This is a genomic window from Pseudodonghicola xiamenensis DSM 18339, assembly GCF_000429365.1.
Classification (GTDB): Bacteria; Pseudomonadota; Alphaproteobacteria; order Rhodobacterales; family Rhodobacteraceae; genus Pseudodonghicola; species Pseudodonghicola xiamenensis.
The window spans coordinates 1-55,229 of record NZ_AUBS01000014.1; the positions used below are offsets into that span (position 1 = coordinate 1).

Annotated in this window: 65 protein-coding genes and 1 tRNA gene (1 of these 66 running past the window's edge); 58 read left to right on the forward strand and 8 right to left on the reverse strand. The window is 61.6% G+C overall.

Translation table 11 applies throughout. From position 1 onward, the window contains the following. Positions 1–92: 92 nt before the first annotated feature. A complete protein-coding gene (locus tag G455_RS0112710; protein WP_028094053.1) occupies positions 93–809 on the reverse strand; it encodes a lysophospholipid acyltransferase family protein in 717 nt (238 codons plus the stop codon). Positions 810–943: 134 nt separating this feature from the next. Here G455_RS0112710 and G455_RS0112715 point away from each other — a divergent pair. Continuing rightward, positions 944–1,019 (forward strand) — tRNA-Trp (locus G455_RS0112715). 312 nt (positions 1,020–1,331) lie between these two features. Then, positions 1,332–2,027, forward strand: a complete 696-nt coding sequence (locus G455_RS0112720) for a GntR family transcriptional regulator (protein WP_035366717.1) — start codon at positions 1,332–1,334, stop codon at positions 2,025–2,027. Here G455_RS0112720 and G455_RS0112725 read toward each other — a convergent pair. The 4 genes from G455_RS0112725 to G455_RS24045 all read right to left on the reverse strand — a co-directional run bounded on the left by G455_RS0112725 (position 2,004) and on the right by G455_RS24045 (position 5,433). Then, on the reverse strand, positions 2,004–2,747 hold the full coding sequence (locus G455_RS0112725) for a sulfite exporter TauE/SafE family protein (RefSeq protein WP_205620473.1): 744 nt from the start codon (positions 2,745–2,747) through the stop codon (positions 2,004–2,006). The genes G455_RS0112720 and G455_RS0112725 overlap by 24 nt on opposite strands. Before the next feature lie 70 nt (positions 2,748–2,817). Continuing rightward, on the reverse strand, positions 2,818–3,627 hold the full coding sequence (locus G455_RS0112730; protein ID WP_028094056.1) for an ABC transporter permease: 810 nt from the start codon (positions 3,625–3,627) through the stop codon (positions 2,818–2,820). Continuing rightward, positions 3,620–4,429 (reverse strand): ABC transporter ATP-binding protein, encoded by an 810-nt coding sequence (locus tag G455_RS0112735; protein WP_028094057.1) that lies wholly within the window; start codon positions 4,427–4,429, stop codon positions 3,620–3,622. Before G455_RS0112735 ends, G455_RS0112730 begins: the two co-directional genes overlap by 8 nt. After that, on the reverse strand, positions 4,426–5,433 hold the full coding sequence (locus G455_RS24045) for an ABC transporter substrate-binding protein (RefSeq protein WP_035366718.1): 1,008 nt from the start codon (positions 5,431–5,433) through the stop codon (positions 4,426–4,428). The genes G455_RS0112735 and G455_RS24045 overlap by 4 nt, the downstream gene beginning before the upstream one ends. A 136-nt stretch (positions 5,434–5,569) precedes the next feature. Here G455_RS24045 and G455_RS0112745 point away from each other — a divergent pair, with 136 nt between their 5' ends. The 12 genes from G455_RS0112745 to G455_RS0112800 all read left to right on the forward strand — a co-directional run bounded on the left by G455_RS0112745 (position 5,570) and on the right by G455_RS0112800 (position 21,586). Beyond that, complete coding sequence (locus G455_RS0112745) at positions 5,570–6,277, forward strand: isochorismatase family cysteine hydrolase (RefSeq protein ID WP_051312467.1); 708 nt, start codon at positions 5,570–5,572, stop codon at positions 6,275–6,277. Positions 6,278–6,384: 107 nt separating this feature from the next. Beyond that, positions 6,385–6,582, forward strand: a complete 198-nt coding sequence (secE, locus tag G455_RS0112750; RefSeq protein WP_028094059.1) for a preprotein translocase subunit SecE — start codon at positions 6,385–6,387, stop codon at positions 6,580–6,582. A gap of 217 nt (positions 6,583–6,799) precedes the next feature. Then, on the forward strand, positions 6,800–7,333 hold the full coding sequence (nusG, locus tag G455_RS0112755; protein ID WP_028094060.1) for a transcription termination/antitermination protein NusG: 534 nt from the start codon (positions 6,800–6,802) through the stop codon (positions 7,331–7,333). Between the two features lie 160 nt (positions 7,334–7,493). Then, positions 7,494–7,919: a 50S ribosomal protein L11 gene (rplK, locus tag G455_RS0112760; RefSeq protein ID WP_028094061.1), complete on the forward strand. Its 426-nt coding sequence runs from the start codon at positions 7,494–7,496 to the stop codon at positions 7,917–7,919. Between the two features lies 1 nt (position 7,920). After that, positions 7,921–8,619 (forward strand): 50S ribosomal protein L1, encoded by a 699-nt coding sequence (rplA, locus tag G455_RS0112765; protein WP_028094062.1) that lies wholly within the window; start codon positions 7,921–7,923, stop codon positions 8,617–8,619. A gap of 175 nt (positions 8,620–8,794) precedes the next feature. Further along, a complete protein-coding gene (locus G455_RS0112770; RefSeq protein ID WP_028094063.1) occupies positions 8,795–9,715 on the forward strand; it encodes a glycosyltransferase family 2 protein in 921 nt (306 codons plus the stop codon). A gap of 318 nt (positions 9,716–10,033) precedes the next feature. Continuing rightward, positions 10,034–10,552, forward strand: coding sequence for a 50S ribosomal protein L10 (gene rplJ, locus G455_RS0112775; RefSeq protein WP_028094064.1), 519 nt, complete (start codon positions 10,034–10,036; stop codon positions 10,550–10,552). Positions 10,553–10,632: 80 nt separating this feature from the next. Continuing rightward, complete coding sequence (gene rplL / locus G455_RS0112780; RefSeq protein WP_028094065.1) at positions 10,633–11,007, forward strand: 50S ribosomal protein L7/L12; 375 nt, start codon at positions 10,633–10,635, stop codon at positions 11,005–11,007. Between the two features lie 247 nt (positions 11,008–11,254). Continuing rightward, positions 11,255–15,391 carry a DNA-directed RNA polymerase subunit beta gene (gene rpoB / locus G455_RS0112785; RefSeq protein ID WP_028094066.1) on the forward strand — a complete coding sequence of 1,379 codons (4,137 nt, stop codon included), beginning with the start codon at positions 11,255–11,257 and terminating at the stop codon, positions 15,389–15,391. 91 nt (positions 15,392–15,482) lie between these two features. Then, entirely contained in the window at positions 15,483–19,724 is a 4,242-nt protein-coding gene (gene rpoC, locus G455_RS0112790) for a DNA-directed RNA polymerase subunit beta' (protein ID WP_028094067.1), read from the forward strand. Between the two features lie 140 nt (positions 19,725–19,864). Next, complete coding sequence (locus G455_RS0112795) at positions 19,865–20,671, forward strand: glycosyltransferase (protein WP_028094068.1); 807 nt, start codon at positions 19,865–19,867, stop codon at positions 20,669–20,671. Between the two features lie 15 nt (positions 20,672–20,686). Further along, positions 20,687–21,586, forward strand: a complete 900-nt coding sequence (locus tag G455_RS0112800; protein WP_308434088.1) for a DMT family transporter — start codon at positions 20,687–20,689, stop codon at positions 21,584–21,586. Here G455_RS0112800 and G455_RS24050 read toward each other — a convergent pair. Continuing rightward, the gene (locus tag G455_RS24050; protein WP_322786465.1) at positions 21,511–22,371 is read right to left on the reverse strand and encodes a putative rhamnosyl transferase; all 861 of its coding nucleotides are present in this window, start codon (positions 22,369–22,371) and stop codon (positions 21,511–21,513) included. The two genes, G455_RS0112800 and G455_RS24050, sit on opposite strands and share 76 nt — an antisense overlap. 386 nt (positions 22,372–22,757) lie before the next feature. On the opposite strand from G455_RS24050, the gene rpsL reads away from it, so the two are divergent. The 15 genes from rpsL (at position 22,758) to rplP (ending at position 33,214) form a co-directional block, all read left to right on the forward strand. Next, positions 22,758–23,129, forward strand: a complete 372-nt coding sequence (gene rpsL / locus G455_RS0112810; RefSeq protein ID WP_005621086.1) for a 30S ribosomal protein S12 — start codon at positions 22,758–22,760, stop codon at positions 23,127–23,129. A 12-nt stretch (positions 23,130–23,141) separates the two neighbouring features. Next, positions 23,142–23,612 (forward strand): 30S ribosomal protein S7, encoded by a 471-nt coding sequence (rpsG, locus tag G455_RS0112815; protein ID WP_028094070.1) that lies wholly within the window; start codon positions 23,142–23,144, stop codon positions 23,610–23,612. Between the two features lie 16 nt (positions 23,613–23,628). Further along, positions 23,629–25,746, forward strand: a complete 2,118-nt coding sequence (gene fusA / locus G455_RS0112820) for an elongation factor G (RefSeq protein WP_028094071.1) — start codon at positions 23,629–23,631, stop codon at positions 25,744–25,746. Positions 25,747–25,818: 72 nt separating this feature from the next. After that, positions 25,819–26,994 (forward strand): elongation factor Tu, encoded by a 1,176-nt coding sequence (gene tuf, locus G455_RS0112825; protein WP_028094072.1) that lies wholly within the window; start codon positions 25,819–25,821, stop codon positions 26,992–26,994. Positions 26,995–27,494: 500 nt separating this feature from the next. Beyond that, positions 27,495–27,809, forward strand: coding sequence for a 30S ribosomal protein S10 (gene rpsJ, locus G455_RS0112830; protein ID WP_008756422.1), 315 nt, complete (start codon positions 27,495–27,497; stop codon positions 27,807–27,809). 18 nt (positions 27,810–27,827) lie between these two features. Beyond that, positions 27,828–28,547 (forward strand): 50S ribosomal protein L3, encoded by a 720-nt coding sequence (gene rplC / locus G455_RS0112835; RefSeq protein ID WP_028094073.1) that lies wholly within the window; start codon positions 27,828–27,830, stop codon positions 28,545–28,547. Beyond that, a complete protein-coding gene (gene rplD, locus G455_RS0112840; RefSeq protein WP_028094074.1) occupies positions 28,544–29,161 on the forward strand; it encodes a 50S ribosomal protein L4 in 618 nt (205 codons plus the stop codon). Before rplC ends, rplD begins: the two co-directional genes overlap by 4 nt. Continuing rightward, positions 29,158–29,454 carry a 50S ribosomal protein L23 gene (locus tag G455_RS0112845; protein ID WP_028094075.1) on the forward strand — a complete coding sequence of 99 codons (297 nt, stop codon included), beginning with the start codon at positions 29,158–29,160 and terminating at the stop codon, positions 29,452–29,454. Before rplD ends, G455_RS0112845 begins: the two co-directional genes overlap by 4 nt. Before the next feature lie 461 nt (positions 29,455–29,915). Further along, on the forward strand, positions 29,916–30,110 hold the full coding sequence (locus G455_RS26390) for a hypothetical protein (RefSeq protein WP_154664381.1): 195 nt from the start codon (positions 29,916–29,918) through the stop codon (positions 30,108–30,110). Next, complete coding sequence (locus G455_RS27195) at positions 30,071–30,346, forward strand: Fic family protein (RefSeq protein ID WP_051312471.1); 276 nt, start codon at positions 30,071–30,073, stop codon at positions 30,344–30,346. Before G455_RS26390 ends, G455_RS27195 begins: the two co-directional genes overlap by 40 nt. Before the next feature lie 216 nt (positions 30,347–30,562). After that, on the forward strand, positions 30,563–31,405 hold the full coding sequence (gene rplB, locus G455_RS0112855; protein ID WP_028094076.1) for a 50S ribosomal protein L2: 843 nt from the start codon (positions 30,563–30,565) through the stop codon (positions 31,403–31,405). A gap of 3 nt (positions 31,406–31,408) precedes the next feature. Beyond that, positions 31,409–31,687 carry a 30S ribosomal protein S19 gene (rpsS, locus tag G455_RS0112860; protein ID WP_008281873.1) on the forward strand — a complete coding sequence of 93 codons (279 nt, stop codon included), beginning with the start codon at positions 31,409–31,411 and terminating at the stop codon, positions 31,685–31,687. A gap of 3 nt (positions 31,688–31,690) precedes the next feature. Continuing rightward, complete coding sequence (gene rplV / locus G455_RS0112865) at positions 31,691–32,071, forward strand: 50S ribosomal protein L22 (protein ID WP_035366724.1); 381 nt, start codon at positions 31,691–31,693, stop codon at positions 32,069–32,071. Continuing rightward, on the forward strand, positions 32,071–32,787 hold the full coding sequence (rpsC, locus tag G455_RS0112870) for a 30S ribosomal protein S3 (RefSeq protein WP_028094078.1): 717 nt from the start codon (positions 32,071–32,073) through the stop codon (positions 32,785–32,787). The genes rplV and rpsC overlap by 1 nt, the downstream gene beginning before the upstream one ends. 13 nt (positions 32,788–32,800) lie before the next feature. After that, the gene (gene rplP / locus G455_RS0112875; RefSeq protein ID WP_028094079.1) at positions 32,801–33,214 is read left to right on the forward strand and encodes a 50S ribosomal protein L16; all 414 of its coding nucleotides are present in this window, start codon (positions 32,801–32,803) and stop codon (positions 33,212–33,214) included. Between the two features lie 87 nt (positions 33,215–33,301). On the opposite strand, the gene G455_RS0112880 is transcribed toward rplP, so the two are convergent. Next, a complete protein-coding gene (locus tag G455_RS0112880) occupies positions 33,302–34,261 on the reverse strand; it encodes a hypothetical protein (RefSeq protein WP_028094080.1) in 960 nt (319 codons plus the stop codon). Positions 34,262–34,431: 170 nt separating this feature from the next. Between G455_RS0112880 and G455_RS0112885 the strand changes: the two genes are divergently transcribed. The 21 genes from G455_RS0112885 (at position 34,432) to rplQ (ending at position 46,795) form a co-directional block, all read left to right on the forward strand. After that, positions 34,432–35,052: a 2OG-Fe(II) oxygenase family protein gene (locus G455_RS0112885; protein WP_028094081.1), complete on the forward strand. Its 621-nt coding sequence runs from the start codon at positions 34,432–34,434 to the stop codon at positions 35,050–35,052. Positions 35,053–35,119: 67 nt separating this feature from the next. Further along, positions 35,120–35,593: an acyl-CoA thioesterase gene (locus G455_RS0112890; protein ID WP_028094082.1), complete on the forward strand. Its 474-nt coding sequence runs from the start codon at positions 35,120–35,122 to the stop codon at positions 35,591–35,593. Between the two features lie 199 nt (positions 35,594–35,792). Further along, positions 35,793–35,999: a 50S ribosomal protein L29 gene (gene rpmC, locus G455_RS0112895; protein ID WP_028094083.1), complete on the forward strand. Its 207-nt coding sequence runs from the start codon at positions 35,793–35,795 to the stop codon at positions 35,997–35,999. 12 nt (positions 36,000–36,011) lie between these two features. Then, positions 36,012–36,242, forward strand: a complete 231-nt coding sequence (rpsQ, locus tag G455_RS0112900; RefSeq protein WP_028094084.1) for a 30S ribosomal protein S17 — start codon at positions 36,012–36,014, stop codon at positions 36,240–36,242. Positions 36,243–36,319: 77 nt separating this feature from the next. Further along, the gene (gene rplN / locus G455_RS0112905) at positions 36,320–36,688 is read left to right on the forward strand and encodes a 50S ribosomal protein L14 (protein ID WP_005621870.1); all 369 of its coding nucleotides are present in this window, start codon (positions 36,320–36,322) and stop codon (positions 36,686–36,688) included. Positions 36,689–36,690: 2 nt separating this feature from the next. Next, positions 36,691–37,002, forward strand: coding sequence for a 50S ribosomal protein L24 (rplX, locus tag G455_RS0112910; RefSeq protein ID WP_028094085.1), 312 nt, complete (start codon positions 36,691–36,693; stop codon positions 37,000–37,002). After that, a complete protein-coding gene (gene rplE / locus G455_RS0112915; RefSeq protein WP_028094086.1) occupies positions 36,995–37,555 on the forward strand; it encodes a 50S ribosomal protein L5 in 561 nt (186 codons plus the stop codon). Before rplX ends, rplE begins: the two co-directional genes overlap by 8 nt. An 18-nt stretch (positions 37,556–37,573) precedes the next feature. Beyond that, positions 37,574–37,879 (forward strand): 30S ribosomal protein S14, encoded by a 306-nt coding sequence (gene rpsN, locus G455_RS0112920; RefSeq protein ID WP_028094087.1) that lies wholly within the window; start codon positions 37,574–37,576, stop codon positions 37,877–37,879. A 13-nt stretch (positions 37,880–37,892) separates the two neighbouring features. Further along, positions 37,893–38,285: a 30S ribosomal protein S8 gene (rpsH, locus tag G455_RS0112925; RefSeq protein ID WP_035366725.1), complete on the forward strand. Its 393-nt coding sequence runs from the start codon at positions 37,893–37,895 to the stop codon at positions 38,283–38,285. Positions 38,286–38,296: 11 nt separating this feature from the next. Further along, a complete protein-coding gene (gene rplF / locus G455_RS0112930) occupies positions 38,297–38,830 on the forward strand; it encodes a 50S ribosomal protein L6 (RefSeq protein WP_028094089.1) in 534 nt (177 codons plus the stop codon). An 11-nt stretch (positions 38,831–38,841) separates the two neighbouring features. Then, positions 38,842–39,201 (forward strand): 50S ribosomal protein L18, encoded by a 360-nt coding sequence (gene rplR, locus G455_RS0112935; RefSeq protein WP_028094090.1) that lies wholly within the window; start codon positions 38,842–38,844, stop codon positions 39,199–39,201. Positions 39,202–39,312: 111 nt separating this feature from the next. Then, positions 39,313–39,891: a 30S ribosomal protein S5 gene (gene rpsE / locus G455_RS0112940; RefSeq protein WP_028094091.1), complete on the forward strand. Its 579-nt coding sequence runs from the start codon at positions 39,313–39,315 to the stop codon at positions 39,889–39,891. Between the two features lie 3 nt (positions 39,892–39,894). Beyond that, on the forward strand, positions 39,895–40,083 hold the full coding sequence (rpmD, locus tag G455_RS0112945) for a 50S ribosomal protein L30 (RefSeq protein WP_005621828.1): 189 nt from the start codon (positions 39,895–39,897) through the stop codon (positions 40,081–40,083). Between the two features lie 157 nt (positions 40,084–40,240). After that, the gene (locus G455_RS0112950) at positions 40,241–41,269 is read left to right on the forward strand and encodes an Atu2307/SP_0267 family LLM class monooxygenase (protein WP_028094092.1); all 1,029 of its coding nucleotides are present in this window, start codon (positions 40,241–40,243) and stop codon (positions 41,267–41,269) included. Between the two features lie 293 nt (positions 41,270–41,562). After that, the gene (gene rplO / locus G455_RS0112955) at positions 41,563–42,036 is read left to right on the forward strand and encodes a 50S ribosomal protein L15 (protein ID WP_028094093.1); all 474 of its coding nucleotides are present in this window, start codon (positions 41,563–41,565) and stop codon (positions 42,034–42,036) included. A gap of 106 nt (positions 42,037–42,142) precedes the next feature. Then, positions 42,143–43,513, forward strand: a complete 1,371-nt coding sequence (gene secY, locus G455_RS0112960) for a preprotein translocase subunit SecY (RefSeq protein ID WP_028094094.1) — start codon at positions 42,143–42,145, stop codon at positions 43,511–43,513. Positions 43,514–43,521: 8 nt separating this feature from the next. Further along, a complete protein-coding gene (locus G455_RS0112965) occupies positions 43,522–44,100 on the forward strand; it encodes an adenylate kinase (RefSeq protein WP_028094095.1) in 579 nt (192 codons plus the stop codon). 215 nt (positions 44,101–44,315) lie between these two features. Continuing rightward, positions 44,316–44,684: a 30S ribosomal protein S13 gene (gene rpsM / locus G455_RS0112970; RefSeq protein WP_028094096.1), complete on the forward strand. Its 369-nt coding sequence runs from the start codon at positions 44,316–44,318 to the stop codon at positions 44,682–44,684. 14 nt (positions 44,685–44,698) lie between these two features. Continuing rightward, positions 44,699–45,088 (forward strand): 30S ribosomal protein S11, encoded by a 390-nt coding sequence (gene rpsK, locus G455_RS0112975; RefSeq protein WP_028094097.1) that lies wholly within the window; start codon positions 44,699–44,701, stop codon positions 45,086–45,088. Between the two features lie 112 nt (positions 45,089–45,200). Further along, the gene (locus G455_RS0112980; protein ID WP_028094098.1) at positions 45,201–46,217 is read left to right on the forward strand and encodes a DNA-directed RNA polymerase subunit alpha; all 1,017 of its coding nucleotides are present in this window, start codon (positions 45,201–45,203) and stop codon (positions 46,215–46,217) included. 158 nt (positions 46,218–46,375) lie between these two features. Then, entirely contained in the window at positions 46,376–46,795 is a 420-nt protein-coding gene (gene rplQ / locus G455_RS0112985) for a 50S ribosomal protein L17 (RefSeq protein WP_028094099.1), read from the forward strand. A 58-nt stretch (positions 46,796–46,853) separates the two neighbouring features. Here the strand turns inward: rplQ and G455_RS0112990 are convergent, their stop codons facing one another. Then, positions 46,854–47,306, reverse strand: coding sequence for a host attachment family protein (locus G455_RS0112990; protein WP_028094100.1), 453 nt, complete (start codon positions 47,304–47,306; stop codon positions 46,854–46,856). 144 nt (positions 47,307–47,450) lie between these two features. Here G455_RS0112990 and G455_RS0112995 point away from each other — a divergent pair, with 144 nt between their 5' ends. The 8 genes from G455_RS0112995 to G455_RS0113030 form a co-directional block, all read left to right on the forward strand. After that, complete coding sequence (locus G455_RS0112995) at positions 47,451–48,833, forward strand: Do family serine endopeptidase (RefSeq protein WP_028094101.1); 1,383 nt, start codon at positions 47,451–47,453, stop codon at positions 48,831–48,833. A 5-nt stretch (positions 48,834–48,838) separates the two neighbouring features. After that, positions 48,839–50,155: a replication-associated recombination protein A gene (locus G455_RS0113000; protein WP_028094102.1), complete on the forward strand. Its 1,317-nt coding sequence runs from the start codon at positions 48,839–48,841 to the stop codon at positions 50,153–50,155. Between the two features lie 42 nt (positions 50,156–50,197). Next, positions 50,198–50,578 (forward strand): fluoride efflux transporter CrcB, encoded by a 381-nt coding sequence (gene crcB, locus G455_RS0113005; RefSeq protein WP_028094103.1) that lies wholly within the window; start codon positions 50,198–50,200, stop codon positions 50,576–50,578. Beyond that, positions 50,575–51,624, forward strand: coding sequence for an RluA family pseudouridine synthase (locus G455_RS0113010; protein WP_028094104.1), 1,050 nt, complete (start codon positions 50,575–50,577; stop codon positions 51,622–51,624). Before crcB ends, G455_RS0113010 begins: the two co-directional genes overlap by 4 nt. Further along, entirely contained in the window at positions 51,621–52,298 is a 678-nt protein-coding gene (locus tag G455_RS0113015; RefSeq protein ID WP_028094105.1) for an HAD-IA family hydrolase, read from the forward strand. The genes G455_RS0113010 and G455_RS0113015 overlap by 4 nt, the downstream gene beginning before the upstream one ends. Then, positions 52,295–52,999, forward strand: a complete 705-nt coding sequence (locus G455_RS0113020; protein ID WP_028094106.1) for an ATP12 family chaperone protein — start codon at positions 52,295–52,297, stop codon at positions 52,997–52,999. Before G455_RS0113015 ends, G455_RS0113020 begins: the two co-directional genes overlap by 4 nt. A gap of 210 nt (positions 53,000–53,209) precedes the next feature. After that, complete coding sequence (locus tag G455_RS0113025) at positions 53,210–54,226, forward strand: amino acid ABC transporter substrate-binding protein (protein ID WP_028094107.1); 1,017 nt, start codon at positions 53,210–53,212, stop codon at positions 54,224–54,226. Between the two features lie 133 nt (positions 54,227–54,359). Further along, positions 54,360–55,229 carry the 5' portion of an amino acid ABC transporter permease gene (locus tag G455_RS0113030; RefSeq protein ID WP_028094108.1) on the forward strand. It continues 399 nt past the right edge of the window, so 870 of the gene's 1,269 nt are visible here — the first part of the coding sequence; the start codon lies at positions 54,360–54,362; its stop codon lies off the right edge, out of view.

Sequence of the window (55,229 nt, forward strand, 5' to 3'; positions counted from 1 at the left end):
GGCCCATCGGGCCAAGAGGGGGCAGACAGCCCCCTCCCCTCAACGCGCGCTCTCGCGTTGAGGGGCAGCAGGCGCCGGAGCGGTCTCCCCGATCAGCTGCGGGGGGCTTTGTCCGGGCGGGGCGTGAGAGTGCGGCCCGTGGCGCTGTCGCTGGAGTCGGTGACCCGGTCGAGCGTAGTTTCGAAATCCTGGCGCAGCATTTCAAGCTCGGCGTCGCTGATCTGGCGCTGGACGGTTCCATCCCATTCCTCGCAGAGGAACACGCCGCGGGAGAATGGCGCCGGCAACCACATCCGGTCCCAGGTGGGGAATTCCACCACCCGGTTGGCTGAGAAGGAGACGGCAAAGACCCGTTTGCCCGAACTGCGGGCCCAGACCAGCGGCACGGTGGCGCTGATACGCGCGGGTCCGCGCGGGCCGTCGGCGGCGATCCCGACCGAGATGCCCTGTTTCATCCGGCGCAGCACCTCGCGCGACAGCGCGACATGGCGCTTGTGGCTGGACATGGAGATATTTTCCCAGCCGAAGCGGTTCAGCAGCTTGCCCACCATGCTGCCGGCGCGGGCAGAGGAGGTCAGCGAGCAGATCGGTCCGAGCCTGATGTCGAACATGAAGGGCGCCATCATAAGCCGCTGGTGCCAGACCACGAAGATGACCGGCTCTCCGGCGCGGAGGGCATCGTCCATCTGTTCGAACCCCTCTCGGCGCCAGCGCGAGGTGGCGTAAGCGAAGCGGATATAGCCCGAGAACAGCCCGGTCACGATCCGGGAAAACATCTGGCTGTCGGCGATCTTCTTCCGCAGGCTCACGGGTGGGATCCTTTCGTTTCCTGTTTGGGGTTGTCATAGCCGAACCGGCGCGGGGGACAATGGATTGATGCCCGTGGGTGCCGAGATTCTGCTTGTGTCCGGGCTCAGCCTGTCATAGAGGAAGGCCCGGCCTTAGGGGTATAGCTCAGCTGGTAGAGCGACGGTCTCCAAAACCGTAGGTCGCGGGTTCGAACCCTGCTGCCCCTGCCATCCTTCCAACAGACTTTGTTTTTATCAGCTTCGATTGCGGTCTGTCGTGGGCTGCGCGTCAAAGCAGTTCCGGCCTGCGGTCATGTCTGTCTCCGGCCATGTCGGCGAAAGGGGCGTGCGATGGCGACGCGCCCGTTGATCAATGCTCGGTCATGATTGCGCTCCGCCCGGGCCCGTTCGTTGAGCGTATCGCCGCTGGTGTAGAGCCAAGCTGCCCCTGTGGCCCCCGGCGCCGCGGGGTGCTTTTCGGGATGCATTGGATTTGCACATTGTATACACAGTGGCTCAGAGTAGCTGACCGGAGAACGGATCATGGCCCCGAAAAAAACGACCCAGCGATTGGGGGCTGCGCATAATGCGCTATTTCTGCAAATCCATGAAGAGATGCGTCGCCGGATTCAGAACGGCGATTTCAAGCCGGGCGACCGACTTGTCGAGGATCGTCTGGCCGAGGAGTTCGGGGTGTCACGCAACCCGGTGCGGGAGGCGATTCGCCTGCTGAGCTCTGATGGTCTGGTCGAGGTGAACGCGCGACGCGGGGTCTATGTCAGCGTGCCGGAAGTCGAGAAAGCGCGTGAGCTGGTCGAGATCCGCGCGGTGCTTGAGGGGCATAACGCCCGACTGGCGGCGCGGCGGGGTAATCCCAAGCTGTTGGCCGAGGCGGGAAAGATCCTGGAAAAGGGGCAGGCGGCGCTGGCGGGCAAGCGAACCTCGGCGCTGGCTCAGCTCAATGATGATTTCCACAGGGCGCTGTCGCGGGCGTCGGAGAACGAAACCCTGGCCGAGATGCTGGCGACGCTGCGCCTGCGTAGTTCGCTGGTTTTCGCAATGGCGGATCCTGAGGTGCAGGGGCAGTCCTGGCAGGAGCACGCCGATATTCTGCGCGCGATCCTCGATGCGGACGAGGACAAGGCCGCGGCCTTGTCGACGGATCACGTGTTGCGCGCGGGGGAGCGGGCCCGCGCGCGCAGAGAGCGTCTGGCATCAGACGGTGAGCTGACGCAATAGCAGTACGATCGCGCTGAGTGCCGAAACCCCGAGCACGATGCCGCGCATCCGGCGGGCCGAGACCAGCGCGTGCAGGCGCCCGGATACGGAAAAGCCCAGCAGCAATGGCGCCAGCATTGCGAGACCCAGAACGATTTCATGCATGCCGAAGCGGCCGACCCAGCTCAGCGCCCCGATCGAGATCAATGTGCCGATGGCCAGAAAGCCGCCGATCGAGGCACGCAATTGTGCCGGGGGAACTGACTGGTAGACCAGCGCGATCGGCGGCAGACCGACCGAGGTCAGGGTGCCCATGACGCCGGAGAGGCAGCCGGCGGCGAACAGCGTTCCCGGTCGCGGCCGCAGCGGAACCCTTAGCAGGCTGACCGCAATGGCAAGCAGGATGGTCAGGGAGAAGGCGATGGCTAGCGCCCGGACCGGCAGCATTCCCATCAGCAGTGCGGCTGGGATCGAGGCGACCAGTCGCCCCGCCAGGGCATAGCCCAGCCCGCCGGTGTCGAGCGCGCCACGCTCGCGCAGGACGGACATGACCGCCAGCACGAAGGAAATCATCAGCAGGGGGCCGGGGACCAGCTCAGGGTTGAGGACGGCCAGTACCGGTGAGGCCACCATGCCCAAGCCGACGCCGCTTAGCCCCTGCAGGCAGGCGCCGGCGAAGATTATCAGTCCGATCCAGAGCCAGTGCCCGTCGATCAGCCAGGTGGCGAGAGCAGTCATCATGTGCATTTCTTGTCTATTGTATACATAATTTTCAACCGGATCGCGGCATCTAGCGCCGCGATCCGCCGGGTCAGCGTCGGAACAGTCGTTCGGTGCTCTGGATCAGCAGATAGATCGCCACCGAGATCAGGCCGAGGATGACGATGGCCGCCATTACCATGTCCATGCGGAAGATCTGGCTGCCGTAGACGATCAGATAGCCAAGCCCGGCCTTGGAGGCCTGGAATTCACCGACGATCACCCCAACCAGGCTGAGCCCGACATTGGCCTTCAGCGTTGCCATGAAGGTATGGAGGTTACCGGGCAGCACCACCTTGCCGAGGATTTGCCGTCGGGTTGCGCCAAGTGTGCGCGCCAGTTTGATCTTGTTCGGGTCGGTCTGGCTGAAGCCTGTGTACAGCATCAGGATGGTGATGAAGAGCGCCACCGCGATGGCCACCGCATAGATCGAGCCCATCGGGCCAAGCCAGATATAGAAGATCGGGACCAGGGCGATCTTCGGCAGCGCGTTCAGCACCACAAGAAACGGGTCGAGGATGCGTTCGAGCATCGGCGACAGCCACAGGACGACGGCGATCAGCGTGCCGAGCGCCATGGCGATGGCAAAGCTGATCAGAACCTCGAGCAGGGTAACGCCGATATGCATCGCCAGGTTGCCCTGGGCCACCAGTTCGAAAAAGCCCCTCCAGACCGCGCTGGGGTAGCTGGTGAGCATCGGATTGACGAGCCCGGCGCGGGGCGCGACTTCCCAGATGGCGAGGAAGCCGATCAGCAGCAGCAGCCGACCGATCTGGATCTTGCGTCGTTCGATACCCTGGCGTTTCAGCCAGTTCTGATAGGCGATGCTGGGGGCGGGGGTTTCTGGGGCTTGATCAGACATGTGAGTCCATCTCCGTCCACACCTTGTGAAAGTAGTCTTTGAATTCCTCCGCGTCGCGGCAGGCCATGGTGCTGGGGCGCTCTGGGCCGACGCTGGGAAAGTGGATTTCGTGAATGTTGTGGATGCGGCCGGGGCGGGCGCTCAGCACGATCACGCGGTCGGCCATGGCGATGGCCTCGGGGATGTCATGGGTGACCAGGACGGCGGTCTTGCCTTCGCGCCGGATGATGGTGCCGATCTCGTCCGAAATCGCCAGCCGGGTCTGGAAATCGAGCGCTGAGAAGGGTTCGTCCAGCAACAGGATATCCGGTTCCATGCACATGGTGCGCCCCAGCGCGGCGCGCTGGCGCATGCCGCCGGAAAGCTGGGTCGGCTTGTGGTGCAGGAATTGCCCCAATCCGTAGTTGGTCAGGATCCGGGTTGCCCGTTCGCGGGCGGCCTGCATGTCCATGCCGCGAATTTCCGGTCCGAGCAGCGCATTCTCGAGGATCGTGCGCCATTCGAACAAGCTGTCCTGTTGCAACATGAAGCCGACCTGCGGCGACGGGCCCTTGACCGGCGCGCCGTCGATCAGCACCTGCCCTGCGCTGGGGCCCAGAAGTCCCGACAGAAGCGACAGCAGGGTGGATTTGCCGCAGCCGGACTGCCCGACGATCGAGATGAATTCCCCTTTGGCGACTGAAAAGTTGATATCCTTCAGCGCGTGGGTTTCCCCCTCTTTCGAGAAATAGTGCAGGTTCACGTCCCGGAATTCGATCTTGGGCGGCACGATGTCGTGCCGCCCGGTGGTCGCAGATGTCATTGTTGGTCCTTTGTGAAGAACGTGGGGTCAACGACTGCCGCATAGGGCAGGCGGTTGTCATTGGGCAGAAGCCCGTTGGCGATCAGCAGATCCTGCAGCCGATCAATGGCTTCCGGGCTGACGGCGGGAGAGGACTTCCAAACACCGGCGGCGCGATGGCGTTCGACGCTGCTGGCCAGTTCCTCCGGGCTTACGCCGGGAAAATACGGGGCGAGCGCAGTGGCGGCCTCCGCCGGTGTCGCGGTGTCCAGCCAGGCCTGGGCCTTGGCGATCGCGCGGGTAAAGCCGCTGACGATCTCGGGGTGATCCGCAATATAGGATTCCCGCGCGATAAAGACGGTATAGTCGATCTGCCCCACCGCCTGGCCGACATTGGTCAGCGCGTGCAGCTTGCCGGTCTCTTCCAGCTTGGTGACGTCGGGTTCAAAGAAGGTGCCGTAGTCTGCCACCCCCGACATGAAGGCGCCGCCGCGGGCCGGGATCGCCACATTGGTGATGATGTCGACATCCTTGTCCGGGTCCAGCCCGGCGTTTTCCAGGGCCTTGCGCAGAAAGATTGCAGGGGCGGAGCCTTCGCGCCAGCCGAGGATTTTCTTGCCCTTCAGGGTGGCCCAGTCGAAAGCCTCGCCCGGGGTTTCGCGCCCGACCAGGAAAGAGCCGTCGGTGGCCGTCAGCCCGGCGAAGATGTGGATCTTTTCCGGCGATTGGCCGTTGCCGACGTAAATCGTGGTCTCCGGGCCGGCGAGGGCGATATCGACCGAGCCGGACAGCAGGGCGGCGGTCACCTTGTCGCTGCCCTGACCGGCGAGCAGGTCGAAACTGATGCCCTCTTCGGCGAAATATCCGTTCCCGATCGCGACATAGAGCGGGGAATAGAACAGAGAATGGATCACCTCCATGAAGGCGATTTCAGTGGTGTCCTGAGCCTGGAGTGGGGCGGGGGCGGCGGGCAGCAACCCGAAGGCGAGGCCGGCCGCAAGCAGCAGATTGCGCGCGTGTTTCATGTTGGTCCCTGTGTGTCTGCGATATTGTTTGACGTGTCCTTCTGGTAGGATATGTTGTTCATTGTATACAATCGTGAAGGCGTGAATGGAAAACGCCAAAAACATGAAATGATCGAAATTTAGGCGAAATCTAACCATGGAAACTGAAAAAGTGAGCACTCCACATCCGTTTGACATGCCGCAATGGGCGATTGACCGGGTGGTGGCCCGGCAAGGGCAACCGCTGGTGCACCGGGAGGTGCCGGCGGCTGAGACCGCGCTGGTCGTCGTCGATATGCAGAATTACTTCATGGAGGCGGAAAGCCCGGCCAGTGTGCCGCGCGCACGGGCTATCGTGGACAATATCAATCGGCTGGCGGCGGCATTGCGGGCCGCGGGTGGCAAGGTGGTTTGGATTCGTACCCTCTTCACCGAAGAGGCGCTCGCGGAGATCGAGCACTTCCATCGGGTCTTGCTGCTGCCGGACCGGTTCGAGGCGCGCTGCGAGGCGCTGGCGCGCGATGCCGAAGGATCGCAGCTCTGGCCCGGGCTCGACGTGCGGGCAGAGGATCTGATTATCGAGAAAACCCGCTATAGCGGCATGATCCAGGGGGCGGGCGATCTCGAGGCGCAGTTGAAGGCGGCCGGGGTGTCGGCGATGCTGGTCGCGGGCACGATGACGAATGCCTGCTGCGAATCCACTGCGCGCGACGCGATGATGCGGAATTTCCGGACGACCATGGTGCATGATGCCAATGCGACCCTGCGGGATGACGAACACGCGGCGGCGCTGATCAACTTCTATCTGTTCTTCGGGGATGTCGCCGGGACCGAGGAGTTGGTCGCCCGTTATCCCGCCGGGTGAGAGGGGGCGGCCCAGGCCGGCCTTGGGGCGGCGGCTCGTCCATCCGTCTTGAAATCGCCGCCTTGTCCCGCTATGTGCCCCTATCAGGCAGACAGGATTCGCAGCTCATGGCTCTCACCAACCCGATTCAGTTCATCCAGCAGGTCCGTTCGGAGATCGCCAAGGTCGTCTGGCCGAGCCGGCGCGAGGTGTTCCTGACCACGGTGATGGTATTCGTGATGGCGGCGTTGACGGCGACCTTCTTCGCCCTGGTCGATCTGGGGATCCGCAGTGGGCTGCATGGTATCCTCAGCCTCTTCGGCTGAGGCGCGGCGGGCCGGTTCATGGGAAATCCTTCCCGCCCCCTTGATCATTCGGCCTTTGCCTAGTAGGTGAGCGGCTACCTTTGGGGTATGGCGTGCGGCGATTCGAGGCGCACGCCGATTTTTATTCCGGGGTTGGCGGGTGAGCCGCCTTAGAGAATTGCAGATACCCGGTCTGCCGCGTGCGGTCGGGACGGACAGGACAAGGACATCAGGGTTCATGGCGAAGCGGTGGTATTCGGTCAGCGTTCTTTCCAACTTCGAAAAGAAGATCGCAGAGCAGATCAGGACCTCTGTGGTCGAGAATGGGCTTGAAGATCAGATCGACGAGGTTCTGGTGCCCACCGAAGAGGTGATCGAGGTGCGTCGGGGCAAGAAGGTCAAGGCCGAGCGGCGCTTCATGCCGGGCTATGTTCTGGTCCATATGGAAATGTCTGATCGGGGCTATCACCTGATCAGCTCGATCAACCGGGTGACCGGTTTCCTTGGGCCGCAGGGGCGGCCGATGCCGATGCGCGATGCCGAGGTCAATCAGATCCTCAACCGCGTTCAGGAAGGTGAGGAAGCGCCGCGGACCCTGATCAGCTTCGAAGTGGGCGAGCGCGTCAAAGTCAACGACGGGCCGTTCGAGGATTTCGATGGCATGATCGAGGAAGTCGACGAGGACAACCAGCGCCTGAAGGTGTCGGTGTCGATCTTTGGCCGGGAAACGCCGGTCGAACTGGAATTCGCTCAGGTCACCAAACAGGCCTGACGTGTCGCTCATCGCGCCTTTCGGCCGCTCTTCGCTGAGGAGGATGGCCGGTTGGCGGAGGGGCGAAATCGTGGAGGGCGGAGAGCGCGCGCGGTCTCACCACACCACGGGCAACCTGGCCTGTCGACGCGTCGGCGGGTGCTAGAAAAGGAGATGGCCAATGGCCAAGAAACTTATCGGGCAGCTCAAGCTGCAAGTTAAAGCCGGTCAGGCGAACCCGTCGCCGCCGGTTGGTCCGGCGCTGGGTCAGCGCGGCATCAACATCATGGAATTCTGCAAGGCGTTCAACGCCAAGACTGCGGATATGGAGCCCGGCGCACCGTGCCCGACCGTGATCAGCTACTATCAGGACAAGTCCTTCACCATGGACATCAAGACGCCGCCGGCGTCCTATTTCCTGAAAAAGGCTGCCAAGCTGCAATCGGGTTCCAAGACCCCGGGTCGCGCTGTTGCCGGTTCGGTGACCGTGGCGCAGGTGAAGGAAATCGCCGAAGCCAAGATGAAGGATCTGAACGCCAACGACGTCGAGGCGGCAATGCAGATCATCCTGGGCTCTGCCCGCTCCATGGGCATTGAGGTGAAGTAAGATGGCAAAGCTCGGAAAACGTATCCGCGCCGCGCGCGAAAGCTTCGCTGGCAAGGAAGAAGTCTCGATCGAGGAAGCTGTTGCGCTGATCAAAGGCGCGGCATCGGCCAAATTCGATGAAACCGTCGAAATCGCAATGAACCTGGGTGTTGACCCGCGTTACGCCGATCAGATGGTCCGTGGCGTTGTCGGTCTGCCGAACGGCACCGGCAAGGACGTGCGTGTCGCCGTCTTCGCTCGTGGCCCGAAGGCTGATGAGGCTACCGCAGCAGGTGCAGACATCGTTGGCGCCGAAGACCTGATGGAGACCATCCAGGGCGGCACCATCGAATTCGATCGCTGCATCGCGACCCCGGACATGATGCCGATCGTCGGCCGTCTGGGTAAGATCCTCGGCCCGCGCAACCTGATGCCGAACCCCAAGGTCGGTACCGTGACCATGGATGTCGCTCAGGCTGTGCAGAACGCCAAGGGCGGTGAAGTCCAGTTCAAGGTCGAAAAAGCCGGTGTCATCCACGCCGGTGTCGGTAAGGTCTCCTTCGATAACGCCAAGCTGGAAGAAAACATTCGCGCCTTCATCGGCGCAGTGTCGCGTGCCAAGCCGGCCGGTGCCAAAGGCACCTACATCAAGAAGATCTCGCTGAGCTCGACCATGGGCCCGGGCGTTTCGCTTGATGTGGCGACCGCTGCCGGCGAATAAAGCCGGGCGCATTCGCGCAAATTGACATTTCGGACGGGCGGCCCTGATTTGGGCCGCCCGTTTTCTTTGGGGGGCGGGTCCGGGGTGGTGCAGCGGTTTGACCGCTTTGCCGATCTTGGCTAGATCGACGGGAGGGCCCCGGCAGTCGGGCCTGCTGGATGAGAGATGTGAGTGTATGAGTGGGGAATGGCGGGTCGCCGCGATCCTGAACGAGAGCCTGTCCGATACGATGCGCTTCGCGGCCTGGTATCTGGCCGAGGGGGCGAGCTCTCTGCTGCTGATGTTCGACGATCCGCGGGATCCGGCGATGGATGTTCTGGCGGCCCACCCGAAGATAGATTGTATCGGTTGCACCGCGGGTTTCTGGCGCGACCTCGGCATGGCGCCGGACGCCAATTTTCCCAAGCGGCAGAATGCGGCGCTGACCTGGGCCTATGGCCGCACTGCAGAGCCGTGGTTTCTGAACGTCGATGCCGATGAGTTTCTCTATATCGAAGGGCGCTCGATTGCCGAATTGCTGGCGGGCTGCCCCGATGGGGTTGAGGCAATGCGGGTGGTGACGGCCGAGGTTGTCACGCCGGTTTCGCCAAAGCCGGCGCTGCAATTCCGTCTGCCGATGGAGCGACCGGCGGCAAAGCGGGTCTATCAAGGCGATGCGTCTCTGTTCGGGCCGCGCCGCATGGGGCTGATCGGTCATCCGCAGGGCAAATCGGCAACGCGGACCGGTCTTGGCGAGGTGCGCGTGCGCCAGCATTGGGTCGAGCGTCCGGACGGGGCGCGGGTGAGTGAACGGGAGGTCGGTCGCGAGGCGCGCGCCTTTCTTTTGCACATGATCGGACAGGACTTCGAGGCCTGGCGCCGAAAGCTGGGTTGGCGATCGGGATCGCGCGGATTTACCACGCCGTTGACCGAGCGGATCGCCGGGATCATGGCGGGGGCGGAGTCGGAGGCGCGGTTGCGCGATCTTTACGATGCGATGCACAAGATGGACGATGCGGCCCTGGCGCGGCTGGCGGCAGAGGGCGCCCGGCTTGAGTTGGCTGTCGATCTGGATGCGCCGGCGCGGGCAACGTTCGGCGCGGACTATCCGGGGTGAACTCCGGGCGGTTGCCGGGCGCAGGGCTCTATTGAGCGGGTGTGCATTTTACCCCTTGGAAACCGGTGCGTTTCGACCTAGTTAGGGTGCTGAGGTAAAGCGCGCGATTCGTCGGGCGCTTTATTTCGTTTCGTCCAAGACGGCGGGTGGGGCCTTCGGCGCCTTAATATCCTGCCTGAGACGGGAAAGACCAGATTAGCCGGGGGCTATGCCTTCGGGTGATTTTTTGGCCAACCCGTATTTCGGACCTGAACGCCGGACTATGTCCGGCAAACTTGAGCCGGGGCGCGGGTAAGCGTCCCAAACTTGGAGAGAACTGTGGATAGAGCCCAGAAAGAGAAAGTGGTCGAGGAACTCGGCCAAATCTTCGAAAGCTCTGGCGTTGTGGTGGTTGCCCACTACACCGGTCTGACAGTTGCCGAGATGCAGGACCTGCGCGCGCGTGCACGCGAAGTGGGTGGGTCCGTGCGTGTTGCCAAGAACAGGCTCGCCAAAATCGCCCTTGAGGGTAAGCCCTGTGAAAGCATGGCAGACCTGCTGACCGGCATGACCGTTCTGACCTATTCCGAGGATCCCGTGGCTGCGGCCAAGGTTGCCGAGGACTTCGCCAAGGAGAACAAAAAGTTCGAAATCCTTGGCGGTGCAATGGGTGAGACCGCTCTTGATCGGGCTGGTGTTGAGGCCGTGTCGAAAATGCCGTCGCGCGAGGAGCTCATTGCTTCCATCGTCGGCTGCATCGGCGCACCCGCTTCCAACATCGCCGGGGCAATTGGCGCACCTGCAAGCAACATCGCAAGCATCCTTTCGACCATCGAAGAGAGGGCGGAAGCCGCGTAAGCGGTACGCGACCTGTACTGACCGGCGTAGGGTTGAACCCCTCACGTTGGAACACACATCTAAACGGAAAGAGCTGAAAAATGGCTGATCTGAAGAAACTGGCAGAAGAGATCGTCGGTCTGACCCTGCTGGAAGCCCAGGAACTGAAAACCATCCTGAAAGACGAATACGGCATCGAGCCCGCCGCCGGCGGTGCTGTGATGGTCGCTGGCCCGGCAGATGCCGGCGGTGCTGCCGAAGAAGAAAAAACCGAATTCGACGTCATTCTGAAGAATGCCGGCGCTTCGAAAATCAACGTGATCAAAGAAGTTCGCGGCATCACCGGTCTTGGCCTGAAAGAAGCCAAGGAACTGGTCGAAGCCGGCGGCAAGATCAAAGAAGGCATCGAAAAGGCCGAAGCCGAAGACATCAAAGCCAAGCTGGAAGCAGCTGGCGCCGAAGTCGAAGTGGCCTAATTGCCATACACGGTGCGCCCTGCGTGCCGTTGCAAGTTGGGGCTGGACCCGGGAAACCCGGGTCCAGCCGAATCTGTCTTAGAAAGGGCCTCGTTCGGGGTTTTTCCTAAGGCGTGATTCAAGGATCGGGAAGGTCGCCAGTCGGGACGGCGATCGTGAATTGATCCAGACACGCACTCTCGGATGGGCAAGCGGCCGGAGCCCGGCGGTCGTCTTGACCAGTGAGACATGAAAGGTGACCACTGACATGGCGCAAACCTTCCTTGGCCAGAAACGTCTTCGTAAATATTACGGCAAAATCCGCGAAGTGCTGGAGATGCCGAACCTCATCGAGGTTCAGAAGTCGTCCTATGACCTTTTCCTGAAATCCGGCGACCAGCCCGAGCCGCAAGACGGCGAAGGCATCATGGGCGTGTTCCAATCGGTTTTCCCAATCAAAGATTTCAACGAAACGGCGGTTCTCGAGTTCGTGAAATACGAGCTGGAAAAGCCGAAATACGATGTCGAAGAATGCCAGCAGCGCGATATCACCTATAGCGCGCCGCTGAAGGTGACGCTGCGTCTGATCGTTTTCGATGTCGACGAGGATACCGGCGCCAAATCGGTCAAGGATATCAAGGAACAGGATGTCTTCATGGGCGACATGCCCCTGATGACGCAAAACGGCACCTTTGTCGTCAACGGTACCGAACGGGTTATCGTCTCTCAGATGCACCGGTCGCCGGGCGTGTTCTTCGATCACGACAAGGGCAAGACGCACAGCTCGGGCAAGCTGCTCTTCGCCTGCCGGATCATTCCCTACCGCGGCTCCTGGCTCGATTTCGAATTCGACGCCAAGGACATCGTCTATTCGCGCATCGACCGCCGCCGCAAACTGCCGGTGACGACGCTGCTCTATGCGCTGGGGCTGGATCAGGAAGGCATCATGGATGCCTACTACGAAACCGTCACCTACAGCCTGCGTCGTGGTCAGGGATGGGTCACGCCGTTCTTCCCCGAGCGCGTGCGCGGCACCCGTCCGACCTATGACCTGGTGGATGCCGCCACCGGCGAGATCATCGCCGAGGCGACCAAGAAGGTCACTCCGCGCGCGGTGAAGAAGCTGATCGAAGAAGGCACCGTGAAGGACCTTCTGGTGCCCTTCACCCATATCGTCGGCAAGTTCGTCGCCAAGGACATCATCAACGAGGATACCGGTGCGATCTATGTCGAGGCCGGTGACGAGCTGACGCTGGAATACGACAAGGACGGCGAAATCTCTGGCGGCACCCTGAAGGAGCTGCTGGACGCCGGCATCACCGATATTCCGGTGCTCGACATCGACAACATCAATGTCGGCCCCTACATCCGCAACACCATGGCGATGGACAAGAACGTGAACCGGGAAACCGCGCTCATGGACATCTATCGCGTCATGCGCCCGGGGGAGCCGCCCACCGTCGAGGCCGCCTCGGCGCTGTTCGACACCCTGTTCTTCGACAGCGAACGTTATGACCTGTCGGCTGTGGGCCGGGTGAAGATGAACATGCGTCTGAACCTGGATGCGCCGGACACCCTGCGCACCCTGCGTCGTGAAGACATCGTCGCCTGTATCAAGGCACTGGTCGAACTGCGCGACGGCAAGGGCGATGTCGATGACATCGACCACCTCGGCAACCGTCGGGTCCGCTCGGTCGGCGAGCTGATGGAAAACCAGTATCGCGTCGGTCTGCTGCGGATGGAACGCGCGATCAAGGAGCGCATGTCGTCGGTCGAAATCGACACGGTGATGCCGCAGGATCTGATCAACGCCAAACCGGCGGCTGCGGCTGTGCGTGAATTCTTCGGCTCCTCGCAGCTGTCGCAGTTCATGGACCAGACCAACCCGCTGTCGGAAGTGACGCACAAGCGGCGTCTCTCGGCGCTTGGGCCGGGCGGTCTGACCCGCGAACGCGCCGGCTTCGAGGTGCGCGACGTCCACCCGACCCACTATGGCCGGATGTGCCCGATTGAGACGCCGGAAGGCCCGAACATCGGTCTGATCAACTCTCTGGCCACCTTCGCCCGGGTGAACAAATACGGTTTCATCGAAACCCCCTATCGTGTCGTGAAAGACGGTCAGGTCACTGACGAAGTGCACTACATGTCCGCGACCGAGGAAATGCGTCACACCGTGGCTCAGGCCAACGCGACGCTGGACGAGGCCGGCCACTTCCTGAACGATCTTGTCTCGACCCGTCAGTCGGGCGACTACACCCTGGCACCGCGCGAAAGCGTCGATCTGATCGACGTGTCGCCGAAACAGCTGGTGTCGGTCGGGGCATCGCTGATCCCGTTCCTGGAAAACGACGACGCCAACCGCGCCCTGATGGGGGCGAACATGCAACGTCAGGCGGTTCCGCTGCTGCGGGCCGAGGCGCCGCTGGTCGGCACCGGGATCGAGGGCAAGGTCGCCATCGACTCCGGCGCTGCCATTCAGGCCAAGCGGGCCGGGATCATCGATCAGGTCGATGCACAGCGGATCGTGATCCGCGCCACGGAAGATCTGTCGCTGGGCGATGCCGGCGTGGATATCTATCGTCTGCGCAAGTTCCAACGGTCGAACCAGAACACCTGTATCAACCAGAAGCCTCTGGTGAAGGTGGGCGACACCGTGACCAAGGGCGAAGTGATCGCCGACGGTCCGTCCACCGACATGGGTGAACTGGCCCTGGGCAAGAACATCCTCGTCGCCTTCATGCCGTGGAACGGGTACAACTACGAAGACTCGATCCTGATCTCCGAGCGGATTTCGCGCGATGACGTCTTCACCTCGGTTCATATCGAGGAATTCGAAGTCGCCGCCCGTGATACCAAACTCGGGCCGGAAGAGATCACCCGCGACATTCCGAACGTCGGCGAGGAGGCCCTGCGCAACCTCGACGAAGCGGGCATCGTCTATATCGGCGCCGATGTGGAGCCGGGCGATATCCTGGTCGGTAAGATCACACCGAAGGGCGAAAGCCCGATGACGCCGGAAGAAAAGCTGCTGCGCGCCATCTTCGGTGAAAAGGCGTCCGATGTTCGCGACACCTCGCTGCGGGTGAAGCCGGGCGACTTCGGCACTGTCGTCGAAGTGCGCGTCTTCAACCGCCACGGGGTGGAAAAGGACGAACGTGCCCTGCAGATCGAGCGCGAGGAAGTCGAACGTCTGGCTCGCGACCGTGACGACGAGCTGGTGATCCTCGACCGCAACATCTATGCGCGCCTGAAGGATCGGATCCTGGGCAAGACCGTCGCCAAGGGGCCGAAAGGCATCAAGGCCGGTTCCGAGATCACCGAGGAGCTTCTGGCCAGCCTGAGCCGAGGCCAATGGTGGCAGCTGGCGCTGGAAGAAGAAGCCGAAGCCAAGATCGTCGAGGCCCTGAACGAGCAGTACGAGGCGCAGAAACGCGCGCTCGACGCCCGCTTCGAGGATAAGGTCGAGAAGGTCCGCCGTGGCGACGACCTGCCGCCGGGTGTGATGAAGATGGTCAAGGTCTTCATCGCGGTGAAGCGCAAGCTGCAGCCGGGCGACAAGATGGCCGGCCGTCACGGGAACAAGGGTGTGGTCTCGCGCGTGGTTCCGATGGAGGACATGCCGTTCCTCGCTGACGGGACCCCGGTGGATCTCTGCCTCAACCCGCTCGGCGTGCCGTCGCGGATGAACGTCGGTCAGATCCTCGAAACCCATATGGGCTGGGCCGCACGCGGTCTGGGGCTGAAGATCGACGACGCGCTGCAGGACTATCGCCGCACCGGCGATCTGACCCCGGTGCGCGAAGCGATGCATTACGCCTATGGCGACGATGTCTATGAAGAAGGCATCAAGGACATGAGCGAGGATGCGCTGGTCGAGGCGGCCGGGAACGTCACCCGTGGTGTGCCTATCGCGACGCCGGTCTTCGATGGGGCGAAAGAAGCGGATATCAACGACGCACTGAAGCGCGCGGGCTTTAACTCCTCGGCGCAGTCGGTCCTGTACGATGGCCGCACCGGCGAGCAGTTTGCCCGCAAGGTGACCGTCGGCATGAAATATCTGCTCAAGCTGCACCACTTGGTCGACGACAAGATCCACGCACGTTCGACCGGGCCGTACAGCCTGGTCACGCAGCAGCCGCTGGGTGGTAAGGCGCAGTTCGGCGGCCAGCGTTTCGGGGAAATGGAGGTCTGGGCCCTGGAAGCCTATGGTGCCGCCTATACCCTGCAGGAAATGCTGACGGTGAAGTCGGACGACGTCGCCGGCCGGACCAAGGTCTACGAGAGCATCGTCAAGGGCGAGGACAATTTCGAGGCGGGCGTTCCCGAGAGCTTCAATGTGCTCGTGAAGGAAGTCCGCGGCCTCGGCCTGAACATGGAACTCCTGGACGCGGAAGGCGAGGAATAGGGGCTCAAGATTTTTCGAAAAATCTCGGCAAGTTTCTTCACAGAAACTTGCCGCCCCATTCCTGCCCGTCGCGCGAATTTGAGGTATCAAAATGAACCAGGAACTGACGAACAACCCGTTCAACCCGCTGACCCCGCCGAAGGTCTTTGACGAAATCAAGGTCTCTCTTGCCAGCCCGGAACGGATCCTCTCGTGGTCCTATGGTGAGATCAAGAAGCCGGAAACCATCAACTACCGCACCTTCAAGCCGGAGCGGGACGGGCTGTTCTGTGCCCGTATCTTCGGCCCGATCAAGGACTATGAGTGCCTGTGCGGCAAGTACAAGCGGATGAAGTATCGCGGCGTCGTCTGCGAGAAATGCGGTGTGGAAGTCACGCTGCAAAAGGTCCGCCGCGAACGGATGGGCCATATCGAGCTGGCCGCCCCTGTCGCCCACATCTGGTTCCTGAAATCGCTGCCGTCCCGCATCGGCCTGATGCTGGACATGACGCTGCGCGATCTGGAACGTGTGCTCTATTTCGAGAACTACGTGGTGATCGAACCCGGTCTGACAGATCTGACCTATGGCCAGATGCTGACCGAAGAAGAATACATGGATGCGCAGGACGCCTATGGCATGGACGCCTTCACGGCGAACATCGGTGCCGAAGCGATCCGTGAGATGCTGCAGAACATCGACCTCGAAGCCGAGGCCGAGCAGCTGCGCGCAGATCTGGCCGAAGCCACGGGCGAGCTGAAGCCGAAGAAGATCATCAAGCGTCTGAAAGTCGTCGAATCCTTCCTGGAGTCGGGCAACCGTCCGGAGTGGATGGTGATGACCGTGATCCCGGTCATTCCGCCGGAACTGCGTCCGCTGGTGCCGCTGGACGGTGGCCGCTTCGCGACCTCGGACCTGAACGACCTGTACCGCCGTGTGATCAACCGGAACAACCGTCTGAAACGGCTGATCGAGCTGCGCGCGCCTGATATCATCGTCCGCAACGAAAAACGGATGCTGCAGGAATCCGTCGATGCCCTGTTCGACAACGGCCGTCGCGGCCGCGTCATCACCGGCGCCAACAAACGCCCGCTGAAGTCGCTCTCCGACATGCTGAAGGGGAAACAGGGTCGTTTCCGTCAGAACCTTCTGGGTAAACGCGTCGACTTCTCCGGTCGTTCGGTCATTGTGACCGGTCCGGAGCTGAAGCTGCATCAGTGCGGCCTGCCGAAGAAAATGGCGCTCGAACTGTTCAAGCCGTTCATCTATTCGCGGCTTGAGGCCAAGGGTCTGTCTTCGACCGTGAAACAGGCGAAGAAGCTGGTTGAAAAGGAACGGCCGGAAGTCTGGGATATCCTCGACGAGGTGATCCGCGAACACCCGGTGTTCCTGAACCGCGCGCCGACGCTGCACCGTCTGGGTATCCAGGCGTTCGAACCCACGCTGATCGAAGGCAAGGCGATCCAGCTTCACCCGCTGGTCTGTTCGGCCTTCAACGCCGACTTTGACGGTGACCAGATGGCCGTGCACGTGCCGCTGAGCCTTGAGGCCCAGCTCGAAGCGCGCGTCCTGATGATGTCGACCAACAACGTTCTGTCGCCCGCCAACGGCGCGCCGATCATCGTTCCGTCGCAGGATATGATCCTTGGTCTCTACTATGTGACCATGCAGCGCGACGGTATGGTTGGCGAAGGCAAGGTCTTCGGCAACATGGATGAGGTCCAGCACGCGCTGGACGCGGGCGAGGTGCATCTGCACACCAAGATCATCGCGCGCATCACCCAGATCGACGAAGAGGGCAACGAGGTTCAGAAGCGCTATGAGACCACCCCGGGCCGCGTGCGGCTGGGTGGGCTGCTGCCGCTGAATGCCAAAGCGCCTTTCGAACTGGTCAACCGTCTGCTGCGGAAGAAAGAGGTGCAGCAGGTCATCGACACCGTCTATCGCTATTGCGGTCAGAAAGAGTCGGTCATCTTCTGTGACCAGATCATGTCGCTCGGCTTCAAGGAGGCCTTCAAGGCAGGCATCTCCTTCGGCAAGGACGACATGGTGATCCCGGACAACAAGTGGGACATCGTCGAAGAGACCCGCGACCAGGTGAAGGACTTCGAACAACAGTACATGGACGGCCTGATCACCCAGGGCGAAAAGTACAACAAGGTTGTCGATGCCTGGTCGAAGTGTAACGACCGCGTCACCGAAGCCATGATGGACTCGATCTCGGCCAGCAAGAAGGACGAGAACGGCGCCGACATGGAACCGAACTCGGTCTACATGATGGCGCACTCCGGGGCGCGGGGCTCGGTCACGCAGATGAAACAGCTCGGCGGGATGCGCGGCCTGATGGCCAAGCCGAACGGCGACATCATCGAGACGCCGATCATCTCGAACTTTAAGGAAGGCCTGACCGTGTTGGAGTACTTCAACTCCACCCACGGCGCGCGGAAGGGTCTGTCGGATACCGCTCTGAAGACGGCGAACTCGGGTTACCTGACCCGCCGTCTGGTCGACGTGGCGCAGGACTGCATCGTGCGGTCGCATGATTGCGGCACCGAAAACGCCATCACTGTCGAACCGGCGGTCAACGACGGTGAGGTGGTTGCCTCGCTGGCCGAGCGGATTCTGGGTCGCGTCGCGGCCGACGACATCTTGCGCCCGGGCACCGATGAGGTGCTTGTCGCAGCCGGTCAACTGATTGACGAGCGTATGGCGGACGGTCTCGAAGAGGCCGGCGTCCAGAGCGCCCGTATCCGCAGCCCGCTGACCTGTGAGGCCGAGGAAGGCGTCTGCGCCATGTGCTATGGTCGCGACCTGGCGCGTGGGACGCTGGTGAACCAGGGCGAAGCCGTGGGCATCATCGCGGCCCAGTCGATCGGCGAACCCGGCACCCAGCTGACGATGCGGACCTTCCACATCGGCGGCGTTGCCCAGGGTGGTCAGCAGTCGTTCCAGGAAGCCGGGCAGGAAGGCGTCATCGTCTTCGAAAACCCGCAGCTTCTGGAAAACGCCAATGGCGAGATGCTCGTCATGGGCCGGAACATGAAGCTGCTGATCCAGGATGAGACCGGCGCCGAACGGGCCAGCTTCAAGCTGGGCTATGGCACCAAGCTGTTCGTCAAGCAGGGCGATCAGGTCGGTCGCGGCGACAAGCTGTTCGAATGGGACCCCTACACCCTGCCGATCATCGCCGAGAAATCCGGTACGGCGAAATTCGTAGACCTGACCTCTGGTGTGGCCGTGCGTGAGGAAACCGACGAAGCCACCGGCATGACCCAGAAGATCGTGATCGACTGGCGGACCGCGCCGAAGGGCAACGAGCTGAAGCCGGAAATCATCCTGGTCGATGCCGATGGCGAGCCGGTGCGCAACGATGCCGGGAATCCGGTGACCTATCCGATGTCGGTGGACGCGATTCTGTCGACCGAGGACGGTCAGGAGGTTCAGGCCGGTGACGTTGTTGCGCGTATCCCGCGCGAAGGTGCGAAAACCAAGGACATCACCGGTGGTCTGCCGCGTGTGGCTGAGCTTTTCGAAGCCCGTCGTCCGAAGGATCACGCCATCATCGCCGAGATCGACGGCTATGTCCGCTTCGGTCGCGACTACAAGAACAAGCGTCGCATCTCGATCGAGCCGGCAGACGAAAGCCTGGAGCCCGTGGAATACATGGTGCCGAAGGGCAAGCACATCCCGGTGCAGGAAGGCGACTTCGTGCAGAAGGGCGATTACATCATGGACGGCAACCCGGCGCCGCACGACATCCTCTCCATCATGGGGGTCGAGGCGCTGGCGAACTACATGATCGACGAGGTGCAGGACGTCTATCGACTGCAGGGCGTGAAGATCAACGACAAGCACATCGAGGTGATCGTTCGCCAGATGCTGCAGAAGTGGGAGATCTCGGAAAGCGGCGATACCACGCTGCTCAAGGGCGAACACGTCGACAAGCAGGAGTTCGATCAGGCCAACGAGAAAGCCATTGCCAAGGGCGGTCGCCCGGCGCAGGGCGAGCCGATCCTCTTGGGGATCACCAAGGCGTCGCTGCAGACCCGCAGCTTCATCTCGGCGGCTTCGTTCCAGGAGACCACCCGCGTGCTTACCGAAGCCTCGGTGCAGGGCAAGCGCGACAAGCTGGTGGGCCTGAAAGAGAACGTGATCGTCGGCCGTCTGATCCCCGCCGGGACCGGTGGTGCCACCCAGCGGGTTCGCCAGGTTGCGCAGTCGCGTGACAACGTGGTGATCGAAGCCCGCCGGGAAGAGGCCGAAGCCGCAGCGGCACTTGCCGCGCCGGTGGCCGACGACATCATCGGCGGTGATGCTTTCGACACTCTGGTGGACACGCCGGAAAGCCGCGATTGATCTCTGATCGTCTTTTCGACTGAAGCTTTCGACCCCCGCGGTGCTGCCGCGGGGGTCTTCTTTTCTCCGATCGGAAATTGCCCTTCCTTTCCGGCCGCCGGCGGTGTCTTCTGGCTTCCGGGCAAGAAGGGTGAAAGCTGATGGACCTGAAGGTCAAGACAGTGGGGTTGGTCCGGTTTTCGGTGCTGACGCCGACCTACTACTCCGAACGCTTCAAGACGCTGGAGGAGACTGCGGCGCATATCTTCTCACCCGAACGGATGGAGCTGCGCTTTCGCCTGTTCGAAAAGCTGTGCCTCCCATCGCTGGTGCATCAGTCCGATCCTGATTTCGACATGGTGGTGCTGACAGCCGAATCGATGCCGCCGGTCTATCTCGAACGGCTGCTGGATCTGGTCGAACCTCTGCCCCATATCCATTGCCTGCCGGTGGGGACCGACAACCACTATAAGCTGTTGCAGAAGGGGTATAATTCGGTCGGGAGGGAGGGGATCAGCCATCGCATCCTGTTCCGGCTCGATGACGATGACGGGGTGGACAGGGATTTCGTCAGGCGGACCAAGAAATTCGCCCATGCGCTGCTGAAGATGCAGGGGCCGAAGACCCCTTTCATCATTGCCTATAATCGCGGATTCTACGTTCGCTCTACCGGTGACGAGACCGAGATTTTCGATGCCTGCGAACGGGCACCATTGTCGACGGGCACCGCGCTTGTGGCGCCGGCGGGCAGCGGGATGAACCCCTATCGGTTCAACCATCGCAAGCTGGCGCAGCATTTCAACACCTTCAGCGATATCTCGGTGCCGGCCTTCATTCGAACCATCCACGGTGACAACAAGTCTAACCCGGCGCAGATGGGGCTGACCCACAAGATGGACGAGGCCGGGATCGCTCGCGCGCTCGACCGCCACTTCGGTATGACCCTCGGTGATCTGCGAGCGCTCTGAGCCATGAGCCCGAATATGCGCGGCGCGCTGCTGATGATGGGCAGCATGGTGGCTTTCACTGTGAACGACACCTGTATCAAGGCGACGCATGGCATGATGCCGCTGTTGCAGGTGCTGACATTGCGCGGCGCGGTCAGCACGCTGCTGCTTTATCTTCTGGCTCTGTATCTGGGAGCGTTCCGACTGCGGATGAACCGGCACGACGCCGGGTTGATCGGGCTGCGTTGTCTGGCCGAGATCGTGGCAGCCTATTTCTATCTGACCGCATTGATGAACATGCCGCTGGCCAATGTGACGGCGGTGTTGCAGATGCTGCCGTTGACTATGACGCTGGGCGCGGCCCTGGTGTTCGGTGAATATGTCGGGTGGCGGCGGTTGCTGGCGATCGGGATCGGGTTCGTCGGCATGTTGCTGATCGTGCGCCCGGGGCCGGAGGGGTTCAGTCCGGACGCGGGCTATGCGCTGGCATCGGTGGGCTGCGTCACGCTGCGCGACCTGGCGACGCGGCGGATGTCGCCGGGCGTGTCCAGCATGACGGTCACCGTGCTGTCGGCGTTGTCCGTCTTTGTCGCGGCGGGGCTGGCGGCGATCTGGGTCGACTGGGCGCCGATGGATCGGACCAGCCTGGCGTTGATCGGCGGCTCTGGCGTCTTCGTGATGCTGGGGTATCTGCTCAGCGTTATGGTGATGCGGGTGGGAGAGGTCTCTTTCGTGTCGCCGTTTCGCTATACCGGCCTGCTTTGGGCGCTGCTGCTGGGCTGGCTGGTGTTCGGAGACTGGCCGCAGCCGCTGACCCTGCTGGGCGCCGCGATCATCGCGGCGGCGGGGCTGTTCACGCTCTATCGTAGCCGCAAGCTGGCCGAGGCCGGGGCGGAACCCGGTGTGGCGCTGCCGGCAAAGATCCGTCGCACCTGATCCGCGTCGATATTGTAGGTCTGGCGGAAATGCGCTTCTTCCCCGGCATCCAGGGGGCGCAGCGTGATCGGCTTGATCCCGGGCTTCTGCCGGGAATCGTTGTAATCGTTATGGCCGCGCAGCAGCATGTCCTCGCCGGTGAAACTGATGGCGGGCATCATTTGCGGCAGCTTCTCATGGGCGAAATTCATCACGCTCAACTTGACTGAGGGTTTGAACATGACCGCGAGCGCGGCGGTCGTGAACGGCCGTTGGGTGGCGGTCGCAGCCAGGCCATCGGGGCCGGGGCGGACGACATAGCCCTGGTTGAAGTCGATCGCGATATGGCGGTGTTTTCGACTGAGCTTGCGCAGATCCTCGGCTGCGGCCCGCAGCCGTTCGACATAGACGCGGGCAACGGCGTCGTCGTCGTCCATGCGGAATTGCAGACAGGGTTGCTTTTCGGCGCGACGGACCGAATTGATTGCCGCCTGCATCACCTGCCGGTGCAGACCCGGCGGATGGGTCTGGATCACCGCCTGGGGCAGGTCGGCCAACAGGGCCTGAAGGCGGGTCATGTAGGTGGCGGGCAGGCTGTCGCCGGTCACCACGAGAAAGGTGAAATCGGGATCGGTCTGCGCCCGCAGCGGGGGCAGGGTGAGGGCTTCGAAGGTGCGGAACCGTTCCTCCATCCGCTCGGGGGCATAAAGATAGGCGGCGCGATCTTCGAGCGTGTCATGTTCGACCTGAAAGCCGCCATGACCGAGATAGGAAAACCGGCAAATCCCGATGACCTGCATGCGCATCGCTCCCTTCGGAGCGCACGATCCGGGCGCGCCCCGTTGCACCTTCGCAGCGGAGAGGATAGATGACAAGCGGCGCAGCCGGCCCCGGTCCCGCCCTTTGCTGGCAGGCCTGCCGGGGCCACTGGTGTTGACAGCGGGGGCGACTCCGCCTATACGCCGCGCTATCTCGGCACCCGGGGGGCGCCCCAACCGCCGATTTCATATTGTAGTGGTCAAGATCCGGGCAATTTTGCAGCCCCGATCCTCTGATAACCCACCGCGTCGTTCACCTCGGAATGGGAACGATTGCGGTTTTTGCGCTTGCGGACGCGTATGGCGCACGAGATTGGAACCGCACGCACATGCGTGCATAGACACATGTGTTGCGAAACGGGGAAAGAACCGGAATGCCAACGATCCAACAGCTGATCCGCAAGCCGCGGCAGCCGAAAGTTAAACGCTCGAAATCCATGCACCTGGAACAGTGCCCGCAGAAACGCGGCGTCTGCACCCGGGTTTACACCACGACTCCGAAGAAACCGAACTCCGCTATGCGGAAGGTTGCCAAGGTCCGTCTGACCAATGGCTTCGAAGTCATCAGCTATATCCCCGGTGAAAGCCACAACCTTCAGGAGCACTCGGTGGTCCTGATCCGCGGCGGCCGGGTAAAGGACCTTCCGGGTGTCCGTTACCACATCCTTCGCGGTGTTCTGGATACCCAGGGCGTCAAAGACCGTAAGCAGCGCCGCTCGAAATACGGCGCGAAGCGTCCCAAGTAAGGAGAGAGCGAGATGTCCCGTCGTCACGCTGCCGAGAAGCGCGAAGTCCTGCCCGACGCCAAATATGGCGATCGCGTGCTGACCAAATTCATGAACAACCTGATGATCGACGGCAAGAAGTCGGTCGCAGAACGGATCGTCTACAACGCGCTGGATCGCGTTGAAGGCAAGATCAAACGCGCGCCCGTGGAAGTGTTCCACGAAGCGCTGGACAACATCAAACCCTCCGTCGAAGTTCGTTCGCGTCGGGTTGGTGGTGCCACCTATCAGGTGCCGGTCGAAGTGCGCCCCGAGCGTCGCGAAGCCCTGGCCATTCGCTGGCTGATCACTGCGAGCCGCAATCGCAACGAGAACACCATGGAAGAGCGGTTGGCTGGTGAGCTTCTGGACGCAGTCCAGTCGCGCGGTACTGCCGTGAAGAAACGCGAAGACACCCACAAGATGGCCGAGGCGAACAAAGCCTTCAGCCATTATCGCTGGTAAGTAGGAGCGCCCTTCAATGGCACGCGAATATCCCCTCGAGCGCTATCGTAACTTCGGTATCATGGCGCACATCGATGCCGGTAAAACCACCACTACCGAGCGGATCCTGTATTACACCGGGAAATCGCACAAGCTCGGTGAAGTCCATGACGGCGCCGCCACCATGGACTGGATGGAGCAAGAGCAAGAGCGCGGGATCACCATCACCTCGGCTGCGACCACCACCTTCTGGGAACGGACGACGACCGGGACCGAGGCTGAGACGCCGAAGCACCGCTTCAACATCATCGACACCCCCGGCCACGTCGACTTCACCATCGAAGTCGAGCGTTCGCTGGCGGTTCTCGACGGCGCCGTCGCGCTGCTGGACGCCAACGCCGGTGTCGAGCCGCAGACCGAAACCGTGTGGCGTCAGGCTGACCGCTACAAGGTTCCGCGGATGGTCTTCGTCAACAAGATGGACAAGATCGGCGCTGACTTCTTCAACTGCGTGAAGATGATCAAGGACCGCACCGGTGCGATCCCGGTTCCGGTCAACTTCCCGATCGGTGCCGAAGACAAGCTCGAAGGCATCGTCGATCTGATCACCATGGAAGAATGGGTGTGGCTGGGCGAAGACCTGGGTGCATCTTGGGTGCGTCAGCCGATCCGCGACGAACTGAAGGACCTCGCCGACGAATGGCGCGCAAACTTGGTCGAGAACGCCGTCGAGCAAGACGACGCGGCCATGGAAGCCTATCTGGAAGGTGAAGAGCCTGACGTCGAAGCCCTGCGCAAACTGGTGCGCAAGGGTACTCTGAACTTGTCCTTCGTTCCGGTTCTCGGGGGCTCCGCCTTCAAGAACAAGGGCGTGCAGCCGCTGCTGAACGCCGTGATCGACTTCCTGCCCTCGCCGCTGGACGTGCCCGCCTACATGGGCTTCGCTCCGGGCGACGAAGAAGAAGTTCGGAACATCGCCCGTTCGGCCGATGACGAGCAGCCCTTCGCTGCGCTGGCGTTCAAGATCATGAACGACCCCTTCGTCGGCTCGCTGACCTTCACCCGGCTTTACTCCGGCGTGCTGAAAAAAGGCGACGGCATCATCAACTCGACCAAGGGCCGCCGCGAGCGCGTTGGCCGGATGATGATGATGCACTCGAACAACCGCGAGGAAATCGAGGAAGCATTCGCTGGCGACATCATCGCGCTGGCAGGTCTGAAGGAAACCACCACCGGTGACACGCTCTGCGATGCCAACAAGCAGGTGGTTCTGGAAACCATGACCTTCCCCGATCCGGTGATCGAGATCGCGGTCGAACCGAAGACCAAGAACGACCAGGAAAAAATGTCGGCTGGCCTGCAACGTCTGGCTGCCGAAGACCCCTCCTTCCGCGTCGAGACCGACCTCGAGTCCGGTCAGACCATCATGAAGGGCATGGGCGAACTTCACCTGGACATCCTGGTCGACCGTCTGAAGCGCGAATTCAAGGTCGAGGCCAACATCGGTGCGCCACAGGTGGCATATCGCGAGACCATCGGTCACGAGATCGAACATACCTACACCCACAAGAAACAGTCGGGTGGTTCGGGTCAGTTCGCCGAGGTCAAGCTGATCATCTCGCCGACCGAGCCGGGTGAAGGCTATTCGTTCGAATCGCGCATCGTTGGCGGTTCGGTGCCGAAGGAATACATCCCGGGTGTCGAAAAAGGCATCAACTCGGTGATGGATTCGGGCCCGCTGGCCGGCTTCCCGGTGATCGACTTCAAGGTCGCGCTGATCGACGGTAAGTTCCACGACGTGGACTCCTCGGTTCTCGCCTTTGAAATCGCATCGCGGATGTGCATGCGCGAAGGTCTGAGAAAAGCCGGCGCCAAGCTGCTGGAACCGATCATGAAGGTCGAGGTCGTGACGCCGGAAGAATACACCGGTTCGATCATCGGTGACCTCACCTCGCGTCGGGGTCAGGTTCAGGGTCAGGACACCCGCGGCAACGCCATCGCGATCAGCGCCATGGTGCCGCTGGCCAATATGTTCGGCTACATCAATACCCTGCGTTCGATGTCCTCGGGCCGCGCGCAGTTCACGATGCAGTTCGATCACTATGATCCGGTGCCGCAGAACATCAGCGAAGAAATTCAGGCCAAGTTCGCCTGACGCTTGTGACCAAATATGCAGCCTGCGCGGGATCGAGCCCCGCGCAGTGCTCCAACCGAAAAGGAGGCCATCATGGCAAAGGAAAAGTTTGATCGTTCGAAACCGCACGTGAACATCGGCACGATTGGTCACGTTGACCACGGCAAGACGACGCTGACGGCTGCGATCACGAAGTATTTCGGCGACTTCAAAGCCTACGACCAGATCGACGGGGCGCCGGAAGAAAAAGCGCGCGGGATCACGATCTCGACGGCGCACGTTGAGTATGAAACCGAGAGCCGCCACTATGCGCACGTGGACTGCCCCGGCCACGCCGACTATGTGAAGAACATGATCACCGGCGCGGCGCAGATGGACGGCGCGATCCTGGTTGTGAACGCAGCTGACGGCCCGATGCCGCAGACCCGCGAACACATCCTGCTGGCCCGTCAGGTCGGCGTTCCGGCGCTGGTGGTGTTCCTGAACAAGGTCGACCAGGTCGACGACGAGGAACTGCTCGAGCTGGTGGAAATGGAAGTCCGCGAGCTGCTGTCGTCCTACGACTTCCCGGGCGACGATATTCCGATCGTTGCAGGCTCTGCGCTGGCGGCGATGGAAGGCCGTGATCCGGAAATCGGCGAAAACAAGATCCGCGAACTGATGGCGGCTGTGGATGAATACATCCCGACCCCGGAACGCGCGGTGGACCTGCCGTTCCTGATGCCGATCGAAGACGTGTTCTCGATCTCGGGCCGTGGCACCGTTGTGACCGGCCGTGTGGAACGTGGCGTGATCAACGTTGGCGACACCATCGAGATCGTCGGCATCAAGGACACCCAGACCACCACCTGCACCGGTGTGGAAATGTTCCGCAAGCTGCTGGATCGCGGTGAAGCTGGCGACAACATCGGCGCGCTGCTGCGCGGCATCGACCGTGACGCGGTGGAACGTGGCCAGGTTCTGTGCAAACCGGGTTCGGTGACCCCGCACACCAAGTTCGAAGCCGAGGCCTATATCCTGACCAAGGAAGAAGGCGGCCGTCACACCCCGTTCTTCGCGAACTACCGTCCGCAGTTCTACTTCCGGACCACCGACGTGACCGGGACCGTGACGCTGCCGGAAGGCACCGAGATGGTGATGCCGGGCGACAACCTGAAGTTCGAAGTCGAACTGATCGCGCCGATCGCGATGGAAGACGGTCTGCGTTTCGCCATCCGTGAAGGTGGCCGCACCGTCGGCGCCGGCGTGGTGTCGAAGATCATCGAATAATCGCGGCGGGTTTTCCCGCCGGGTGGGCGGCAGTCGCTTTTCATGGAAAAACGACGAGAGCCCGGAGCGATGAATGTTCAAATGGAAAGGGCCTCCTTCGGGAGGCCCTTTTCCCATGCTGAGCGCAGCCGACAGCTTTCCTCCCCCCCCCTGCGCCACGGTCACGTGCGTCCGATCTGCCGCCCGCGACTGCCCGAATGCGGCCCATGCGCCCTTCGGCCTTTTTCTGGCTGCCAATATCCTCGGGGGTGAATTGGCCCATCGGGCCAAGAGGGGGCAGACAGCCCCCCAAAAAAACGCGCGTTCTCGCGCGTGGCAGGCATGGTTTTCCGCGCGGGTTTGCAGTTCCTTCTTGTCCCATGCCGTTTTGCCGTGTATGTGGCGCGGGTTCGCAACTGCGAATAAAGGCGGGATGATTCCCGCCTTTTGGGTTCGAAGAGGGGTTGCGATGAGCGCGGGCCCTCCTCTCAACCCCAACGCCTGGATAAAAAGGCAATACGATGCAAAGCCAAAACATCCGTATCCGGCTTAAGGCGTTCGATTACCGCGTGCTCGATGCCAGCACGCAGGAAATCGTCAACACCGCCAAGCGGACCGGTGCCAACGTGCGTGGCCCGATTCCGCTGCCGAACAAGATCGAGAAGTTCACCGTTCTGCGTGGGCCTCACGTCGACAAGAAATCCCGCGACCAGTTCGAAATCCGCACCCACAAGCGGCTGCTCGACATCGTTGATCCGACTCCGCAGACGGTGGACGCGCTGATGAAGCTCGACCTCGCCGCTGGCGTGGACGTCGAGATCAAGCTGCAGTCGTAAGTTCGGAGGGTAGTGAAGATGCGCTCTGGAATTATCGCAAAGAAAGTCGGCATGACCCGGCTGTTTATGGAAGACGGCAAGCAGATCCCTGTGACCGTCCTGCATCTGGACAACCTGCAGGTCATCGCTCAACGCACCACCGAGAAAGACGGCTACACCGCCGTTCAGCTTGGCGCGGGCAGCCCCAAGATCAAGCGTGTGAGCAAGGCCATGCGCGGCCATTATGCCGCCGCCAAGGTCGAGCCCAAGCGCAAGCTGGCCGAATTCCGCGTTGACCCGGAAAACCTGATCGAAGTCGGTGCCGAAATCTCGGCTGAGCACTTCCTGACCGGTCAGAAGGTTGACGTCTCCGGGACCTCGATCGGTAAGGGTTTCGCCGGTGCCATGAAACGGCACAACTTCGGCGGTCTGCGCGCCTCGCACGGTGTGTCGATCTCACACCGTTCGCATGGTTCGACCGGCCAGTGTCAAGAACCCGGCAAGGTGTTCAAAGGCAAGAAGATGGCCGGCCACATGGGCGCGGCCCGTGTGACGACCCAGAACCTGGAAGTGGTTCGCACCGACGCCGATCGTGGCCTGGTCTTCGTCAAGGGCGCCGTTCCCGGCTCCAAGGGCGGCTGGGTCACCGTGAAGGACGCGGTCAAGAAGAAGCTGCCCGAAGGCGTGCCGTTCCCGGCCGGTCTGAAGGCCGCAGCGACCGAAGCAGCGGAAGCCCCCGCGGAAGGTGGTGAAGCATGAAACTTGACGTGATCAAACTGGACGGCGGCAAGGCCGGCGACATCGAGCTGTCGGAAGAGCTGTTCGGCCTGGAGCCGCGCGCGGACATCCTGCACCGCGTCGTTCGCTGGCAGCGTGCTGCCGCACAGGCCGGCACCCACAAGGTGAAGACCCGTTCGGAAACCAGCTACTCGACCAAGAAGATCTATCGCCAAAAAGGCACCGGCGGCGCCCGCCACGGTGACAAGAATGCGCCGATCTTCCGTCACGGCGGCACCTACAAGGGCCCGACCCCGCGGAGCCATGCCCACGAGCTGCCGAAGAAATTCCGCAAGCTGGGTCTGCGTCACGCGCTGTCGGCCAAGGCGAAAGCCGGTGAGCTGGTGGTGATCGAATCTGCCGAGTCGGAAGGCAAAACCGCCGCCCTGGCCAAGCAGGTCAAGAACCTGGGCTGGAAGCGCGCACTGGTCATCGATGGCGCCGCGGTGAACGAGGGCTTTGCCCGCGCCGCCCGCAACATCGAAGGGCTGGACGTGCTGCCGACCATCGGCGCAAACGTGTATGACATCCTCAAGCGTGACACCCTGGTGATCACCAAGGCGGGTGTCGAAGCTCTGGAGGCCCGACTGAAATGAGCGCGAAAGCAGAACACTACGACGTGATCCGCAAGCCGGTCATCACCGAGAAGGCAACCATGGCGTCCGAAAACGGCGCTGTCGTCTTCGAAGTGGCCATCGACAGCAACAAACCGCAGATCAAGGAAGCGGTCGAAGCGCTGTTCGGTGTCAAGGTGAAGGCGGTCAACACCACCGTCACCAAGGGCAAGGTCAAGCGCTTCCGCGGCCAGATGGGCAAGCGGAAAGACGTGAAGAAGGCCTATGTCACCCTCGAAGAGGGCAACACGATCGACGTGTCGACCGGCCTCTGATCTGACCTCAGGTCTGACAGAATTGGAAAGCCCCTCGCCGGAAGGCGGGGGGCTTTTTGCTGGTTTTTTTGTTGCAATGAGCGGACTCTTTTGCAGGCTGTCAGAGTCGTGGTTCCGTTGTGATCTTCACGTCTGGCTTAGTACATGTGGTGTCGGGTGCATTTGGACCTATATTGATACACGTGACACCGCGTTAATGGTGTGATAAACACCACCAGCTAGAGGGCGGTCTGCATTGAGCTGACTTTGCCTTCTCCGAGTAGGATCAGGTTGATGACATGCCGCGTCGGCAAATGTGAAAAGTGCACGTGTGGCTTTCTGCAAGCGAGTTCGATTCGCATGTCTGTCGCGAATGCTAACTTTGCACCAGTGAAGCGTCCTGAGAAGCTTGTTCGCCGGTCCGCCAAAGAAGCGGCGCTGCGTAACCGAGAGCGCTTTAAGGAGACGCTCGATATTCTTTCGTGACCTTTAGAGTTGAAGAGCAAGACGGCGAAGAAATTAGCTTTCTTGGCTTCGATGATCCTGAGTTCTGCCATGAACAAGCGTTGCTTGCCTATCCGGAACATCGCCGAGGGATGCTAGCCGGGGCGGGCTCGAAGGCGCACTGCATCGCCCGGTGGCGCATCACCTGTACGAAGGTGAATGTGACATTGTGAGACTGGCGGCCCTGCTGTGGCGCGCGGTTTCGATGGCGCACGGGTACGAGGACGGCAACAAACGCTCAGCGTTTCTCTTGATGACAGTCTTCTTGGAAGTCAACGGCGTCGAGCTCGTCGAGGATAGCGCCTATCCCGGGCATTTCATAAATCGATGTTTCGACTGCGGGGACTTTACGGTGGAGACCCTTGATACGTTTCTGAGATCTAGATGCCGGTGGGTCGCCGGGAGTTGAGGTGGCTGCAAGGTAGCCCAGTCATCCCCCTAGACACCTTCCCCCAACCCTGCTACACGCCACCAATCCTGCGGCCTCGGATTCGTTCCGGGGCCCAAGATTTTTGTAACCGGGGACCTTCGGGGCCCTTCAACTGGCCACCTTCGGGGGGCTTTAACATAGCGGGTCCAAAGACAAGAACCTAAGGACCCGTGTGCTAGACGGAAGACAGAAAGCATGGCACTCAAGTCGTATAAGCCGACGACGCCGGGCCAGCGCGGGCTGGTGCTGATCGACCGTTCGGAGCTGTGGAAAGGACGTCCGGTCAAATCCCTTACCGAGGGTTTGACCAAGTCGGGCGGCCGTAACAACACCGGACGGATTACCTCGCGTCGTCGTGGCGGCGGGGCAAAACGCCTCTACCGGATCGTTGATTTCAAGCGCAACAAATTCGATGTTGCCGCGACCGTTGAGCGGATCGAATACGACCCGAACCGGACCGCCTTCATCGCGCTGATCAAATATGAAGATGGCGAACAGGCCTATATCCTGGCGCCGCAGCGTCTGGCTGTTGGTGACAAGGTTGTCGCCGGCGCCAAGGTCGACATCAAGCCGGGCAACGCAATGCCGTTCTCGGGCATGCCGATCGGGACGATTGTCCATAATATCGAAATGAAGCCCGGCAAAGGCGGTCAGATCGCCCGTGCCGCAGGCACCTATGCCCAGTTCGTCGGTCGTGACGGCGGCTACGCCCAGATCCGCCTGTCCTCGGGCGAACTGCGCTTGGTGCGTCAGGAATGCATGGCCACCGTCGGTGCCGTGTCGAACCCCGACAACAGCAACCAGAACTACGGTAAAGCGGGCCGCATGCGTCACAAGGGCATCCGCCCGAGCGTTCGCGGCGTCGTGATGAACCCGATCGACCACCCTCACGGTGGTGGTGAAGGCCGGACTTCGGGTGGTCGTCACCCGGTGACCCCCTGGGGTAAGCCGACCAAGGGTGCCCGTACCCGCAACAAGAACAAGGCGTCGCAGAAGCTGATCATCCGCTCGCGTCACGCCAAGAAGAAAGGCCGCTGATCCATGGCTCGTTCTGTTTGGAAAGGCCCCTTTGTTGACGCTTACGTCCTGAAAAAGGCGGAAGCGGCACGCGAAAGCGGGCGCAATGAAGTCATCAAAATCTGGTCGCGTCGGTCCACCATTCTGCCTCAGTTCGTCGGGCTGACCTTTGGTGTCTACAACGGCCACAAGCACATTCCCGTCAACGTCTCGGAAGACATGATCGGTCAGAAGTTCGGTGAGTATTCGCCGACCCGGACCTATTACGGTCATGCCGCGGACAAGAAAGCGAAGCGGAAGTAAGTCATGGGCAAGGAAAAGAACCCCCGCCGCGTGGCCGAGAACGAAGCGATGGCCAAGGCCCGCATGCTTCGCACCAGCCCGCAGAAACTGAACCTGGTTGCGGCCATGATCCGTGGCAAGAAGGTCGAGAAGGCGCTGACCGATCTCACCTTCTCGAACAAGCGGATCGCGCAGGACGTGAAGAAATGCCTTCAGTCCGCCATCGCCAACGCCGAGAACAACCATAACCTGGATGTCGACGAGCTGATCGTCGCTGAGGCCTATGTCGGCAAGAACCTGACCATGAAGCGCGGTCGCCCGCGTGCCCGTGGCCGGTTCGGCAAGATCATCAAGCCGTTCTCGGAACTCACGATCAAGGTGCGTCAAGTCGAGGAGCAAGCCTAATGGGACATAAAGTCAATCCGGTCGGCATGCGCCTCCAGGTCAACCGTACCTGGGACAGCCGTTGGTACGCTGACACCAAGGATTATGGTGATCTTCTGCTCGAGGACATCAAGCTGCGCGACTTCATCAAGGATGAGTGCAAGCAAGCTGGTGTTGCCCGTGTGATCATCGAACGCCCCCACAAGAAGTGCCGTGTGACCATTCACACCGCGCGTCCGGGCGTGATCATCGGCAAGAAAGGCGCCGACATCGAGGTGCTGCGCAAGAAACTGTCGACCATGACCGACAGCGAACTGCACCTGAACATCGTCGAAGTTCGCAAGCCCGAGCTGGACGCCGCCCTGGTGGGTGAATCCATCGCTCAGCAGCTGGAACGTCGGGTGTCCTTCCGTCGTGCCATGAAGCGTGCCGTGCAAAACGCCATGCGTATGGGCGCCCTGGGTATCCGGGTCAACGTTGCCGGCCGTCTCGGCGGCGCGGAAATCGCCCGGACCGAGTGGTATCGTGAGGGCCGTGTGCCGCTTCACACCCTGCGTGCGGATATTGATTACGCGCATGCCGAAGCGATGACGCCCTATGGCATCATCGGGATCAAGGTCTGGATCTTCAAAGGCGAGATCATGGAGCATGATCCGGCGGCGCGGGATCGCAAGGCACAAGAGATTCAGGATGGCCCGGCCCCCCGTGGGGCAACCGGCGGCCGTCGTGATCGCTAAGGAGTAATGAGAAATGCTTCAGCCTAAGCGTACGAAATTCCGCAAGATGCACAAAGGCCGGATCAAGGGCGAAGCCAAAGGTGGCTCCGACCTGAACTTCGGTCACTACGGCCTCAAGGCGCTGGAACCTGAGCGGGTCACCGCCCGTCAGATCGAAGCCGCCCGTCGTGCCATGACGCGCCACATGAAGCGTCAAGGCCGCGTCTGGATCCGCATCTTCCCCGACACTCCGGTGACGTCGAAACCGACCGAAGTCCGGATGGGTAAAGGTAAGGGTTCAGTCGACTATTGGGCCGCCAAGGTCAAACCCGGTCGGATCATGTTCGAGCTGGAAGGTGTCAGCGAAGACATCGCCCGCGAGGCTCTGCGCCTTGCCGCGATGAAGCTGCCGATCAAAACCCGGGTTGTGGTCCGCGAGGACTGGTAATCCGGGCGCCGGGCAATCCCGGTCCCTGACAAAGAAACCCCCGTCGAGCGATCGGCGGGGGTTTTTCCTTTCCCGATCCCGCCTTGATTAGGTGAGGGGGAGCAGCTCTGCTCCCTCGGGGTCAAGCAGCTCGATATCCTTTAAGGTCACGCCGGTCGCATGCAGGCTGATTACGACATGACGGGTGATCTGATCATCGCTTTCATAGGTAAGCGTGACGTCTGTGCCGGTTTCTCCGTCGTCTTTCTCAACTTCCGAGAGCGAGAGGCCGCTCAGCGCATAGCCGTCATTTTGTGGTGTGGCATCCAGGACGAGCTTGTCGATCCCAGGCTCGAAATCCGGGATCGTGAGCGTCTCGATCCTGAGCGAACCGTCGTCCAGCAGCGTCGCATTCGGGTGGTCATGGCCTGAGCCGATCTCTGTCCCGATCTCGGCCGCGCCTTTATCGACCGAGACCTCGAAGATATCCGCGCCGGCACCGCCGTAGGCAAGCTGCATTTCGATGCCGAGATCGTTGACTGCCGTCATGGCATCAAAGCGGATGATGTCATCCCTGTCACCGCCCGACGGGACTGCGACATAGCCGATCCCGTTCGGTCCGCCACCGCCTTCGACGATGATCAGATCGTTGCCGGCGCCGCGGTTCAGCCGACCGTCCTCGACGGCGGAGGCGTCTATGATGTCGTCGCCCTCGCCGCCTTCGACCAGTAGACCATTGCTGTCAGAGGAGGTGACGGTGATCGGGTCGTCGCCATCCCCGCCATAGACTTGAGGGGCGAAGCTGTAGACCGTTAGGGTGTCATCGTCCTCGCCGCCGTGAACCTCACCGTCTTCCGTCTCCAAGGTGATCACATCATCGCCACTGCCGCCGTCAACCAGGTCGAGGTTGTTCAGGTCTTGCCCCATCCATGCGGTCGGCGCGTCGGAGCCGTTGGCATCGAAAAGGTCAATGACATCGTCGCCGTCCCGGGCATCATTGTCATCATCGTCGAGCGGGACGGTGGAGAGCAGCCCGAAACCGATCAGGGCAGTAATCGCAAATATCATCACAGTTCCATTCCCGTGTTGGAGGAAATGGTAATTAGGGTGATAACCAGTATTACATTTCGAACAATCTTGCGCCGTTGATTGCCGGGCTTCCAAACTGGATGGAAAACACAAAGCCTGTGCAAATTCCGCCTCTCGCGCAGTTGCACCGGGCGCGGTAAGACAGCCTCATGTCACAGATCGAATCGCTCTTTGTCACCCGCCTCTATCGCGCTGCGCTGCGTGAACAGGGCCCTGTCATCGACCCCTCCGAACTGGAGGTGTCCTGCTATTCCATCGCCGAGGATGATGAGGCGGGGCAGGAGTGGTGCGAGGAGAACGGCTATCCCGGCTATACCTCTTATGCCTCGCTGACCGATTTGCCCTGGCGGTTCCCGATCTTCGCCGATCTGGTGAAGTCGCTCGATGCTCATGTGGCGGCTTTTGTCGAGGACCTGGAATTCGATCTCGACGGGCGCGCGCTGAAGCTGGAAGATCTTTGGATCAACATCCTGCCCGAGGGCGGCACTCATGCGTCGCATATCCACCCGCACAGCGTGATCAGTGGCACCACCTATGTGTCGATGCCGACAGGTGCCAGCGCGATCAAATATGAAGATCCGCGCTCGGCCATGCTGATGGCGGCACCGCCGCGGCGCAAGGATGCCCGGCGCGAGCTGCAGACCTTTGTCTATGTCGCCCCGGAGGTGGGGGAGGTCCTGTTGTGGGAAAGCTGGCTGCGTCATGAGGTGCCGTTGAACCAGGCCGAGGATGAGCGGATAAGCGTCAGCTTCAACTATAGCTGGGCGTGATGGCCCGAAGAGGGAGGGGGCGCAGTGGGCCGCGGTTCGGCCCATCATTCTATTGGGGAAAGGTTGAATGGATCCTCGCAAGCTTGAAATGACCGTTCTGATGACGCCGGACATGGCGAATTTCAGCGGTAAGGTGCATGGTGGTGCGCTGCTGAACCTGCTGGACCGGGTTGCATTTTCCTGTGCTTCGCGGTTTTCCAAGCAATATGCCGTGACACTTTCCGTAGATCAGGTAACCTTCAAGCAGCCGATCAATGTTGGGGAGCTGGTGACCTTCCGCGCCAGCGTCAACCTGGCCGGTCGGACGTCGATGGAAATCGGCATTCGGGTCGAGGCGCAGGATATTCGCGCCGGCACCACGCGGCATACCAATTCGTGTTATTTCACCATGGTCGCGGTGGACGAGCATGGTACGCCGACCGAAGTGCCCACCCTTGCGGTGCTGGACGAGACCGAGGCCCGGCGTCAGCGCGCTGCTGAAACGCGCAAGAAGCTGCGCCGCCAATTCTCGGAAGAGATGAAAAAGGCCGCCCAGGGCTGAAGCACGCGGGTCTGTCGCCGGGGCAGGGCGTATCGCGAAAAGGCCAAGTAATTGCTTGCCCCGCAGGTGATCCTCCCCTATAGAACGCCATCTCACGGATTCCCGCTTTGGCGGGATTCGTGTGTTTGCAATTCATCCACCAGGTCAAGGGTGACCCGATCGACGGGGCCTTCTGGTGTTTTGAGAGAAGGAAAAGGCGATGAACGCCAAAGAACTGCGTGACAAGACGCCGGATCAGCTCCGGGAAGAGCTTGCCAACCTGAAGAAAGAAAGCTTCAACCTGCGCTTTCAACAGGCAACCGGTCAGCTGGAAAACACGGCAGGCATCAAGGCGGCTCGTCGCAATGCTGCCCGCGTGAAAACCATCCTGAACGAAAAAGCTGCTGCTGCAGCCGGCGACGCATAAGGAGCCTGCAAGATGCCCAAACGTATCCTTTCCGGCACCGTGACCAGCGACGCCAACGCTCAGACCGTCACCGTTCTGGTGGAGCGCCGCTTCACCCATCCGGTTCTGAAGAAGACCATCCGTAAGTCCAAGAAATACCGGGCTCACGACGAGAAGAACGCCTACAAAGTGGGTGATACGGTTCGCATCATCGAATGCGCGCCGAAGTCGAAGACGAAACGCTGGGAGGTTCTGGAGGCGTAAGCCTTCCGGACCTTTCGGCCTGATCGAAACCCTGGGGGACAAAATATGACACGCCCCCACAGGTCGGGAGAAACCACATGATCCAGATGCAGACCAATCTGGATGTCGCTGACAACTCCGGCGCTCGCCGGGTGCAGTGCATCAAGGTCCTGGGTGGTTCCAAGCGGAAATACGCGTCGGTGGGTGATATCATCGTCGTATCCGTGAAAGAGGCCATCCCGCGCGGCCGCGTGAAGAAAGGTGACGTCCGTAAGGCCGTCGTCGTGCGCACCGCCAAGGAAGTCCGTCGCGAAGACGGCACCGCGATCCGCTTCGATCGCAACGCTGCCGTGATTCTTAACAACAACAACGAGCCCGTCGGCACCCGTATCTTCGGCCCGGTTGTTCGCGAACTGCGCGCGAAGAACTTCATGAAGATCATCTCGCTGGCTCCGGAGGTGCTGTAATCATGGCTGCGAAGCTCCGCAAAGGCGACAAAGTCGTCGTGCTGGCCGGCAAGGACAAGGGCAAGGAAGGCACCATCGCCTCCGTTGACCCGAAAGCCGGCAAAGCCGTTGTCGATGGCGTGAACATGGCCATCCGTCACACCCGTCAAAGCCAAACCAGCCAGGGCGGCCGCCTGCCGAAGGCAGTGCCGATCGACCTGAGCAACCTGGCGCTGCTGGACAAGAACGGCAAAGCCACCCGCGTCGGCTTCCGCATGGAAGGTGACAAGAAGGTGCGTTTCGCCAAGACCACGGGAGACGTGATCGATGCTTGATGCCGCAACCTACACCCCGCGTCTCAAGGCGCTGTACAAAGACAGCATCCGCGCCGCTCTGAAAGAAGAGTTCGGCTATAAGAACGACATGCAGATCCCCGGTCTGGACAAAATCGTTCTGAACATCGGCTGTGGTGCCGAGGCGGTCAAAGACAGCAAGAAGGCGAAATCGGCTCAGGAAGACCTGACTTCGATCGCCGGCCAGAAGGCTGTCGTCACCAAGGCAAAGAAATCCATCGCCGGCTTCCGCGTGCGTGAAGACATGGCTCTGGGTGCCAAGGTGACCCTGCGCAGTGACCGGATGTATGAATTCCTCGATCGTCTGATCACTGTTGCGATGCCGCGCGTGCGCGACTTCCGCGGTGTGAAGCCCTCGTTCGATGGCCGTGGCAACTTCGCGATGGGCCTGAAAGAGCACATCGTGTTCCCGGAAATCGACTTCGACAAGGTCGACGAGGTCTGGGGCATGGATATCATCATCGCCACCACTGCGAAAACCGACGCGGAAGCCAAAGCGCTGTTGAAGCTGTTCAACATGCCGTTCAACAGCTGATCGCGGGAAGGATAAGACATGGCTAAGAAAGCAATGATCGAACGCGAAAAGAAGCGTGAACGGCTGGTGGCGAAATACGCCGAAAAGCGTGCCGCGCTGAAAGAGATCGCGAATGACGAAGCCCGCCCGATGGAAGAGCGTTTCAAAGCGCGTCTGAAACTGGCGAAACTGCCGCGCAACGGTTCGGCCACCCGGCTGCACAACCGCTGCCAGCTGACCGGTCGTCCCCATGCTTACTATCGTAAGCTGAAGGTCAGCCGGATCATGCTGCGGGAACTGGGCTCGAATGGCCAGATCCCCGGTCTGGTGAAGTCGAGCTGGTAAGGAGGGCATAGAGATGAACGATCCTATCGGCGATATGCTCACCCGTATCCGCAACGCGCAAATGCGCGGCAAAAGCACCGTGCTGACTCCGGCGTCGAAACTGCGCGCCTGGGTTCTGGATGTGCTGGCGGACGAAGGCTATATCCGTGGCTATGACAAGCTGACTGGCGAAAATGGCCATCCGGCTCTGGAAATCAGCCTGAAATACTTCGAAGGCGAACCTGTTATTCGCGAACTGAAGCGGGTCTCCAAACCCGGTCGTCGCGTGTACATGGGCGTCAAGGACATCCCGCAGGTCCGTCAGGGTCTGGGCGTGTCGATTGTCTCCACCCCCAAGGGTGTGATGTCGGATGCAAACGCACGTAGCGCCAATGTCGGCGGCGAAGTGCTCTGCACCGTCTTCTAAGGAGGTCAGACATGTCTCGTATTGGTAAGAAACCGGTCGAACTGCCCAGCGGCGTTACCGCCTCTGTGTCGGGTCAGACCGTGGAAGTGAAGGGGCCGAAAGGCACCCGGACCTTTACCGCCACCGACGATGTCACCATCGTTGTCGAAGACAACACCGTGAAGGTCGAACCGCGTGGCAAGTCCAAGCGCGCCCGCCAGCAATGGGGGATGTCGCGGACTCAGGTTGCCAATCTGGTGGCCGGTGTGACCGCAGGCTTCAAGAAAGAGCTCGAAATCCAAGGTGTGGGTTACCGCGCCGCGGTGCAGGGCAACGTCCTGAAGCTGAACCTGGGCTATAGCCACGATGTGGACTTTGATATCCCGGCCGGCGTGACGGTGACTGCACCCAAGCAAACGGAAATCGTTGTCGAAGGCATCGACCAGCAACTGGTCGGCCAGGTTGCCGCGAACATCCGTGAATGGCGCGCGCCCGAGCCCTATAAGGGCAAAGGCATCCGCTACAAGGGTGAGTACATCTTCCGCAAGGAAGGCAAGAAGAAGTAAGGACGCTCAAGATGGCACACAGCAAACGGACCCTGTTTCTGAAACGTCGCCTGCGCGTTCGGAACAAACTTCGCAAGGTCAATGCCGGGCGGCTTCGCCTCTCGGTTCACCGTTCGAACAAGAACATCAGCGTGCAGCTGATCGACGACGTTCGCGGCGTGACCCTGGCTTCGGCCTCCAGCCTGGAAAAAGATCTGGGCGTTGTCGGCAAGAACAACATCGAAGCGGCCGCCAAGGTGGGCGCAGCGATTGCCGAACGCGCCAAGAAAGCCGGCGTGGAAGAAGCCTATTTCGATCGTGGCGGCTTCCTGTTTCATGGCAAGGTGAAGGCTCTGGCCGACGCCGCGCGTGAAGGCGGTCTCAAGATCTAAACGTGTGGGCGGTGTTCTGCACCGCCCCGATGATCCGGGAGAGCGCCCCATCGGGGCGCCTCACCAGGATTGCAAAAACGGCGCCTGGCGCCAGGATGAAAGGAATGCCGCATGGCAGAACGTGAAAACCGTCGGGGCAATCGCCGCGAACGCGAGGAAACCCCGGAATTCGCCGATCGTCTGGTTGCGATCAACCGGGTGTCGAAAACCGTCAAGGGTGGTAAGCGCTTTGGCTTCGCCGCTCTGGTTGTCGTCGGTGACCAAAAGGGCCGTGTCGGCTTCGGCAAGGGCAAGGCCAAGGAAGTTCCCGAGGCAATCCGCAAGGCCACTGAGCAAGCGAAGCGTCAGATGATCCGCGTGCCGCTGCGCGAAGGCCGTACCCTGCACCACGACATGCACGGCCGCTGGGGCGCCGGCAAGGTCGTCATGCGCGCCGCACCGGAAGGGACCGGGATCATCGCCGGTGGTCCGATGCGCGCCGTGTTTGAAATGCTGGGCCTGAAGGACGTTGTTTCGAAGTCCATCGGCTCGCAAAACCCCTACAACATGATCCGTGCCACGCTCGACGGTCTCAAGAAAGAGCAGTCGCCGCGTCTGGTCGCACAGCGCCGGGGCAAGAAGGTCGCTGACATTCTGCCCAAGCACGAGCATCACGCACCGGCAGCTCAGCCGGTCGCAGAGGAGGCTTAATCCATGGCCAAGACCATCGTTGTCAAACAGATCGGTTCGCCGATCCGTCGCCCCGCCGAACAGCGCGCAACGCTGATCGGTCTGGGTCTGAACAAGATGCACAAGACCCGCGAGCTTGAGGATACCCCCTCGGTGCGTGGCATGATCAACAAGATCCCGCATCTGGTCGAGATCGTCGAAGAACGCGGCTGAGCCCGTCTTTCTCGATCCGAGACGCAGGTTTTGAACGGCGCCCTTCCTGAGGGCGCCGTTTTTGCATTTAGCCCCCGCACAGCGTCTGTGCGCTGGCGGCCTCTAGGCGGGGGCGGCCCTTCGGCATAACTTCGCAGCGAATTTTGAGGAGACGGCCATGGAAGTGGGGCTTTATACCTTTGGCGACGTGGGCACCGACCCGGTGACCGGCGCGCGGGTTGATGCGCGGCAGCGGCTGAACAATCTGATGGAAGAGATCGAGCTGGCCGATCAGGTGGGGCTCGATGTCTTCGGGGTGGGCGAACACCACCGTCCCAATTACGCCGTGACCGCACCTGCGGTGGCGCTGGCGGGTGCGGCGCGCACGACCAAGTCAATCCGGCTGAGTTCTGCTGTCTCGGTGCTCAGCTCCGACAATCCGGTGCGTGTGTTCGAGGAGTTTTCGACGCTCGACAGTCTCAGTAACGGCCGGGCCGAGCTGATGGTCGGGCGCGGCAGCTTTATCGAGAGCTTCCCGCTCTTCGGCTACGATCTGGAGGATTACGACGATCTCTTCGAGGAAAAGCTGCAGATGCTGCTGGCGATCAACGAAGAGGAAAAGCTGCGCTGGCGCGGTTCGAAGCACACCCCGCGGGTCGAGGGACTGGGCGTCTATCCGCGCCCGGTGAACGGAAAGCTGCCGGTCTGGATCGCTGCCGGGGGCACGCCTGACAGCATGATTCGCGCCGGCGTCCTGGGCTGCCCATTGGCGTTGGCCATCATCGGCGGGGCGCCGCGCCGGTTCAAGGCGCTGGCCGATCTCTATCGTCGTGCGGCAGAGCAGGCTGGCAATACCGACAAGACGCGGGTGTCGCTGAATGTCCATGGTTTCGTGGGGGAGGATGGCAAGGCCGCAGCAGACCTGTTCTTCCCGGCGCAAAAGGCGGTGATGGACCAGCTTGGTCGCGAACGCGGCTGGCCGCCGCAGAGCCGGGCGCAATACGATGCCGCCATGGGGCCGGAAGGGGCGATGTTCGTAGGCTCGCCGGCGCAGGTGGTCGACAAGATTCTCGGCCTGAAGGAGGATCTGGGCTTTGATCGGGTGTCGATCCAGATGGCGATCGGGGTGATCGAGCACAAGGAGATACTCAAGGCGATCGAGGTGCTGGGCACCAAGGTGGCGCCGGAGCTGCGGAAGGCCGGGTAGGGGTGAAACGCGTCTTCTAGATCGCTTGCGATCCTGTTCGCGCCCGGGGTACGTTCTCCAGGCGGACTCCAGGCGGGTGCGAACTCGCTCCCGACCGCGTGCCGGGCGCGGCTCTGTGTGGTGAGGGGGCGTCGTGGCTCGGGATGGGGAGGTCTCTGACCACCAAATCCTTGCAACGTGCCGCGCCGCCGTCTATACGCCCACGGTGGCCCTGTGGGCCCGACTCACCAAAACCAAGAAACGCCGTGGTCGTCCCATCCGCTTCGGGGGCGCATCCGGCAAGGAGAAGCGACATGAAACTCAACGAACTGCGCGACAATCCCGGCGCCGCCCCGAAACGCAAACGTGTTGCCCGTGGTCCGGGCTCGGGCAAAGGCAAGACCGCGGGCCGCGGTATCAAAGGTCAGAAATCCCGTTCGGGTGTGGCCATCAACGGCTATGAAGGCGGCCAGATGCCGCTGTACCAACGGCTTCCGAAGCGCGGCTTTAACAAGCCGAACCGCAAAGAATTCGCCGTTGTGAACCTGGGCCTGATCCAGAAATTCATCGAAGCCGGCAAGCTGGACGCAAGCGCCGCGATCACCGAGGACGCGCTGGTCGCCTCCGGTCTGGTTCGCCGCAAGCTGGACGGCATCCGGGTTCTGGCCAAGGGCGAATTCAGCACCAAGGCGACCATCGAAGTCACCGGCGCCTCGAAATCGGCAGTTGCTGCCGTCGAGGCAGCGGGCGGCGCCCTGAAGGTCGCAACCGTTGAAGCTGACGCCTAAGCGGTTGTGGGCGGCCTCCGGGCCGCTTAAATAGACCTCAGTTTTCCATGACGCCGCCCGAGCCGGAAAACGGCCCGGGCGGCGCAGTCATAAGAGAGACCTCTTCATGGTATCAGCAGCGGAACAAATGGCGGCGAACACGAGCTGGGCTGCGCTTGGCAAAGCCACCGATCTGCGCAACCGAATTCTCTTCACCCTGGGCCTGCTGATCGTCTACCGGCTGGGCACCTTCATTCCCGTTCCGGGAATCGACGGCGCCGCGCTGCGTCAGTTCATGGAGGGTGCGGGGCAGGGCATCGGCGGCATGGTGTCTATGTTCACCGGTGGCGCATTGGGCCGCATGGGGATCTTCGCCTTAGGCATCATGCCCTATATTTCCGCCTCGATCATCGTTCAGCTGCTGACGGCCATGGTGCCCTCGCTCGAACAGCTGAAGAAAGAGGGCGAGCAGGGCCGAAAGAAGATCAACCAGTACATGCGCTTCGGGACCGTGGCGCTGGCCACCGTTCAGGCCTATGGCCTCGCGGTCTCGCTCGAGGCCGGCGGTCTGGCGACCGATCCGGGGCTCTATTTCCGCTTCTCGACCATGATCACCTTGGTGGGTGGCACCATGTTCCTGATGTGGCTGGGCGAACAGATCACTTCGCGCGGGATCGGCAACGGTATCTCTCTTATCATCTTCGTCGGCATCATTGCCGAGGTTCCGGCCGCACTGGCGCAATTCCTTGCCTCGGGGCGTTCCGGCGCGATCAGCCCGGCGGTGATCATCGGCGCGATTATCCTGGTTATCGCGGTGATCACCTTCGTGGTCTTCATGGAACGCGCCTTGCGCAAGATTCATATCCAGTACCCGCGCCGTCAGGTCGGGATGAAGGTCTATGATGGTGGCTCCAGCCACCTGCCGATCAAGGTGAACCCGGCCGGTGTGATCCCGGCGATCTTCGCCTCGTCGCTGCTGCTGCTGCCGACCACGATCTCGACCTTCTCCTCCAGCGCGGCAAGCGGTCCGGTGATGTCGTGGCTGCTGGCGAACTTCGGGCCGGGGCAGCCGCTGTATCTGCTGTTCTTCTGCGCGATGATCGTCTTCTTCGCCTATTTCTATACCTTCAACGTGTCGTTCAAGCCGGACGATGTGGCGGACAACCTGAAGAACCAGAATGGTTTCGTTCCCGGTATCCGCCCGGGCAAGAAGACGGCAGAATATTTTGAATATGTGGTGAACCGTATCCTGGTGCTGGGCGCGGCCTATCTGGCCTTCGTCTGCCTGATGCCGGAAATCCTGCGCGGACAGTTCCATGTGCCCTTCTATTTCGGCGGCACCTCGGTTCTGATCATCGTGTCAGTGACCATGGACACCATCCAGCAGGTGCAAAGCCATCTGCTTGCCCATCAATATGAAGGGCTGATTGAGAAATCCCAACTGCGCGGGCGCAGTGGCAACAAGAAACGAGCAAAACGAGGGCCGGCACGGCGATGAAAACCGCGATGAATATCATTCTCTTGGGCCCGCCGGGGGCGGGCAAAGGAACTCAGGCAGCCAGGCTCGTGGCTGAACGCGGCATGGTGCAACTGTCAACTGGGGACATGCTGCGCGCGGCCCGGACGTCGGGCACGGAAATGGGGCAGAAGGTCGCCGCGATCATGGATGCCGGCCAGCTCGTCACCGACGAGATCGTGATCGGCCTGATCGCCGAGCAGTTGGAAAAAGGCTCGGAAGGTGGGTTCATCTTCGACGGTTTCCCCCGCACCCTGCCGCAGGCCGATGCTTTGGCCGCGCTGCTGGCGGAAAAGGGGCAGACGCTTGGTGCCGTGATCCAGCTTGAAGTCGATGATGAAACGCTGGTCCAGCGCATCGTCAACCGCGCCAAGGAAGCGGCAGCCGCTGGCCAGCCGGTGCGCGCGGACGACAACGAGGAAAGCGTCAAGATCCGTTTGATGGAATATTACAAGAAGACTGCGCCACTGATCGGCTACTACTATGCCGGTGGCAATTTGACCAAGGTGGACGGTCTTGCCGAAATCGACACGGTACATGACGCGATCGCGGCTGTGCTGGACGCCTGATCAGGCTTTAGCCGAGGGATTCGGCGTCAGGGGTTGACCCGGGGGTCAAAAGCCCATATCGACCCGCATCCCTCATGGGAATCACACGCGCGGCGGGATTCGCCCGGCGCGCGGATCACCTCGCAAAAGTGCTGGCCATCCGGGGCAACTCGACGGTCGCGCGTTGTGAAAAAAGGTTCTGGAGCTACGGAACCGCAACGAAAGGAAAGTGACACGTGGCACGTATTGCCGGCGTAAACATCCCGACCTCTAAACGGGTCCCGATCGCCCTGACCTATATCACCGGTATCGGCCATACTTCGGCCAAAGCCATCTGCGACGCAGTCGGTATCGACCAGACCCGCCGCGTCAACGAGCTGAGCGATGCCGAAGTCCTGCAGATTCGCGAACATATCGACGCCAACTACACCGTCGAAGGCGACCTGCGCCGCGAAACCCAAATGAACATCAAGCGCCTGATGGACCTGGGCTGCTACCGTGGCCTGCGCCATCGTCGCAACCTGCCCGTCCGTGGTCAGCGCACGCATACCAACGCGCGCACCCGCAAAGGCCCGGCGAAGCCGATCGCCGGCAAGAAGAAATAAGGGGGGCTTGATCCATGGCACGTGATAAGACTCGCACCAAGCGTAAAGAGCGTAAGAACATCGCCGCCGGTGTGGCGCATGTGAACAGCTCGTTCAACAACACCAAGATCCTGATCTCGGATGTGCAAGGCAACGCGATCTCCTGGTCGTCCGCTGGCACCATGGGCTTCAAGGGGTCGCGGAAATCGACCCCCTATGCCGCTCAGATGGCCGCCGAAGATGCTGGCCGTAAGGCGCAGGAACATGGCGTGAAAACCCTGGAAGTCGAAGTGCAGGGCCCCGGTTCGGGCCGTGAATCGGCGCTGCGTGCGCTGGCTGCCGTTGGCTTCAACATCACCTCGATCCGGGATGTCACCCCGATCGCCCACAACGGCTGCCGCCCTCCGAAGCGTCGCCGCGTCTAAGGGCAGAACGATTTGAACGGGGCTGTGCCAGTGCACGGCCCCGATCCGTCATTTGAAACCTCGGGCGTCTGGGCTTTAGGACATGGAGCGCAGACAGGAATGGAGGGACCGCATGATCCATAAGAACTGGGCCGAACTGATCAAGCCGACTCAGCTTGACGTGAAGCCGGGCAACGATCCCGCGCGCCAGGCCACTCTGGTCGCTGAACCGCTGGAACGCGGCTTTGGTCTGACTTTGGGCAACGCGCTGCGCCGGATCCTGATGTCGTCGCTGCAAGGCGCCGCCATTTCCAGCGTTCAGATCGACAACGTCCTGCACGAGTTTTCGTCGGTCGCCGGCGTGCGCGAGGATGTAACCGACATCATCCTGAACCTCAAGGGCGTGTCGCTGAAGATGGACGTCGAAGGGCCCAAGCGCCTGTCGATTTCCGCCAAGGGGCCGGCAGTGGTCACCGCTGGTGATATCAGCGAAACCGCCGGGATCGAGGTTCTGAACCGCGATCACGTGATCTGCCACCTGGACGATGGTGCCGATCTGTTCATGGAACTGACCGTGAACACTGGCAAGGGCTATGTCTCCGCCGACAAGAACAAGCCGGAAGATGCGCCTATCGGCCTTATCCCGATCGACGCGATCTATTCGCCGATCAAGCGCGTCAGCTATGACGTTCAGCCGACCCGTGAAGGCCAGGTTCTGGACTATGACAAGCTGACGATGAAGATCGAAACCGATGGGTCCATCACGCCGGACGACGCCGTGGCCTTCGCCGCGCGCATCCTGCAGGACCAGCTGTCGATCTTCGTGAACTTCGACGAACCTGAGGCCGCCGGCCGCCAGGACGAAGACGACGGGCTGGAATTCAATCCGCTGCTTCTGAAGAAGGTGGACGAGCTGGAACTGTCGGTTCGTTCGGCAAACTGCCTGAAGAACGACAACATCGTCTATATCGGCGACCTGATCCTGAAGACCGAAGCCGAGATGCTGCGCACCCCGAACTTCGGCCGTAAGTCGCTGAACGAGATCAAGGAAGTGCTGTCGGGCATGGGTCTGCACCTTGGCATGGATGTCGAGGACTGGCCGCCGGACAACATCGAGGATCTGGCGAAGAAGTTCGAAGACAGCTTCTGATCTTCGAAAACTGATCGGGGAGGGCTCAGGCCCTCCTCTGAATTCCCGGGTCTTGCCGGGGACAATATGGGCATCCCGCCCCAAGGAGAGTTGGCGACACTTTAGCCGGCCGGACAAAGCAAAATCGCCCCGAGAGGGCGCAAATCGGAGATAGTAAAATGCGTCACGCACGTGGTTACCGCCGCCTGAACCGCACCCATGAGCACCGCAAGGCGCTGTTCGCCAACATGGCCGGCTCGCTGATCGAGCACGAGCAGATCAAGACCACCCTGCCGAAGGCCAAGGAACTGCGCCCGATCATCGAAAAGATGATCACGCTGGCCAAACGCGGCGATCTGCACGCCCGCCGTCAGGCGGCTGCCCGCCTGAAGCAGGACCAGCATGTTGCCAAGCTGTTCGAAGTGCTGGGCCCGCGCTACAAGGACCGTCAGGGCGGCTATGTTCGCGTCCTGAAAGCCGGCTTCCGCTATGGCGACATGGCACCGATGGCGATCATCGAATTCGTCGACCGTGATGTCGACGCCAAAGGCGCAGCCGACAAGGCCCGCGTCGCCGCCGAGGAAGCTGCCGAGGATTGATCCTCGGCCTGTTCGGCAGAATTTCAGGGGCGTCCTTTGGGGGCGCCCCTTTTGCATTTCAGTCGTCCATCGCGTCCAGGGCCGCTTTCACCTCGGTCTCGATCCTGTCGCGGGGATGATGGGTCAGATCCTTGTCGATCTCGGCCACGAGCCTGGCTTTGACCTCGGGGTGCAGCGCCTCGCGGATCGCGCCCAGAACCTTCGGGCCGGCGGCGATCACGACATGCTGAAAGTCGCCGCGATGGGCATGTTCATAAAGGATGTCGGACAGCTCAGTGGCAAAACGGTCGCGGGCCAGGGTGCGCCAGTCAGTCGCCTCCAGTGCGGACATCTGGTTGGGGCCGGGATCAGGCATTCGTCCGGGCCGGTCGGCATTCTCGGGCTCTTGCGGTTGCTCCTCGCGGGCGATGACTTGAAAATTCGGGTCTTGATGATCGGTCAGGTTCCGCATCAGCAGCGCCTTTTCCCCATCCGCCACGACGACCCAGGTTCCGTTTGTCAGTTTCGGCATTTTAGACTCTCTTCCTTGGGTGATGGGCCAGCCTAACCCGTTTCTCCGCCGCAGCTCAAGAAACCGTCACCGCCCCGCGAGGAGCTCCGGCTTGCAATCGCAGGGCCCGGGGCGCATATCCGAAACCAACCGAAAGGAGGCCCAATGTTCCGTATTCTCCTGATTGTTCTGGGGCTGTCGATGGCGCAGCCGGTGCTGGCCGATACGCGGGTGCCGCAGTCGCAGGCCGAAATCTCGCTGGGATTTGCGCCCTTGGTCAAGTCGGCGGCGCCGGCTGTCGTCAATATCTACGCCAAGATCGTGACCAAAGGGTATGATAGCCCCTTTGCCGGGGATCCCTTCTTTCGCAATTTCTTCCAGGGCTTCGGGACACCGCGGCAGCGGGTGCAGAATTCTCTGGGCTCTGGGGTGATCCTGTCGGCTGATGGGATTGTGGTGTCGAACTATCATGTGGTGGCCGAGGCCAGCGAGATTCGCGTGGTGACCACGGATCGCAAGGAATATGACGCCAAGGTCGTGCTGGCCGACAAGGATGCCGATCTGGCGGTGTTGCAGCTTCAGGATGCGCAGGGGCTGCCGTTTCTGAAACTGCGCAATTCTGATCGGGTCGAGGTGGGGGAGCTGGTGCTGGCCATCGGGAATCCCTTCGGCGTCGGCCAGACGGTCAGCAGCGGCATCGTGTCGGGGCTGGCGCGGACCGGTGGTGCCAGCGGTGGCGGCCTGGGCTATTTCATCCAGACCGACGCGCCGATCAACCCGGGCAATTCCGGTGGGGCGCTGATCGACGTGAATGGCGATCTGATCGGGATCAACTCGCGGATCCTGACCCGGTCGGGTGGCTCGAACGGCATTGGCTTCGCCATACCGGCCAATCTGGTGGCACAATTCATGCGTCAGGCGCAGGAGGGCAACGACCGTTTCGAACGCCCCTGGGCCGGGATGGGCGGGCAATCGGTCGATGCCGATCTGGCGCATTCTCTGGGGCTCGATATGCCCGAGGGCATCGTGATCTCGGATCTGCATCCCGACAGCCCCTTCGCCAAGGCCGGTTTCAAGGTCGGTGATGTAATCACCCGGGTCGACGGGTTGCCGGTAAACTCGCCGCCCGAGATGATCTTTCGGATGACTGTCACCGGGATCGGCGAAACCGCAAGCTTTACCCGTGTCCGCGACGGCAAGGCCAAGGAGATCGAGGTGACGATGATCGCCGCACCGGACTCCCCGGCTTCGGACCCGGTGACATTGGGGGACAAGACCATGTTGCCGGGGTTGAGCGTTGCACTGGCCAACCCCGCGGTTGTGGCGCGGCTTGGGCTGCCGCTGTCGACCGAGGGCGTGGTGGTCACCGACGCCGGCCCCTTTGGCGCGCGGGCCGGGCTGCAGCCGGGTGATGTGATCCTTACCATCAACGATGAGGCGATCACCCGCACGCGGGACGTGAAAAAGGCACTGACCGATACCGGCCGTTGGCTGACCATGGAGCTGGAGCGGCGCGGCCAGAAGCTCAACCTCCGGATCAGGCTGTAATCTTCGTGGCCGATCTTTTCGACAGCCCGGGCGGGGGGGGCGAGGCTCCCGCCCCGAACAGGCCGCTGGCGGATCGCCTGCGGCCTCAATCGCTTGGCGAGGTGATCGGCCAGGCGCAGATCCTTGGTCCCGACGGGCCTCTGGGCGCGATGCTGGCGGCGCATTCGCTGTCCTCGCTGATCCTGTGGGGACCGCCGGGGGTGGGCAAGACCACGATTGCCCGGCTGCTGGCAGAAGAGAGCGATCTGCATTTCGTCCAGATCAGCGCCATCTTCACCGGTGTTGCCGATCTGAAGAAGGTGTTCGAGGCCGCCAAGCTGCACCGCAAGGCCGGTAAGGGCACCTTGCTCTTCGTTGACGAAATCCACCGCTTCAACAAGGCGCAGCAGGACGGCTTTCTGCCCTATATGGAGGATGGCACCATCCTGCTGATCGGGGCGACCACCGAGAACCCGTCATTCGAACTGAACGCGGCGCTTCTGTCGCGTTCGCAGGTGCTGGTGCTGGAACGGCTCAGCCTTGCCGATCTGGAACGTCTCGCCCAACGGGCGGAGAAGGAGATGGGCCGCCCGCTACCGCTGGATGGTCCGGCGCGCGAGGCGCTGCTGGAAATGGCCGATGGCGACGGGCGGACGCTGTTGAACCTGATCGAACAGGCGATGGCCTGGAAGGTCGACGGCAAGCTGACGCCCGATCAGCTTGCCACCCGGCTGATGCGGCGGGCGGCGAAATACGACAAATCGGGGGACGAGCATTACAACCTGATCTCGGCCCTGCATAAATCGGTGCGCGGATCGGATCCGGATGCGGCGATCTACTGGTTCGCGCGGATGCTGGAGGGCGGCGAGGATCCCCGCTATCTCGCCCGCCGGCTGGTGCGCATGGCGGTCGAGGACATCGGCCTCGCCGATCCGCAGGCACAGACCCATTGCCTGCACGCCTGGGAGACTTACGAGCGCATCGGCTCGCCCGAAGGGGAGCTGGCGCTGGGGCAGGCGGTGATCTATCTGGCGCTCGCTCCGAAATCCAATGCCGGCTATGTCGCCTACAAGGCCGCGCGCAAACTGGCCAAGCAAAGCGGCAGTGCGCCGCCGCCCAAGCATATCCTGAATGCGCCGACCTCGATGATGAAGGATCAGGGTTATGGGGCCGGCTATGCCTATGATCACGATGCCGAGGACGGATTTTCGGGGCAGAACTATTTCCCCGAAGGCATGCGCCGCCCGGTGATCTATGCCCCGGTCGAACGCGGTTTCGAGCGCGAGCTGAAGAAACGGCTGGATTTCTTCACCCGGCTCAGGCTGCAGCGGCAGGGGAATTAGGCCACGCTTGACTCTGATGCGCCCCCGCGCGACAGACCGGCCATGATTTATTCGGTTTCACTTGTGGCGGTGGGCGGCGCGATCGGCGCCTCCCTGCGCTATTTGACGGGGCTTCTGGTGACCTGGCTGCTGGATCATCCGGCGTTTCCCATGGCGATCCTTACCGTCAATATCCTTGGCTCCTTCATCATGGGGCTTTTCGTGGTGGCGGCGGCCCACAAGGGGCTGACACATCTCAGCCCACTGGTGGTGACCGGCTTCCTGGGTGGGTTCACCACCTTTTCCTCTTTCTCGCTGGAGACGGTGACCTTGATCGAACGGGGCGACATGGCGCAGGCGGCACTTTATGTGGGTCTGTCGGTCGGGGTTTCGATTGCGGCACTGGCCGGCGGCATGATGCTGGCACGCGGGGTTTTCGCATGAGCAAGGTTCAGACCATCACAGTGGCCGAGGGCGACGGGGATCAGCGGCTGGATCGCTGGCTGAAACGGCAGTTTCCCCATATCAGCCAGGGCCGGATCGAAAAGATGTGCCGCAAGGGCGAACTGCGGGTCGATGGTGGCCGGGTCAAGGCCTCGACCCGGCTGGAAGTCGGCCAGCAGGTGCGGGTGCCGCCGCTGACCGAGGCTGACCAGAGACCGGCGCCGGCAGTCAGCCGCAGCCGCGTCAGCGATGCGGACGCCAGGATGATCCAGTCCTGCGTGATCTATCGAGACGACGATATCATCGCGCTGAACAAGCCACCGGGGCTTGCGGTGCAGGGCGGCTCTGGCATGGCCAAGCATGTGGATGGGCTGGGCGAGGCGCTGCGCTTCGGGCTGGAGGAAAATCCGCGGCTGGTGCACCGGCTCGATAAGGACACATCGGGGGTGTTGCTGCTGGCGCGTCGGCGCGAGGTGGCCAGCACCCTGACGGCGAGCTTCCGCCATCACGCCACCCGCAAGATCTATTGGGCGGTGGTCGCTGGCGTGCCGACCCCCTATTTGGGTGAGATCAAGGCCGGGCTGGTCAAGGCCGGTGGTCATGGCGCCAAGGGCGAGGGCGAAAAGATGATCGCCGTTCACCCGCGCGATATCGACGATACCCCCGGTGCCAAGCGGGCGCATACGCTTTATGCCACGCTCTACCGCGTTGGCAGCCGCGCCGCCTGGGTGGCGCTGGAGCCGCTGACCGGGCGCACCCACCAGTTGCGCGTGCATATGGCCGAGATGGGCCACCCGATCGTGGGGGATGGCAAATACGGTGGGTCCGGCCAGGAGAATCTGGGCGACGGCTGGGGTGCGCAGTTGGGCGGCATCATCAGCAAGAAGCTGCACCTGCATGCCCGCAGCCTGACGTTCGAACATCCGGTGACCAAGAAACAGATGATGATCACCGCCGATCTGCCCGAGCATATGAAGCACACCTTCGACACTTTCGGCTGGACCGAGGATCTGGCCGAAGATGATCCGTTCGAGGCACTGCGGTGAGCCTGCGACTGGTAATTTTCGACGTCGACGGCACCCTGGTCGACAGCCAGGCGGCAATCGTCGCGGCGATGGAGGCGGCATTCGCCGCGCAGCGGATGGCGGTGCCGCCCCGGGCGGCGATCCTGTCGATTGTCGGCCTGTCGCTGGATCATGCCATGCTGCGATTGGTGCCTGAGGCCGGCGCTGACACTCGTGCCCGGCTGGTCGAAGGCTACAAGCAAGCCTATCACGATCAGCGCCTGGCCCAGGGCGCGGCGCATTCGCCGCTGTTTCCGGGCGCGTTGGGGCTGTTGGAGACGCTGCATGCCCAGCCGGAGACGCTGCTGGCGGTGGCCACGGGAAAATCGCGCCGCGGCCTTGATGCGCTGATCGAATCGCATGGGCTCGGTCGTTTTTTCGTGTCCCGGCAGGTGGCCGACGATCACCCGTCCAAGCCGCATCCCTCGATGATCCATGCCGCGCTTGCCGATACCGGGGTCGAGGCTGTCGATGCGGCGATGATCGGTGATACCAGTTTCGACATGGAGATGGCACGTGCCGCCGGGGTTGCCGGGGTCGGCGTCGGCTGGGGCTATCACCCGGTGTCGGCACTGGAGCCGGTGGCGCGCCGGGTCGTGCTGCGGTTTGACGAGGTGACCCCCGCCCTCGATGCAATCTGGAAGGAGCGGACATGAGCGAGTGGAAGCGCAAGCGGTTTTGGGATGAGACGAGTGTTGCCGAGTGCGATGGAGGGTTTCAGGTCCTGCTGGATGGCCGGGTGCTGAAGACACCGGCCAAGTCGGCGCTGATTCTGCCCACGCGCGCAATGGCCGAGGCCGTGGCCGCCGAATGGGCTGCCCAGGATGGGGAAATCGACCCGGGCAGCATGCCTTTCACACGTTCGGCCAACGCGGCGATCGACAAGGTTCGCCCGCAGCGGGCCGAGGTCGCCGACATGCTGGCGGACTATGGCGATAGCGATCTCCTGTGTTATCGCGCCGATGCGCCGCAGGAGCTTGCCGACCGGCAGGCCGCGCAATGGGAGCCGGCGCTCGACTGGGCGGCCGAGACGTTGGGCGCCAGGCTGGAAGCGCGCGAAGGGGTCATGCATCGTCCGCAGGATCCCGAAGGGCAGGCACGGTTGCGGGCACATGTTCACCAACTTGATCCGTTCCAGCTTGCCGGCTTTCACGATCTGGTGAGCTTGACCGGTTCTTTGATCCTTGGCTTTGCCGCGGCGCGGGACTGGCGCGACGCCGATACGATCTGGACGCTCTCGCGGCTTGACGAGCTTTGGCAGGAAGAACAGTGGGGCGAGGATGACGAGGCGCAGGAGGCCGCGAATATCAAGCGCGACGCTTTCCTGCACGCCAAGAAATTCTTTGATATCGCCTGATTGTTCACGGACTGGGCGGGCTGACATTCTCCCGGCGGCGGCTTGGGGGCGACCCATTCAATTGTCTGATCCCGCCCTTGACGTAGCTTGATGAATCCGCCCACACTTAAGCATGCTGAAGGGGAGATATCCATTTCGGTGTCCGAACCGGTGCAAATTTACCGGGTAAATCCGCCAACGCAGGTGGCGGTAACTCAGGAAGAGGTGAAAATGAAAAAAACCGTATTTTGGGGTGTGCTTACCGTTGCCGGACTGGCTGCGGGCGCAGCCGCTGCGGGGACGATGGATGACGTCAAGGCCCGTGGCAAGCTGAACTGCGGCGTGTCGACCGGCCTGGTGGGATTTTCTGCACCCGATGCGAATGGTGAGTGGGGTGGCTTCGATGTGGCTGTCTGCCGCGCCGTCGCGGCTGCCGTGCTGGGGGATCCTTCCGCAGTCGAATTCGTTCCGACAACCGGCAAGACCCGTTTTACCGCGCTGGCCTCGGGTGAGATCGACGTTCTGGCGCGCAACACCACCTGGACGTTCTCGCGCGATGTCGATCTGAAGTTCGAATTCGTCGGCGTTAACTACTATGACGGTCAGGGCTTCATGGTTCCGAAATCGCTGGGCGTCAGCTCGGCCAAGGAACTGGATGGCGCCACCGTCTGCATCCAGACCGGCACCACCACCGAGCTGAACCTCGCGGATTTCTTCCGCGCCAACAACATCAGCTATGAACCGGTGCCGATTGAAACCAACGCCGAGGCGCAGCAGCAATATCTGGCCGGTGCCTGTGACGTTTACACCACCGATGCGTCCGGCCTGGCCGCGACCCGCGCCACTTTCGAGAACCCGGGCGATCACGTGATCCTGCCCGAGATCATCTCGAAAGAGCCGCTGGGGCCGCTGGTTCGTCATGGTGACAGCGAATGGGGCGATGTGGTCCGCTGGACCCTGAACGCGCTGATCGCGGCCGAGGAATACGGCATTACCTCCGCCAATATCGAAGAGCTGTCCAAGGGCACCAACAACCCGGAAATCAACCGGATGCTGGGGACCGAAGGCACGCTGGGCGAAATGCTGGGCCTGGACAAGGAATGGGCCAAGCGGGCGATTTCCGCCGGCGGCAACTATGGCGAAATCTTTGCCAAGACCATCGGTGAAAACACTCCGGTCGGTCTGGCACGCGGGCTGAACGCCCAGTGGACCGATGGTGGCCTGATGTATTCGCCGCCGTTCCGGTAACATGATCTGCAATCAGGGCGCGGGCATTTCCCGCGCCCTTTTTGTATTTGAAAGATAACAGGTCCTGTCTTCACGGAGCGGGGAAAAACCCCGCCGGAGGAAAAGACTGCGACGCACGGGGATTGCAACGGTCATGACAACTATTACCGACCCGCCGAAACAACAATTTCGGCTGTCTATGTTGATTTACGACACGCGATATCGGTCAGCCACCATCCAAGTGGTCGCACTGATCGCCTTCATGCTTTTGGCCGCCTGGCTGATTGATAATACCGCCCGGAACATGATGCTGCTGGGTAAAACGATCAATTTCGGTTTTTTCGGCGAGCCGGCCAGTTATGACATCAATCAGCGGCTGCTGGATTACACCTCTCGGGACACGCACCTCAGGGCGGCGCTGATCGGGCTGCTGAACACGCTGGTGGTGGCAATTCTGGGCTGTGCCACCGCCACGGCGGTGGGCGTTCTGGTTGGGGTGCTGAGATTGTCGCACAACTGGCTGATCGCCCGGCTGATGACAATCTATGTAGAAATGTTCCGCAACGTGCCGGTGCTTTTGTGGATTGTCTTCATCATGGCCATCATGATCGAGACGTTGCCGGCCCCGAGTGCCTTTCGGGGGGACAATGCCACCGCCAGTATGCTGCTGGGCGATACCGTGGCACTGACCAACCGGGGCATCTATATCCCGGAGGCGCTGTTTTCCCGCAGTCTGGGCGATATCCATTTCTTCGGGGCCAGCAGCCTGCGGTTCGATGTCAGTCTCGATCTGATCGCCTTTCTGATCGTGCTGGGGGCCGGGCTTTGGGCATCGCATCGCATCAAGCGGCGGGCTGATCGTATGCAGGAGGAGACCGGGAACCGTCCGACCACCTGGTATCTGCGGGTCGGCGTGGTGCTGGTTCCGGTGGTCATCCTGCTGGTGGCGCTGGGGTTTCACCTCGGATACCCTGAGCTGAAGGGCTTCAACTTTTCGGGTGGCACCCATCTGCGCAATTCGCTG

Coding starts and splice junctions, on each gene's coding strand:
- rpsG (WP_028094070.1), top strand. CDS start 23,142: ATGTCCCGTCGTCACGCTGCCGAGAAGCGCGAAGTCCTGCCCGACGCC.
- rpmD (WP_005621828.1), top strand. CDS start 39,895: ATGGCCAAGACCATCGTTGTCAAACAGATCGGTTCGCCGATCCGTCGC.
- rpsH (WP_035366725.1), top strand. CDS start 37,893: ATGAACGATCCTATCGGCGATATGCTCACCCGTATCCGCAACGCGCAA.
- rpsS (WP_008281873.1), top strand. CDS start 31,409: ATGGCTCGTTCTGTTTGGAAAGGCCCCTTTGTTGACGCTTACGTCCTG.
- rplR (WP_028094090.1), top strand. CDS start 38,842: ATGGCACACAGCAAACGGACCCTGTTTCTGAAACGTCGCCTGCGCGTT.
- G455_RS0112990 (WP_028094100.1), bottom strand. CDS start 47,306: ATGCCGAAACTGACAAACGGAACCTGGGTCGTCGTGGCGGATGGGGAA.
- G455_RS0112980 (WP_028094098.1), top strand. CDS start 45,201: ATGATCCATAAGAACTGGGCCGAACTGATCAAGCCGACTCAGCTTGAC.
- rplK (WP_028094061.1), top strand. CDS start 7,494: ATGGCCAAGAAACTTATCGGGCAGCTCAAGCTGCAAGTTAAAGCCGGT.
- rpsE (WP_028094091.1), top strand. CDS start 39,313: ATGGCAGAACGTGAAAACCGTCGGGGCAATCGCCGCGAACGCGAGGAA.
- G455_RS0112845 (WP_028094075.1), top strand. CDS start 29,158: ATGAGCGCGAAAGCAGAACACTACGACGTGATCCGCAAGCCGGTCATC.
- secE (WP_028094059.1), top strand. CDS start 6,385: ATGGCTCTCACCAACCCGATTCAGTTCATCCAGCAGGTCCGTTCGGAG.
- G455_RS0112880 (WP_028094080.1), bottom strand. CDS start 34,261: ATGATATTTGCGATTACTGCCCTGATCGGTTTCGGGCTGCTCTCCACC.
- rplA (WP_028094062.1), top strand. CDS start 7,921: ATGGCAAAGCTCGGAAAACGTATCCGCGCCGCGCGCGAAAGCTTCGCT.
- rplV (WP_035366724.1), top strand. CDS start 31,691: ATGGGCAAGGAAAAGAACCCCCGCCGCGTGGCCGAGAACGAAGCGATG.
- rpsK (WP_028094097.1), top strand. CDS start 44,699: ATGGCACGTGATAAGACTCGCACCAAGCGTAAAGAGCGTAAGAACATC.
- rplE (WP_028094086.1), top strand. CDS start 36,995: ATGCTTGATGCCGCAACCTACACCCCGCGTCTCAAGGCGCTGTACAAA.
- G455_RS0112745 (WP_051312467.1), top strand. CDS start 5,570: ATGGAAACTGAAAAAGTGAGCACTCCACATCCGTTTGACATGCCGCAA.
- rplB (WP_028094076.1), top strand. CDS start 30,563: ATGGCACTCAAGTCGTATAAGCCGACGACGCCGGGCCAGCGCGGGCTG.
- rpsQ (WP_028094084.1), top strand. CDS start 36,012: ATGCCCAAACGTATCCTTTCCGGCACCGTGACCAGCGACGCCAACGCT.
- G455_RS0112885 (WP_028094081.1), top strand. CDS start 34,432: ATGTCACAGATCGAATCGCTCTTTGTCACCCGCCTCTATCGCGCTGCG.
- rplQ (WP_028094099.1), top strand. CDS start 46,376: ATGCGTCACGCACGTGGTTACCGCCGCCTGAACCGCACCCATGAGCAC.
- rplO (WP_028094093.1), top strand. CDS start 41,563: ATGAAACTCAACGAACTGCGCGACAATCCCGGCGCCGCCCCGAAACGC.
- nusG (WP_028094060.1), top strand. CDS start 6,800: ATGGCGAAGCGGTGGTATTCGGTCAGCGTTCTTTCCAACTTCGAAAAG.
- G455_RS0112720 (WP_035366717.1), top strand. CDS start 1,332: ATGGCCCCGAAAAAAACGACCCAGCGATTGGGGGCTGCGCATAATGCG.
- rplX (WP_028094085.1), top strand. CDS start 36,691: ATGGCTGCGAAGCTCCGCAAAGGCGACAAAGTCGTCGTGCTGGCCGGC.
- G455_RS0113010 (WP_028094104.1), top strand. CDS start 50,575: ATGAGCAAGGTTCAGACCATCACAGTGGCCGAGGGCGACGGGGATCAG.
- rpoC (WP_028094067.1), top strand. CDS start 15,483: ATGAACCAGGAACTGACGAACAACCCGTTCAACCCGCTGACCCCGCCG.
- rplP (WP_028094079.1), top strand. CDS start 32,801: ATGCTTCAGCCTAAGCGTACGAAATTCCGCAAGATGCACAAAGGCCGG.
- G455_RS0112735 (WP_028094057.1), bottom strand. CDS start 4,429: ATGACATCTGCGACCACCGGGCGGCACGACATCGTGCCGCCCAAGATC.
- rplF (WP_028094089.1), top strand. CDS start 38,297: ATGTCTCGTATTGGTAAGAAACCGGTCGAACTGCCCAGCGGCGTTACC.
- G455_RS0112995 (WP_028094101.1), top strand. CDS start 47,451: ATGTTCCGTATTCTCCTGATTGTTCTGGGGCTGTCGATGGCGCAGCCG.
- tuf (WP_028094072.1), top strand. CDS start 25,819: ATGGCAAAGGAAAAGTTTGATCGTTCGAAACCGCACGTGAACATCGGC.
- rpoB (WP_028094066.1), top strand. CDS start 11,255: ATGGCGCAAACCTTCCTTGGCCAGAAACGTCTTCGTAAATATTACGGC.
- rpsJ (WP_008756422.1), top strand. CDS start 27,495: ATGCAAAGCCAAAACATCCGTATCCGGCTTAAGGCGTTCGATTACCGC.
- G455_RS0112725 (WP_205620473.1), bottom strand. CDS start 2,747: ATGATGACTGCTCTCGCCACCTGGCTGATCGACGGGCACTGGCTCTGG.
- fusA (WP_028094071.1), top strand. CDS start 23,629: ATGGCACGCGAATATCCCCTCGAGCGCTATCGTAACTTCGGTATCATG.
- G455_RS0112800 (WP_308434088.1), top strand. CDS start 20,687: ATGCGCGGCGCGCTGCTGATGATGGGCAGCATGGTGGCTTTCACTGTG.
- rplC (WP_028094073.1), top strand. CDS start 27,828: ATGCGCTCTGGAATTATCGCAAAGAAAGTCGGCATGACCCGGCTGTTT.
- G455_RS0112950 (WP_028094092.1), top strand. CDS start 40,241: ATGGAAGTGGGGCTTTATACCTTTGGCGACGTGGGCACCGACCCGGTG.
- G455_RS24050 (WP_322786465.1), bottom strand. CDS start 22,371: ATGCGCATGCAGGTCATCGGGATTTGCCGGTTTTCCTATCTCGGTCAT.
- G455_RS0112770 (WP_028094063.1), top strand. CDS start 8,795: ATGAGTGGGGAATGGCGGGTCGCCGCGATCCTGAACGAGAGCCTGTCC.
- rpsL (WP_005621086.1), top strand. CDS start 22,758: ATGCCAACGATCCAACAGCTGATCCGCAAGCCGCGGCAGCCGAAAGTT.
- rplN (WP_005621870.1), top strand. CDS start 36,320: ATGATCCAGATGCAGACCAATCTGGATGTCGCTGACAACTCCGGCGCT.
- rpsN (WP_028094087.1), top strand. CDS start 37,574: ATGGCTAAGAAAGCAATGATCGAACGCGAAAAGAAGCGTGAACGGCTG.
- G455_RS0112890 (WP_028094082.1), top strand. CDS start 35,120: ATGGATCCTCGCAAGCTTGAAATGACCGTTCTGATGACGCCGGACATG.
- G455_RS0112965 (WP_028094095.1), top strand. CDS start 43,522: ATGAATATCATTCTCTTGGGCCCGCCGGGGGCGGGCAAAGGAACTCAG.
- G455_RS0113025 (WP_028094107.1), top strand. CDS start 53,210: ATGAAAAAAACCGTATTTTGGGGTGTGCTTACCGTTGCCGGACTGGCT.
- rpsC (WP_028094078.1), top strand. CDS start 32,071: ATGGGACATAAAGTCAATCCGGTCGGCATGCGCCTCCAGGTCAACCGT.
- secY (WP_028094094.1), top strand. CDS start 42,143: ATGGTATCAGCAGCGGAACAAATGGCGGCGAACACGAGCTGGGCTGCG.
- G455_RS0113020 (WP_028094106.1), top strand. CDS start 52,295: ATGAGCGAGTGGAAGCGCAAGCGGTTTTGGGATGAGACGAGTGTTGCC.
- G455_RS0112730 (WP_028094056.1), bottom strand. CDS start 3,627: ATGTCTGATCAAGCCCCAGAAACCCCCGCCCCCAGCATCGCCTATCAG.
- rplL (WP_028094065.1), top strand. CDS start 10,633: ATGGCTGATCTGAAGAAACTGGCAGAAGAGATCGTCGGTCTGACCCTG.
- crcB (WP_028094103.1), top strand. CDS start 50,198: ATGATTTATTCGGTTTCACTTGTGGCGGTGGGCGGCGCGATCGGCGCC.
- G455_RS24045 (WP_035366718.1), bottom strand. CDS start 5,433: ATGAAACACGCGCGCAATCTGCTGCTTGCGGCCGGCCTCGCCTTCGGG.
- G455_RS0112795 (WP_028094068.1), top strand. CDS start 19,865: ATGGACCTGAAGGTCAAGACAGTGGGGTTGGTCCGGTTTTCGGTGCTG.
- rpmC (WP_028094083.1), top strand. CDS start 35,793: ATGAACGCCAAAGAACTGCGTGACAAGACGCCGGATCAGCTCCGGGAA.
- rplD (WP_028094074.1), top strand. CDS start 28,544: ATGAAACTTGACGTGATCAAACTGGACGGCGGCAAGGCCGGCGACATC.